Here is a 57,313-nt window from a genome sequence, read left to right as displayed (position 1 = left end):
GCCCACCAGGTGCACGAATCGGCGGGAAGCAGGACCGTGCGGCCGTCCGTCTCCACGGGCGCGCTGGAGAGCACGGGGCGTCCGGGGGAGGGCAGCTCCACTCGTACGGGCCGGGTGTTGACGGTGCAGGCGAAGCCGGGCCGGGTGAAGAGCAGCACGCCCTCCCGCGCGGGCCGCCACCGCATCCCGCAGGGGGCCGCGGCCTCGTCCGCCTCGTCCCCCTCGTCTGCCTCGTCCGTCTCGGCGCCCCCGCCCCCGCCGGGGGCGGCGAGACCCGCCCCCGGTGCACCGAGGCCGGGGATGGCCCGGCGCAGTTCGATGGCGGCGCGGTACAGCTCCAGGGTCGAGTGCGGGTCGCCGGTCTGGGCGGCGACGCTGAGCCCGCCCCAGCCGGCGGGCTGCGGCAGCCAGCTCCCGGCGGGCCCGAAGCCGTACGGGGGCTCCTCGCCGCACCAGGGGATCGGCACCCGGCAGCCGTCGCGCAGCCCGTCCCGGCCGGCGGTGCGGTGGAAGGCCGGGTCCTGGCGCACCTCGTCGGGCAGGTCGAGGACCTCCGGCAGGCCCAGCTCCTCACCCTGGTAGACGTACGCCGAGCCCGGCAGCGCCAGCATCAGCAGGGCGGCCGCCCGGGCCCGGGCCAGGCCCTGCGCCCCGCCCCCGTAGCGCGTCACGTGCCGCACCACGTCGTGGTTGGACAGCACCCACGTCGTCGGCGCACCCACCGAGGCGGTGGCGGCCAGCGACTCGTCGATGACGGTGCGCATGGCCTGCGGGTCCCAGGGACAGTTCAGGAAGCGGAAGTTGAAGGCCTGGTGCATCTCGTCGGGGCGGACGTAGAGGGCGAGCCGCTCGGACGTCGGGGCCCAGGCTTCGGCGACCCCGATGCGCGGGCCCTCGTAGGAATCCAGGAGCCGTCGCCAGGAGCGGTGGATCTCGTGCACCCCGTCCTGGTCGAAGAAGGGGAGGGACTCGGTCCCGATGAGGGTGGCCTGCGCTCCGCGGCCGATGTCGGGCAGGCCCGGGGCCTTGACCATGCCGTGGGCGACGTCGACGCGGAAGCCGTCGACGCCGAGGTCCAGCCAGAAGCGCAGCACGGAGGCGAACTCGGCGGCGACCTCGGGGTGCTCCCAGTCCAGATCGGGCTGCTGGGGGGCGAAGAGGTGCAGGTACCACTCCCCGTCCGGGGTCCGGGTCCAGGCGGGGCCGCCGAACACGGACTCCCAGTCGTTCGGCGGCTCGTCGCCGTCCCTCCCGCGGCCCGGGCGGAAGTGGTAGCGCTCCCGGGCTCCCGGCTCCCCGGCGAGGGCGGCCCGGAACCACGGGTGCCGCTCGGAGGTGTGGTTCGCCACCGCGTCCACGATCACCCGCAGTCCCAGGGCGTGCGCGGCGCGGACCAGCTCGTCGGCGTCGGTGAGGTCGCCGAAGAGCGGATCGACGGCCCGGTAGTCGGCGACGTCGTAGCCGCCGTCCGCCTGGGGGGAGACGTAGAAGGGGGTGAGCCACACGGCGTCGACCCCGAGGCGGGTCAGGTGCGGGAGCCGCTCGCGCACCCCGCGCAGGTCCCCGATGCCGTCGCCGTCGCTGTCGGCGAAGGAGCGCACGTACACCTGGTAGATGACGGCATCGCGCCACCAGCCGTCACGCGCGGCGGCGTTGCTGGAAGCGCTTGCAAGCTGGACGGCCGTCGCCTCGTGGGTCATATCGGGGTCAACGCGAGCACACCTCCCCTGGTTGCGGGCCCGGGCAGTCGAAGGTGACTCGAACTAACAGCAAGCTGCGGCAACCGTCCGGACACACGGATGTAACGATCAGCGGGTCTTGCAGAAAATTGCCGCAAGCTCTTTCGGACTTCTTTCAGGCTTGTTACGTTCCTGGCAACTCGGGACCGCGAGGCGCGGCCGGGATCATCGAAGGAGTTCATATGCGGCGTGGCATAGCGGCCACCGCGCTGGTCGCGACCCTGGCGCTCGCGGCGACGGCTTGCGGCGGTGACACCAAGGACGACGGCCAGGAAACCAAGGCCGGCGGCGAGCTCTCCGGCACGGTCACGTGGTGGGACACCTCGAACGACGCCGAGAAGGCCAGCTTCCAGAAGATCGCCGAGGGCTTCACGGCGAAGCACCCGAAGGTGACCGTCAAGTACGTCAACGTCCCCTACGGCGACGCGCAGAACAAGGTCAAGAACGCCTTCAGCAGCGGTTCCGACGCCCCCGACGTGATCCGCGCCGACGTCGGCTGGGTCGCCGACTTCGCCTCCCTGCAGTACCTCGACGAGGTGCCGGCCGAGACGGCCAAGAAGATCGACGCCGAGTTCCTGCCGCAGGCCGCCGCCAGCGGCAAGTTCGAGGGCAAGACCTACGCCGTCCCGCAGGTCATCGACACGCTCGGCCTCTTCTACAACAAGAAGATGCTCGCCGACGCCGGTGTGCAGCCGCCCGCCACGCTGGAGGAGCTGAAGACCGCCGCGGCCGCCGTCAAGGCCAAGACCGGCAAGGCCGGCCTCTACCTGCGCGGCGACGACTCCTACTGGTTCCTCCCGCTGATCTACGGGGAGGGCGGCGACCTGGTCGACGCCAAGAACAAGACGGTCACCGTCGACAACGCGGCGGGCGTCAAGGCCTTCAAGACCGCGCGCGACCTGGTCACCTCGGGGGCGGCGCTCACCAACGCCACCGACGGCTGGACGAACATGCAGACCGCCTTCAAGTCCGGGGAGGTCGCCATGATGATCAACGGTCCGTGGGCCGTCGCCGACACCTACGCGGGCGACCAGTTCAAGGACAAGGCCAACCTCGGCGTCGCCGCCGTCCCGGCCGGCTCGGTCAAGGCGGGCGCCCCGCAGGGCGGCCACGACCTCGCGGTCTACGCCGGCTCCAAGAACACCGCCGCCGCGCACGCCTTCGTGGACTACATGACCTCCCAGGAGGTCCAGGTGCAGTCCGCCAAGGAGCTGAGCCTGCTCCCCACCCGGACCGCCGCCTACGAGCAGCCGGACGTCAAGGGCAGCGAGATGGTGCAGTTCTTCAAGCCGGCCGTGGACAAGGCCGTCGAGCGCGCCTGGATCCCGGAGAACGGCTCCCTCTTCGAGCCGCTGAAGGTCGAGTACACCAAGGCGATCACCGGGGCCTCCTCCCCGGAGGACGCGGCCAAGTCGGCCGGCGCCGAGTTCCGCAAGATCCTCAAGGGCTGGAAGTAGAGAAACCATGGCTGCTGACACCAGCCAGTCGGTGGCCACGGCCGCGGGCGACGACCTCGGGAACACCGACGTCGCCCGCGGCCGGGGCCGCTGGACTGACAGCGGGAAGCGCGGTGGAACGAGGCGCGCCCTCGCCACCCACTGGTACGCCTGGGCCATGATCGCCCCGGTGGTGCTCGTCCTCGGCGTGATCATCGGCTGGCCGCTGGTCCGGGGCGTCTACCTCTCGCTGACCGACGCGAACGAACGCAACGTCGCCCGCACCATCGGGGCCCGCCACCTCGACGCCACGTACGAGTTTGTCGGGCTCGACAACTACGTGGCGGTGCTGGGCGACCCGGTCTTCCTGCAGCGGCTGGTGTGGACGGTGGTGTGGACCGTCGCCTGCGTGTCCATCACCTTCGCGCTCGGCCTGGTCCTGGCCAACATGCTCAACCGGGACTTCCGCGGCCGCGCCGCCTACCGGATGGCGCTGATCCTGCCCTGGGCCGTTCCCGGCTTCGTCTCCGTCTTCGCCTGGCGGTTCCTCTTCAACCGCGACAACGGCATCCTCAACAAGCTCCTCGACGGCGGGGGCATCTCCGCCGTCCCGTGGCTCGACGACCCGACCTGGGCCAAGCTCTCGGTCATCACCGTCAACGTCTGGCTCGGCGTCCCCTTCATGATGGTCGCCCTGCTCGGCGGACTGCAGTCCATCCCCGGCGAGCTCTACGAAGCCGCCGAGATGGACGGCGCCACCCCCTGGCAGCGCTTCCGCCACATCACCCTGCCCGGGCTGCGCGCGGTGAGCATGACGGTGATCCTGCTCTCCACCATCTGGACCTTCAACATGTTCCCGGTGATCTTCCTGCTCACCCGCGGCGGACCGGGCGACTCCACCGAGATCCTGGTGACGCAGGCCTTCCGCGAGGCCTTCATCACCAGCCCGCGCGACTTCGCCGTCTCGGCGACCTGGGGCGTCCTCATCCTCGCCCTGCTCATGATCTTCGCGCTGGTCTACCGGCGCTCGCTGCGCAAGCAGGGAGAGGTGTGGTGACCGTGACCACGCGCATCCGGGGCCGCCGCGCCCCGCTCGCCTCCGTCGGCCTGCACGCGACGCTGCTCGTCGCGTCCGTCATCGCCGTCTTCCCGGTGCTGTGGATCCTGCTGACCTCGCTCAAGCCGCAGCAGCACGCGATCACCACGGACTTCGTCAAGGAACCCACCCTCGGCAACTACCGCTACCTGCTGGAGTCGAGCCACTTCCTCAGCTGGTTCGGCAACTCGGTCCTGGTCGCCGCCGTCACCACCGTGCTGGGCGTGTTCATCGCCGCCACCACCGGGTACGCGGTCAGCCGCTTCAAGTTCCCCGGCATGAAGCCGCTGATGTGGACCCTGCTCATCACCCAGATGTTCCCGATGGCCATCCTCATCGTCCCGCTCTACAACCTGATGGGAGACCTCGGGCTGCTCAACCAGCCGCTCGGTCTGATCATCACGTACCTCACGATCGCCGTGCCGTTCTGCGCCTGGATGATGAAGGGCTTCTTCGACACCATCCCGGTGGAGATCGACGAATCCGGCCGCGTCGACGGGCTCAACCCCTTCGGCACCTTCTGGCGGCTGATCCTGCCGCTCGCCAAGCCCGGCCTCGCCGTCACCGGCTTCTACGCCTTCATCACCGCCTGGGGCGAAGTCGCCTACGCCTCCGCCTTCATGGTCGGCGACGAGAACCTCACCCTGGCCGGCGGACTGCAGACCTTCGTCACGCAGTACACCTCCAACTGGGGTGCCATGAGCGCCGCCTCGGTCCTCATCGCGATCCCCGCGGCGATCTTCTTCGTTTTCGCCCAGCGTCACCTCGTCGCCGGCATGACGGCGGGCGCCACCAAGGGCTGACCACCCACCCGCCCTCCCGACCGGCCCGATCTCTTCAAGGACGACATGACCCAGCACCTCGCCGACGCACTTCCCACCTCCACCGGCACCCTGCCCGGCTGGTGGAGAGAAGCGGTGATCTACCAGGTCTATCCGCGCAGTTTCGCCGACTCCAACGGGGACGGCATGGGGGACCTCGAAGGCATCCGCAGCCGCCTGCCCTACCTCAGGGACCTCGGGGTCGACGCCGTCTGGCTCAGCCCCTTCTACGCCTCCCCGCAGGCCGACGCCGGCTACGACGTCGCCGACTACCGGGCCATCGACCCGATGTTCGGCACCCTGCACGACGCCGACGCGGTGATCCGCGAAGCCCACGCCCTGGGTCTGCGCATCATCGTCGACCTCGTCCCCAACCACTGCTCCGACCAGCACGAGTGGTTCAAGCAGGCGCTGCGCGAAGGCCCCGGCAGCCCCCTGCGCGAGCGATTCCACTTCCGCGCCGGGCAGGGCGCGAACGGCGAACTGCCGCCCAACGACTGGGAGTCCATCTTCGGCGGTCCCGCCTGGACCCGGACCCCGGACGGTGAGTGGTACCTGCACCTCTTCGCCTCCGAGCAGCCCGACTTCAACTGGGAACACCCCGCCGTCCAGGACGAGTTCCGCTCCATCCTGCGCTTCTGGCTCGACCTCGGCGCCGACGGCTTCCGCATCGACGTCGCCCACGGCCTGGTCAAGGCCCCCGGCCTGCCGGACCTCGGCCGCGGCGAGCAGCTCAAGCTCCTCGGCAACCAGGTGCTGCCCTTCTTCGACCAGGACGGCGTCCACGAGATCTACCGCTCCTGGCGGCGGGTCCTCGACGAGTACGCGGGAGACCGCATCGGCGTCGCCGAGGCGTGGACGCCGAGCGCGGACCGCACCGCCCTCTACCTGCGCCCCGACGAGCTGCACCAGGCCTTCAACTTCCACTACCTGAACACCGGCTGGGACGCCGAGGCCCTGCGCGCCACCATCGACGAGTCGCTCGACTCGATGCGGCCCGTCGGCGCCCCCACCACCTGGGTGCTGTCCAACCACGACGTGGTCCGTCACCGCACCCGCTTCGGCACCCTGGAGAAGGCCCGCGCCGCCGCGCTGCTGATGCTGGCCCTACCCGGGTCGGCGTACGTCTACCAGGGCGAGGAGCTCGGCCTCCCGGAGGTGGTGGACCTCCCGGACGAGGTGCGCCAGGACCCCTCCTTCTTCAAGGCGAACGGCCAGGACGGGCTCCGCGACGGCTGTCGCGTACCGATCCCGTGGAGCGGCGACCAGGCCCCGTACGGCTTCGGGACCGGCGGCAGCTGGCTCCCGCAGCCCGTCGAATGGGCCGGGCTCAGCGTGGAGGCGCAGACCGGCGACCCCCAGTCCACGCTGGAGCTGTACCGCTCCGCGCTGCGGGTGCGGCGCGCGCACCCGGCGCTGGGCGCGGGCGACGGCGTCGAGTGGCTGCCCACCCCGGCCGGCGTACTGGCCTTCCGGCGCGGAGACTTCGTCTGCACCGTGAACACCACGGACGAGCCGGTACGGCTGCCCGCGCCGGGCACGGTGCTGCTGGCGAGCGGTGACCTCGCCGACCCCGATGTCCTTCCGGCGGACACCACGGTGTGGTGGCAGGGGTGACTTCCCCGCTGAGGCTGACGGACATCGCCGCGCAGGCCCAGGTCAGCGAGGCGACCGTCAGTCGCGTGCTCAACGGCAAACCGGGCGTGGCGGCCGGCACCCGGCACAGGGTGCTGGCCGCGCTCGACCTGCTGGGCTACGAGCGGCCCGTACGGCTCAAACGGCGCAGCAACGGGCTGGTCGGGCTGCTGATCCCGGAGCTCACCAACCCGATCTTCCCGGCGTTCGCGCAGGTCATAGAGCAGGCGTTGGCCGGGCACGGCTACACGCCGGTGCTGTGCACGCAGACTCCGGGCGGGGCCACCGAGGACGAACTGGTGGAACAGCTGGAGGAGCGCGGTGTCACCGGGATCGTGTTCCTGTCGGGCCTGCACGCCGACGCCCACGCGGACCCCGCGCGCTACCAGCGACTGGCGGCGCGCGGGGTGCCGTTCGTTCTGATCAACGGCTTCAACGAGCAGGTGAACGCCCCGTTCATCTCCCCGGACGACCGGGCGGCGGCGGACATGGCCGTACGGCACCTGCAGGACCTGGGGCACCGCAGGATCGGGCTCGCGATCGGGCCGACGCGGTACGTGCCGTCGGCCCGCAAGGAGCAGGGGTTCCGCGCGGCGCTGCCGGAGGCGGAGGCGGACGGGCTGATCCAGTGCACGCTCTTCACGGTGGAGGGCGGACACGCGGCCGGCATGGCCCTGTTGGACCGCGGCTGCACGGGCATCGTGTGCGGCAGCGATCCGATGGCGCTGGGCGTCATCCGGGCGGCCCGCGAGCGGGGTCTGCGGGTGCCGCAGGACGTGTCGGTGGTCGGCTTCGACGACTCCCCGCTGATCGCGTTCACGGATCCGCCGCTGACGACGGTGCGCCAGCCGGTACGCGCGATGGCGACGGCTGCGGTGGGCGCCCTGCTGGAGGCGGTGTCGGGCACCCCGGTCCAGCGCACGGAGTACGTCTTCCAGCCGGAACTGGTGGTGCGGGGGTCCACGGCGCAGGTGCCCTAGTGCTGTGCCCCGGAAGGGTTTGCCGGGCGCCGCGACCCGGTGGACCCTTCCGGTCGCAGCACTAGCGGGTCTCCTCGGCGACCCAGGCCATGTAGGCGTCCGAGCCGCCGTCCACCGCCAGGACGATCCACTCGGGTACGTCGTAGGCGTGCTGCTGCGCGACCCACGCGCTGAGCGCGGGAAGCCGGTCCCGGGTCGTCTTGCAGGAGACGCGCCACTCGGTCGCCGTCTCGACGGTCCCCTTCCACCGGTAGACGGCGGTCGAAGGGGCGTCGACGTGCGCACAGGCGGCCAGTCGGGCCTCCACCGCGCCCCGCGCCAGCTCCTTCGCCGCGTGTTCGTTGTCGACGGACGTCTGCGCGATCACGATGTCGCTCGCCATGACGGCCTCCTGCGGTGTCGGTGGTCGGTGTACTGCGTGGACCTTACGGCCGTTCCCGCGCGGGCGCCGCCGGCCGCGGACCGAGTCGTCCGGGGTGCGCCGGCGTCGCGGCGGGGACACGCGGTCGGAAACAAATCTGCAATCTCTTGCGCAAGGCCTTGCACCACTTCCGGGTGGCCCCTACGGTCGCGAGCAATCCCCACCTCTGCCCGCCAGGAGGAATCCGCATGCCCCCCACCGTCAGAACCCTCAGAGCCCTGGTGACCGCCGTCGCGCTCGCCGCCGCCACGCTCACCGGGCAGGCGCCGCAGGCGCAGGCCGCGCCCCCGGGGGAGCGGGACGTCACCGCCGTGCTCTTCGAGTGGAAGTTCGAGTCCGTGGGGCGGGCCTGCGCCGACAGCCTCGGGGCCGCCGGCTACGGCTACGTCCAGGTGTCGCCGCCGCAGGAGCACGTGCAGGGCGGGCAGTGGTGGACCTCGTACCAGCCCGTCAGCTACAAGATCGCCGGCCGGCTGGGCGACCGTGCCGCCTTCAAGGCCATGGTCGAAACCTGTCACGCCGCCGGGGTCAAGGTCGTCGTCGACTCCGTCATCAACCACATGGCCGGTCCGGCGGACGCCGGCGCCACCTTCACCGGCACCGGGGGATCTTCGTATACGAAGTACAGCTATCCGGGGCTCTATTCGGGTGCCGACATGGACGACTGCCGGGCCTCGATCTCGAATTATCAGGACCGGGGCAACGTCCAGAACTGCGAACTCGTGCAGCTCGCCGACCTGGACACCGGCGAGGACTACGTACGGGGCCGCATCGCCGGGTACCTCAACGACCTGCTGTCCCTGGGCGTCGACGGCTTCCGGATCGACGGCGCCAAGCACATGCCGGCCGCCGACCTCGCGAACATCAAGTCCCGCCTGACCAGCCCGGGGGCCTACTGGAAGCAGGAGGCGATCCACGGCGCCGGCGAGGCCGTCTCGCCGAGCGAGTACCTCGGCAACGGCGACGTACAGGAGTTCCGGTACGCGCGCGACCTCAAGCGGATGTTCCTGAACGAGGACCTCGCGCACCTGAAGAACTTCGGCGAGGCGTGGGGGTACATGCCGAGCGGCTCCTCGGCCGTCTTCGTCGACAACCACGACACCGAGCGCGGCGGCGACACCCTCACCCACAAGGACGGCGCCGCCTACACCCTCGCCCACGTCTTCATGCTGGCCTGGCCCTACGGGTCGCCGGACGTGCACTCCGGCTACGAGTGGACCGACAAGGACGCCGGTCCGCCGAACGGGGGCGCCGTGAAAGCCTGTTACGCCGACGGCTGGACGTGCCAGCACGCCTGGCGGGAGATCTCCTCCATGGTCGCCTTCCGCAACGCCGCCCGCGGCCAGGCCGTCACCGACTGGTGGGACAACGGCGGCGACCAGATCGCCTTCGGGCGGGGCGCCAAGGCGTACGTGGCCGTCAACCACGAGGGCGCCGCGCTGACGCGGACCTTCCAGACCTCGCTGGCGGCGGGCGACTACTGCGACGTGCAGAGCGGCCGCACGGTGCGCGTCGACTCCGGCGGCCGCTTCACCGCCACCCTCGGCGCCGACACCGCCGTGGCCCTGCACGTCAACGCCCGCACCTGCTCCGGCGCCCCCACCCCGCCGCCCGCGTCCGCCCCCGGCGTCTCCTTCGCCGTCAACGCCACCACCGTCCCCGGCCAGAACATCTACGTCACCGGGGACCGCGCCGAGCTCGGCAACTGGAACCCCGCCGGCGCACTGAAGCTCGACCCGGCGGCCTACCCCGTCTGGAAGCTCGACGTCAGCCTTCCGGCGGGCACCGCCTTCGCGTACAAGTACGTCCGCAAGGACGCCGCCGGCAACGTCACCTGGGAGAGCGGGCCCGACCGCACCGCCACCGTCCCCGCGAACGGCAAGGTCACGCCGGCCGACACCTGGCGCAACTGACCTCCCCTCCCGCCACCGACCACGCGCTACGTGACCAAGGAGACCCGCCTTGATACGCCCTGCCGCAGGAGCCCTCGCCGCCGCCCTGGCCGTGACGCTCCTGCCCGCCCTCCCCGCGGCGGCCGCGCCGGCCGCCGCGCCCGGCCCGCCCTCGGACGCGAAACTCGCCGCCGAGCCGGCCCGCCACGACCTGACCCGGGAGCAGTTCTACTTCGTCCTCCCGGACCGCTTCGCCAACGGCGACCCGCGCAACGACCGGGGCGGCCTCACCGGCAGCCGGCTGGAGACCGGCTTCGACCCGGCGGACAAGGGCTTCTACCAGGGCGGTGACCTGAAGGGCCTCACCGACCGGCTCGACTACATCAAGGGACTGGGGACGACCGCCATCTGGATGGCGCCGATCTTCAAGAACCAGCCGGTACAGGGCAAGGGCGCCGACGTCTCGGCCGGCTACCACGGCTACTGGATCACCGACTTCACCCAGGTCGACCCGCACTTCGGCACGAACGCCGACCTGGAACGGCTGATCGACAAGGCCCACGGCAAGGGGATGAAGGTCTTCTTCGACGTCATCACCAACCACACCGCCGATGTCGTCGACTACCGCGAGGGGTCCTCCTCGTACCTGTCGAAGGGGGCGTTCCCCTACCTGACGAAGGACGGCGTCCCCTTCGACGACGCGGACTACGCCGCGGGCGGGCGCGCCTTCCCGAAGACCGGCGCCGACTCCTTCCCCCGCACGCCGTTCGTCCCCGCGGCGAAGAAGGACCTGAAGGTCCCCGCCTGGCTCAACGACCCGTCGATGTACCACAACCGGGGTGACTCCACCTTCGCCGGGGAGTCCTCCGAGCAGGGTGACTTCTCCGGCCTCGACGACCTGTGGACCGAGCGCCCCGAGGTCGTCGAAGGGATGGAGAAGATCTATGAGAAGTGGGTCAAGGACTTCCGGATCGACGGCTTCCGTATCGACACGGTCAAGCACGTCAACACCGGCTTCTGGACCCAGTGGGCCACCGCCCTCGACGCGTACGCAGCGAAGCGTGGCCGGGACGACTTCTTCATGTTCGGCGAGGTCTACTCCGCCGACACCGCCGTCACCTCCCCCTACGTGACACGCGGCCGCCTCGACGCCACCCTCGACTTCCCGCTCCAGGACGCGATCCGCGCCTACGCCTCCCAGGGCGCGGCGGCCGGACGGCTGGCCGCCGTCCTCGGTGACGACTACCGCTACACCACCGACAAGGCCAACGCCTACGAGCAGGTCACCTTCCTAGGCAATCACGACATGGGCCGCTTCGGGACCTTCCTCCGGCAGGACCGGCCGGGCGCCGGCGAGCAGGAACTGCTCGACCGCTACCGGCTGGCCAACGAGCTGATGTTCTTCTCCCGCGGCAACCCGGTCGTCTACTCGGGCGACGAGCAGGGCTTCACCGGCGCGGGCGGCGACAAGGACGCCCGGCAGCCGCTGTTCGCCACGCGGGTCGCCGACTACCTGGACGACGACCAGCTCGGAACGGTGCGCACGCACGCGAGCGATGCTTACGATCCGGAACACCCGCTCTACCAGCAGATCAGTGCTCTCTCGAAGCTGACGAAGGCACACCCGGCGCTGCGGGACGGCGTCCAGAGCGAACGTTTCTCCGACGGCTCCCTCTACGCCTTCGCCCGCACCGACACCAAGACCCGCACCGAGTACCTGGTCGCCGCCAACAACGGCGCCGACTCCCGCACCGTCGAGATCGACGCCCCCGCCGGCGCCCAGTACCGCACCCTGTACGGCGGCACCGCGCTGATCCGCGCCTCGGCGGCCGGCAAGCTCACCGTCCCGGTCCCGGCCCTCGGCTCCGTCGTCCTCCAGGCCGTGACGCCCGCCGCCAAGCCGGCCGTCAAGCCCACCCTGACCCTCAAGGCCCCGGCCCCCGGCGCCACCGGCACCGTCGAGCTCTCCGCCGACGTCAGCGGCGGCGGCCTGAACCGGGTCGTCTTCGCCGCCCAGACCGGCACCGACAAGTGGCAGGTCCTCGGCACCGCCGACCACGCCCCCTACAAGGTCACCCAGCACCTCGACGCCAAGACCCCGGCCGGCACCGCCCTGCGCTACAAGGCCGTCGTCGTCGACTCCGCCGGCCGCAGCGCGAGCGCCCTCGCCACCTCCGCCACCGGCCAGGCCCCGCCCACCGAGACCCCCACGGCCACCCAGCGGGACCACGCCGTCGTCCACTATCACCGCCCCGACGGCGACTACACGAACTGGCGGCTGTACGCCTGGGGCGACCTCGCCGACGGCGAGGCCACTCCTTGGCCCGCCGGCCACGACTTCACCGGCCGCGACGCCTACGGCGCCTTCGCGTACGTCAAGCTCAAGCCCGGCGCCTCCTCCGTCGGCTACCTCGTCATCGACAAGGACGGCAACAAGGACGTCGCCGCCGACCGCACCATCGACGTGACGAAGACCGGCGAGATCTGGCTGGAGCAGGGCACGGAGCCCGCCCGCACCGACCGCCCCGCCTACCCGCCCCAGGACCAGGCGAAGGCCGTCCTTCACTACCAGCGCCCCGACGGCGCCTACGACGGCTGGGGCCTGCACGTCTGGACCGGAGCGGCGAACCCCACCGACTGGTCCAAGCCGATCCTCCCCACCCGCACCGACTCCTACGGCGCGGTCTACGAGGTCCCGCTGGCCGCCGGTGCCACCAGCCTCGGCTACATCCTCCACAAGGGCGACGAGAAGGACCTCCCGAACGATCAGTCCCTGGACCTGAAGGCCACCGGCCACGAGGTGTGGATGCTGGGCGGCCAGGAGAAGTACCTCCTTCCACAACCCGCCGGATCCGCCGCGGCCCTGGACCTCACCAAGTCCCAGGCCGTCTGGATCGACGGTGACACCCTCGCCTGGAACGCCCCCGCCACCGCCGCCTCCGTACAGCTCCTCGCCTCCCGCGAAGGCGCCGTCAAGGCCGAGAACGGCACCCTGACCGGCCGTGCCCAGTGGCTGCGGCTGGGAGCCAGGACCGAGCTGACCGCCGCCCAGAAGCAGAAGTTCCCGCACCTCGCCTCCTACGGGGCTTACACCGTCGACCCGCGCGACCGCGACCGCGTCCGCGAAGCCCTGCGCGGCCAGCTCGTCGCGAGCGCCCGCAGTGCCAACGGCGCCGTCCTGGCCGCCACCGGCGTGCAGCTCGCCGGCGTCCTGGACGACCTGTACGCCAACGACGCACCGCTCGGCCCCGTCTTCAAGGACGGCCGCCCCACCCTCTCCGTCTGGGCCCCGACGGCCCAGCAGGTGTCCCTCGAACTCGACGGCCGCACCGTCGCCATGCGCCGCGACGACGCCACCGGCGTCTGGTCGGTGCGCGGCGAACGCTCCTGGACCGCAAAGCCCTACCGCTACGACGTCACCGTCTGGGCCCCCAGCACCCGCCAGGTGGTCCAGAACCTCGTCACCGACCCCTACTCCACCGCCCTCACCGCGGATTCCGTCCACAGCCTCGTCGTCGACCTGGCCGACCCCAAGCTCGCCCCGCCCGGCTGGAAGACCCTGCGCAAGCCCGCGCCCGTCCCCTTCACCTCCGCGCAGATCCAGGAGCTGCACATCCGCGACTTTTCCGTCGCGGACCGCACCACCACCCACCCCGGCCAGTACCTGGCCTTCACCGACACCGGCTCGGCGGGCATGCGGCACCTGCGCGACCTCGCCGCCGCCGGAACCTCCTACGTCCACCTGCTGCCCGCCTTCGACTTCGCTACCGTTCCGGAGAAGCCGCAGGACCGCACCGAGCCCGCCTGCGACCTGAAGGTGTACGCGCCCGATTCCCCGCAGCAGCAGGCATGCGTGGCCGCGGCCGCCGCGAAGGACGCCTACAACTGGGGCTACGATCCGCTGCACTACACCGTCCCCGAGGGCAGCTACGCGAGCGACCCGAACGGCACGGCCCGCACGGTGGAGTTCCGCAGGATGGTCCAGTCGCTGGGCGACGCCGGACTGCGCACCGTCATGGACGTGGTCTACAACCACACCGTCGCCGCCGGGCAGTCGGACACGTCGGTGCTCGACCGGATCGTCCCCGGCTACTACCAGCGCCTGCTCGCTGACGGCAGCGTCGCCACCTCGACCTGCTGCGCCGACACGGCGCCCGAGAACGCCATGATGGGCCGCCTCGTCGTGGACTCGGTCGTCACCTGGGCCAGGCAGTACAAGGTCGACGGCTTCCGCTTCGACCTCATGGGACACCACCCGAAGGCCAACATCCTCGCCGTCCGCAAGGCCCTCGACGAACTCACCGTCGCCAAGGACGGCGTCGACGGCAAGAAGATCGTCCTGTACGGGGAGGGCTGGAACTTCGGCGAGGTCGCCGACGACGCCCGCTTCGTCCAGGCCACGCAGAAGAACATGGCCGCAACCGGTATCGCCACCTTCTCCGACCGGGCGCGCGACGCCGTCCGCGGCGGCGGCCCCTTCGACGAGGACCCGCGCGTCCAGGGCTTCGCCTCGGGCCTGTTCACCGACCCCAACGCAGCCGCCGCAGGCAGCGCCCCCGAAGAGCAGAAGGCCCGCCTGCTGCACGCCCAGGACCTGATCAAAATCGGTCTGACCGGCAACCTCGCCGCCTACACCTTCACCGACACCGCCGGCCGCCGGACGAAGGGCTCCGAACTCGACTACAACGGCGCCCCGGCCGGGTACGCGGCCGCCCCCGGTGACGCCCTCGCCTACGTGGACGCCCACGACAACGAGACCCTGGCCGACGCCCTGAACTACAAGCTCCCCCCGGCCACCACCGCACCGGACAGGGCCCGGATGCAGGTCCTGGCCATGGCGACGGCCGCGCTCTCCCAGGGCCCGGCCCTCTCCCAGGCCGGCACGGACCTGCTCCGCTCGAAGTCCCTGGACCGCAACTCCTACGACAGCGGCGACTGGTTCAACGCCGTCCACTGGGACTGCCGCGACGGCAACGGCTTCGGCCGCGGCCTGCCCCCGGCCGCCGACAACGCCCCGAAGTGGCCCTACGCCCAGCCGCTCCTGGCCTCCCCGGCCCCGGTCCCGGCCTGCGCCGAGATCACCGGCGCCTCGGCGGCCTACCGCGACCTGCTGAAGATCCGCACCACGGAACGGGCCTTCGGCCTCACCACCGCCGAGGCCGTGCAGGCGCAGCTGTCCTTCCCGCTCTCCGGCAAGGAGGAGACCCCGGGAGTGATCACCATGGCCCTCGGCGACCTCGTCGTGGTCTTCAACGCCACGCCCACCGCGCAGGCCCAGCGCGTCCCCGCCCTCGCGGGCACCGCCTACGCCCTGCACCCGGTACAGGCGGCCGGCTCCGACGCCACGGTCAAGCGGTCCGCCTACGACGCGCGGACGGGAGAGTTCACGACCCCGGCCCGCACCGTCTCGGTCTTCACACGACGGTGAGCCGGTCCAGCCGCTTCTCCAGCAGGATCACCCCGTAGATCCTGCCGTCCTTCCCCTGCTTGTGGGGGAACTCCCCGACCACCCGGTAGCCCGCGTCCAGGTAGTACGCCAGCAGCCGGGGGTTGGTGGAGACGCAGTCCAGCCGTGCCCGCTCCCGCCCCGTCCTGGCGATCCGCCGCTCGGCATGTTCGAGCATCCGGCGCCCGGCACCGGCGGGAGCGGCGTCGCGCGCCACCATCAACCGGTGCACGTAGCCCGCCACGGGAGGCTGGACCCCCCAGGCGTCCTCGTCGGACCACCACAGTTCGTACGCCCCGCACAGGTGTCCGTCGGGGTCGGCGGCGATCCACACCTCGCCCTCGCGCATCATGGCCCGGAAGTGCGCGGTGCCCTTGTCGCCGGGCTTCCACTGTTCGATCCCGCGCTTGCGCATCCAGCGGGCAGCCTGGTCGTACAGGGCCACCAGCGTGCCGGCGTCCTTCTCCTCGGCCCGCCGGAACAAGATCCCGTCATCAATGATCACGCGGGCATTATCGCCAGACGCAAGATCACCGCGGGCCGGGCACCCCGCCCACGGCGCCGCCCGCGACCAGCGCACCGAGCCGCACCACCAGTTCCCCGAAGGGGCCGTCCGCCGGCTCGTCGGCCAGGATCCGCGCCAGGATCCCGGCCATCTCCGCGTCGTAGGCCGCACTCACGGCGGCCAGCGCGGCGAAGTCGTGCACCAGCTGCAGTTCCAGCTCCGCCCGCGGGATCCCGCCCCTGGCCGCGCCGGGGCCGCCCCGCTGCCCGTCGAGCCAGATCAGCGCGGTGGACTCGGCCAGCGACACCCAGGACCGCACCACCAGCTCCAGCCGCGCCGGCGGCTCGTCGACGCCGAGGTGCGTGAGGATCTGCTCGTACGCCGCCTGCCGCACCTCGTCGATCATGGCGTTGGTCTGGCTGCTCCCCACCGCCGGGCCCCCGCGCATCAACGCCGAGAAACCCGGGCCGTGTTCTTCGACGAAGGCGAAGAACCGCCGCATCACCCGCAGCAGCCGGGCACCGAGCGGACCCTGCCTGGGCTCCACGAACCCCAGCGCCAGCTCGTCGGCGGCCCGCCGCAGCGCGGCCTCGTACAGGCTCAGCTTCCCCGGAAAGTAGTGGTAGACCAGCGGACGCGATATCCCCGCGGCCGCAGCGATCTCGTCGATCGACACCTCGTCGGGGGAGCGGTGGCTGAACAGCTCCAGGGCGACCCCGATCAGCTGCTGCCGCCGCTCCTCGACACCCATCCTGCGCCGCACCCCGGTCGTCATGCGGACACCCTACTTCGGACAGGTCACAGGTCCAGGGCGAGGTGCTCGTCCTTCGCCCTGGACACGCACAGCAGCATCGAGTCCGCGCGCTCCTGGTCCGTGAGCAGCTCGTCGCGGTGGTCCACCTCCCCTTCCAGGAACCGGTGTTGGCAGGTGCCGCAGAAACCCTGCTCGCAGGAGTACGGGACGTCCGCAAGCACCCGGCGCACCGCCGAGAGCGCCGTCTCGTCGGCGCCGACCTCCACGGTGCGCCCCGAGCGGCGCAGCTCGACCGTGAACGGCCGTGCCGGACCCGGCGCCGAGGGGGTGAAGCGCTCCAGGCGGACGGCCGCCGGATCCGCGGCCGCTGCCGTGACGGCCCGCATCAGCGGCTGCGGGCCGCAGCAGTAGACGAGGGTGCCCGGCCCGGCGGTGGCGACCGGCGCCAGGTCGGGCAGGCCCACCTCGTCCTCGGGCAGGACCGCGACCCGCTCGCCGTGGACGGCCAGTTCGTCCAGGAAGGGCATCGAGGCGCGCGAACGGCCACCGTAGAGCAGGGTCCAGTCGGCGCCCGCCACCGTGGCCGCCCGGAGCATCGGCAGGATCGCAGTGATGCCGATGCCGCCCGCGACGAAGACGTACGAGGGGGCCGGCTCCAGCACGAACCGGTTGCGCGGCGGGCGCAGTTCCAGCCCGGCCCCCGCCATGAGCTGCGCGTGCGCCTCGCGGGAGCCGCCGCGGCCGTCCTCGACCAGCCGGATCGCGAGCCTGTACGCACCGGCGGCCGCCGGATCACCGCACAGGGAGTACTGGCGGACCAGCCCCGACGGCAGGACGACGTCCACGTGCGCGCCCGGGGCCCACGGCGGCAGCTCGGGTGACTCCACGGTCAGCAGCAGCACCCCCTCGGCCGGTTCGGTGCGCGAGGTGATCACCGCGTGCAGCCGGCGGCGCGGGGAGTGGCCCGAGACCGGTGTCTCCAGGGCCGGCAGGGGCCAGAGCGGGGAGGTGGCGACGCGGCGGCCCACAGCGCGCCGGGCCGCCCAGGCGGCCCCCGCCGCCATCGTGACCGCGAGGACGCGCCTCATGGACGCACACCGCCGTTCGCCCCGGGCGAGGCGGCCAGGTAGGCCGCCGCCTGGGCCGTCGAACCCTCCTGCGAGGGGTGGTAGGTGCGGGAGAGGTACGTCGGTATGGAGCGCGCCATCGCGCCGGCGGAGGGCAGGACACCCTGCCGCCCCGCCCGGAGGAACTGCCCGAAGGACGCCTTGCCGTCGACCAGTTGCGGGTCGTTCTCCATGAAGAAGCGCACGCCGCGCTGCCACAGGAAGACCAGCGCGCAGAAGGCGGTCCCCCAGGTCCGGACGCGGCGGCCGTAGTTGCCGTCCACGTGCAGGAAGAGGTCGAAGGCCACCGAGCGGTGCTCGACCTCCTCCGCGCCGTGCCAGCGCAGCAGGTCCAGCATGGTGGGGTCCGCGCCCCGGCGGTCCAGCTCGCCGGCGTTCAGCACCCAGTCGCCCAGGAACGCCGTGTAGTGCTCGATCGCCGCGATCATGGCCACCCGCTCCATCAGCCACCAGTGCCGGGCCCGGCCCGGCGGCAGGGTCCGGTCGCCGAGCAGCTTCTCGAAGAGCCAGTCCACCTGGGCGGTGTAGGGGGTCGGGTCGAGGCCCAGCCGCTTGAGGTGGGGCAGGACGTCGTCGTGCGCGGCGGCGTGCATGGCCTCCTGGCCGATGAAGCCGACGACGTCCGCGCGCAGCCGCTCGTCCCTGATGTGGGGGAGCACCTGCTTGTAGACGTGCACGAACCACCGCTCCCCGGCCGGGAGCAGGAGGTGCAGCACATTGATCATGTGCCCGGCGAACGGGTCGTGGGGCAGCCAGTGGAGCGGGGTGTCCTGCCAGCCGAAGGACACGTTCCGGGGCTGCAGGTCCACGTGTTCCGACGCCAGGGAGGCGGGGGCGGGCGGCGTATTAGACATGGCGTCAATGTACTGACGGGTAGCGGCGAGGAGAACCCCCGTGCACCCGATTTCCGCCCGCCGCGCCCGCACGGGACATCCCGGACCCGGCCTGACCGCCAAGCCACCCCCAGACCCTGTTGCCACGGTCCCCGCCGGGCCGCCGCGACGGCACTGATGTGACGACAGGACTAGCGCAGCACGCCGGCCTTCGACCCGTCCGTGAGCTTGCCCGACAGGTCGACCTGCGCGCCCGCCGGCGCCTTGACCGCCAGCCGGTTGCCGTTCGCGGAACCGCTCACCCCGCCGCCCGACACCGACAGCGAGGCGAACTGCGCGCTGCCCGCCGCGAGGACGTACCACTGGCCCGCGCGCGACTTCCACAGCACGCCCGCCAGCACCCGCGGCTCGCGCGGCCCGCAGGCCGGCGACCCCTCCGAGCGGGCCGCCTGGGCGGCCAGCGGGGAGCCCGGGGCCAGGAACTGCGCCTGCGCCCGGTCGGCGGTGCCCAGCCAGGTCTCGGCCCGCGTGCACAGCCACGTCGCCGTACCGTCGCCCTCCGGCAGCGGCTGCTTGGCGTACGTCCAGGCGTTGACCGTGCGGACCCCGTGCGAGCGGACCGAGGGGAGCAGGCAGGCGATCCGCGACCATTCCGTGAGCTCGGCGGCCTCGGTCACATCGCGCTCGGCCCCCGGGGCGCCCGAGGTGAGCCGGGCCGGCGTCAGTTCACCGAGGTCGGTGATCAGCCGGGTGGCGCCGTCGCCGGTCAGGGCCAGGCCGTTCCACGCGGTGCAGCTGCCCGCCGGGGCAGGGCTCTGCACCGGCGGCGTGACCCCGTCCGGGGCGAGCTTCAGCGGCGCCGGGGCCTCACCCGGCTTGAGCAGGTCCCGCAAGGCCGCACCGGTGACCCAGGGCGCCGCGAGGTAGCGGACGTTGCCGTCGACCCGGCTGAGCACGAGGGCGGCCGCGGTGTCCGCCGAGGCCCCGTCGGTCCGGGCGAAGTCGAGGGCGGCGCCGGTGGCCCCCGCGCGCGGCTCGGCGTACCGGACCACGCGCAGCCCGTCGTACAGCAGGACCACGACGGCCTGGTCGACGACGCCCGCGAACAGCAGCTGCGCCGGGCCCATCGGCGGCCCGGACGGGGTGCCCGGGGTGGCCGAGACCACGACGGAGGAGCCGGGCCGGGCCCAGACCGCCAGCGCGCGGCGCAGCAGCCCGGCGTCGCCGGCCCGGTCGCCGCGGGCGGGCCAGGCGGAGAAGTCCGTACGGGAGGACGTACGCCACAGCGCGGGCGCGGCCCGCAGCAGCTTCGCCGGATCCAGGGCCTGCTCGGCCGCGGCGTTGCGGGCGTAGGGCGGAGCGGCGGCCCCGTCCGCGCCCCAGCCCCCGCCGGGCAGCGCGAGGAGCGCCCCGCACACGGCGAGGGCGGCTCCGGCGGCCAGCGCCGCCCGCGCCAGGCGGCGCCGCCGCAGCAGATCGGTGGGCCGGGCCTGGAGGACGCACGGGTCGAATTCGGGGGAGGCGAAGAGGGCGTCGTTCGCCGGGTCCCCGGATTCGGCGACCGCGGCGGCCGGGTCGGCGACCCCGGCCTCGTCCAGCACCCGCAGCACCTGCGACTCGGACAGCCCCTCCAGGGCGCGCAGCACGCAGGCGGCGCGGCCGGGCCCGCCGAGGGTGGCCAGCCACTGGTCCAGGGCCAGCTCCTCGGCCCCGCCGGAGCGGGGGAACAGCCGCAGCCCCCACACCTGCGGCAGCGCCGGCGGGAGTTGGGCCCGCCGGGGCAGGGCCCGGAAGGTCAGCGGGACCCCCGCCTCCAGCGCGGCCCGCAGGACGCGCAGCCGGACGTAGGCGTACCCGGCGTCCCCCTCGGCGCCGCGCTGGCCGGGGACTCCGCCCCGTACGGCGGCCGCGGTGTCCCGCCGCCCGCGCGGCAGGGCCCGCTGGGCCAGTGAATGGGCGGTGAGCACCCTGCGGTTGCGGCCGAGGGCGGGCGGCAGCACCAGGTAGGCGAGCCGCACCAGCCGGGGATAGTGCTCGACGATGGCGGCCTCGGCCTGCTCGACATCGGGAGACGGGGGGCGGGTGGCGGTATCCGGCGCAGTCACGTTCAACAGAACGAGGGAATCGTCGGATGGTCACCCGCGCCCAGTGCACACGTTCGGGTCAAAAACCCGCGGGCGGGGGAGCGGGGGAGAGGGCGGACGGGGGAGAGGGCGGGCGGGGGAGGGCGCGCGACAGGGGCCGGCCGGGGTCAGGCCACCAGGCGGGCGCGCAGCGCCCCGACCGTCTCGTCGGGGACGCCGAGCCCCTCGCGCACGTACTTCTCCATGGAGCCGTAGCGCGTTGCGACCTCGTCCAGCGCGGCCCGCAGGTAGGAGGGGAAGACACCGATCAGCGCGAGAGCGATGTCCGGGTCGCCGCCGGACACCGTGAAGCCCTCGATCATCGGGGCGAAGGCCTGCCGGACGGCGGGATTCACCGACAGGTATTCGGCCATCAGCGTGTCGTCGTCCGCGCCGAGCAGCGACAGGATGACCGTCGCGCCCCAGCCGGTGCGGTCCTTGCCGGCCGTGCAGTGGAAGAGGAGCGGGCCCGCGTCCGGATCGGCGGCCTCCGTGAGCAGCAACCGGTACGCGGCCTGCGCGGAGGCGGAGTGCACGAAGGACCGGTAGACCTCGCCGAACATGGCCTGCGCCTTTCCGCCGCCCAGGTGCTCCTCGGCGACGGCGGGGTCGGACAGCAGGTCCCCCAGATGGGCGGCCGCGGGCATCCGGCCGGTGTGCACCTGGTCCGCGAGGACGTCGGCCGCGAGGCCGCGGGCACCGGCCGGCACCCGGTCGGGACGGTCGGCGCGCTCCACAGCGGTGCGGAAGTCGATGACGGTGCGCAGGCCCAGCGCCGCCACCACGGGGTCGGCCTCCAGGTCGAGCCGGTCGAGCCGGCCGGAGCGCAGGACCAGCCCGGGCCGGACGGTACGGCCGCCGGGAAGCGGGGTGCCGCCGAGGTCGCGGAGGTTGGCGACGGTGGTGGAGGGCATGGCGGTCATCGTGGCGGCTCCAGCGGTGTGCGGGTGACCCGTGTCGTCCATCGGGGCGTGGGGCGCCCGGGTGCCGGGAAAGCCCTGGTGCGGTGGTTCATGCCATCTTGTGGCGCTCCGTCCCGGAAAGACAATCGACGGCCACCGAGACCGCGACGCCGATCCCGAGCGCCGCCAGGTGTCCCGCGTCGGTGAAGGTCCGCCCCCGCTTGAGCAGCGGTGCGGCGGCGAGCGCCAGCAGTCCCGCCCGGGCGGCCGTGCGGACCGCCCCCCGCGGCAGGGCCGAGGTCAGGGCCCCGAGCACGGCATTGAACCCGTAGCTGGTCCCCACGTCCAGGGCGCGCCGGGTCTGCGGATCGGTCGTCCTGCGCAGGACGCCGTACACCAGGAGGGTCGCCGTGGCGTGGCCGAACAGGAACACCGCGGCCGTCCACCAGGCGCCGTAGGCGTACTCGGCGTAACCCAGGACCGCGACCAGCAGCAGCGCGTACGGCAGGGGCATGGGCTCCTCTACGACGAGAGCACTGCTCAGGAGCGTTTCCCACCGTCCGGCGGCGAGGTTGTCGACATTGGTCGAGCAGTCCCGGAGCAGCCGTTCCCGCTCGGCATGCGCCCACCGCTCCAGGGCGTACGCCCCTAGCTGGACCCCACCGGTGTACACCGCGCTCACTGGAATCGGTTTCACCCGACCATGATCGGCTACTGCCCCCCGGAGGATGCCACCGGCCCCCGTGGGACCATGTCCCGGCCATGTCCCAGCACTCCGCGCCGATGCGCGCCACGCGGGCCGCGACGTTCGCGGCGGTGTGCACCGCTTTGGGTGCGGCAGGGCATTTGTCCATGACCGGTACGGACATTGCGCTCGCGGGGCTTTTGGCCGCCTTCGGGGTGACCGGCGGGACGGCCTGGCTCGCCGCCGGCCGTCGGCGGGGGCCGGCGGGGATCGCCGCCGGGGTGCTCGCCGTGCAGGGGGCGCTGCACCTGGTCTTCTCCGGGAGCCAGGCGGCCGTGTCCGCCTCCGAAGCCGCCCACCGCCACCACGGCATGCCGGCGATGGGCGGGATGAACGGCATGGCCGGCATGAGCGGCATGGACGGTGCCCAGGCCGTGGGCGGGGGCGCGGCAGCCGCCGAAACCCCCGCCACCCTGGCGGACATGGCCTCCACCGCCGGACACGGCGGAGCCGGGATGATCGCGGCGCACGTGCTCGCCGGACTGTTCTGCGCCGTCTGGCTGGCCCGGGGAGAGGCCGCCGTCTTCCGGCTGGCCCGCGCCCTGGCAGCCGCCGCGCTGCACGCCGCCCGGCCGCTCGCCCGCGCGCTCGCCCTGCTCCGGACACCGGTGCCCGCCCCGAAGGCCCCGCGCGCGGGTGCGCCCCGCCCCCGGCACGAACGGCCGCGCCGCCTGCGCGGGGCCGTGTACGCGCACGCCGTGGTGCGGCGCGGCCCGCCGCCCGTCGGAGCCTTCCGCGCCACGGCCCCCGGCCGTCCTTCCCGCGCCTGACCGGCGCCCCTCTTCGGGAGGAGGGCGAGACCCGGGGCCGGTTCCCCATGTCTTCGCCAACCCTTAGGACCCACATGTCCCTCGACGAGCTTCGGGACGTCCGCACGCCGGACGCCGACCCGCCCAAGAGCCGCGGCGGCCGGGCCGCCCTGCGGCCGCTGCTCCTGCGCCTGCACTTCTACGCGGGCCTGCTCATCGCCCCGCTGCTGTTCCTCGCCGCCGCCACCGGGCTGCTCTATGCCGGCTCGTGGCAGGCCGAGAAGATCCTCTATGCCGACGAGCTGACCGTCGCCAAGGTCGGCGAGAGCGTCCTGCCGCTCAGCGCCCAGGTCGAGGCGGCCAGGGACGCCGCACCGCGGGGCGAGATCGTCTCCGTGTGGCCCGCGCCGGGCCCCCGGGCCACCACGCGCGTGATCATGGAGAGTGAGGAACTCCCGGAGGGCGAGACCCTCACCGTCTTCGTCGATCCGTATACGGCCGAAGTGCGCGGACGGCTCGCCACGGTGGGCGACGCCCTCCCGCTGCGGGCCTGGCTGAGCGAGTTCCACTCCAGCCTCCAGCTGGGGGAGTTCGGCCGGAACTACAGCGAACTGGCCGCGAGCTGGCTGTGGGTGGTCGTCCTGGGCGGTCTCGTCCTGTGGACCGGCCGTCGCCGCAAGCGCAGGGCCGAGCTGTTCGTCCCCGCCGGCGGGTCGGCCGGCCGCCGCCGGACGCTGTCCTGGCACGGGGTCGTCGGGCTGTGGGCCGCCGCCGGGCTCATCGCCCTGTCCGCCACCGGCCTGACCTGGTCGAAGTACGCCGGCGAGAACATCGGGCAGCTCCAGGACCGCCTCGGCGGGGCCACCCCCGCCGTCTCCGCCCGCCTGACCGCGGGGGCGGGCTCGGGCGGAGCGGACGAACACGCCGGGCACCGGATGACCGAGGGCATGGAGATGCCCCCGCCCGTCCCGCCCGCCGACATCGGCATCGACCGGGCCGTCGAGGCGGCCAGGGCCGCCGGAGTCACCGAGGAGCTCCAGGTCACGCTCCCGGCGCGGGGCAACGGATACGTCGTCAAGGAGAGGGACCGGCAGGTCCCGGTACACCTGGACGCCGTCTCCGTCGACCCGGCCGACGGGCGGGTCATGGACGAACTGCGCTTCGCCGACCACCCCCTGCTCGCCCGGCTCACCCGCTTCGGCATCGACCTGCACATGGGCCTGACCTTCGGCCTCGCCAACCAGGTCGCGCTGGGCGCGCTCGCCCTCGCGGTGATGTCCCTCGTCTTCTGGGGCTACCGGATGTGGTGGCTGCGGCGGCCGACGAAGGAGCGCAGGCTCTCCGCCGGCCGCGCGCAACCGCGCGGCGCCTGGCGGAAGCTGCCGGTGACGGCGCTGCTGCCGCTGGTCGCGGTGACCGCCGTCGTCGGCTGGTCCCTCCCGCTGCTCGGGATCAGCCTGGCCGGGTTCCTGCTGGTCGACCTGCTGCTCGGCTTCGCGGCCGGACGGCGGGCGGGGGCCGCGGACAGCCCTTAGCGCTGCGACCGGATCCGCCCGGGCGCCAGGACGTCCCCCTAAGCGGCCGGCGGGCCCCGCACCCACCCAGGTGGGTGCGGGCCCGCCGCGTCGGGGCCGACCGGCCGGTCAGGGCGCGTACTTGTAGCCCACCCGGCGCACCGTCTGGATCGCGCCGCGGTGGGCCGCGCCCAGCTTGCGGCGCAGGCGGGCGATGTGGACGTCCACGGTCCGGCCGTCGCCGACGTGGCCGTAGCCCCAGACCGTGGTGACCAGCTGGTCCCGGCTGTGCACCCGGTGCGGGTGCTGGACCAGGTGCGCCAGGAGCTCGAACTCCAGGTAGGTCAGGTCCAGTACCTCTCCGTCGACCTCGGCGGTGCGCTGCGCCGCGTCGATGCGGACCAGGGCGTCGCCGGTGGTGCGTACCGCCTCGGGGGCGGCCGGCGCCGGGGCGACGGCCTGCGGGGCGAAGGCGACGGGCGGCTGCTGGTCGGCGGGCACGAGGACCAGGTAGCCGACCATCGGCGGCTGGCCGGGCAGTGTGGGCAGCGTGTGCTGCGGCGCGGGCAGCCAGGTGGCGCCGGGCGGCAGGAAGTCCACCACACGGGCCACCTCGTCCCGGTCGACGGCGCGCAGCCGGTGGCGCGGACTGGGCGGGAAGTTCTGGGGAGCGGTCGCAGCGGAGGCGGCAGAAACGAGGGAACGGGTGTTGGCCATGAGTGGTCAGCTCTTTCACGCGGAGTGTCGGCAGGGAGACGTACGGACGTCGTCGATGTCGTACCGCGCAGACCGAAGGCCCCGGGCGAGGCCGGAGAGGAGTCCCGGAGGCTTTAGAGGGTCGGCGCGTTCTTCGCGCGGCAACACACCCGGTCGAAATCGTGATCCTGACGGGACGGCCAGAACGGCTCGAGGTCGCTGCGACCTGACGAGGTGTGCGAGTGGCTGGCCATGGGCTCATTCAAGCAGACGGATCGCCTCCGGGGCAGACCTCGTCTCACCCCCTGGATCGGAATCTCATATTCAGTGTTCACCGTGTCGCCAGAGCATGGCAATCCCGACAATTCCTGTGGACGCGGAATCGTTTCGGCAGATGCGCACCCACGTCGTGTATCGCATCGTGGGCAGATCCGTCCCGGCGTGGGAACGGACGACGGCGCCCGCCGGGCCGCAAGGGCCGGGCGGGCGGCGGGGTTTCGGTGCGGCGGGGTTCCGGGGCGCCGCGGGGCGGAAGCCCGGGGCGCCGGACCGCGGCGCCGGACCGCGGTGCCGAGTCGGGGGCCCCGGACTCAGACCAGGCCGTCCTTCTCCAGGCCCGTGCAGCAGGTGTCCGTGATGAGGCGGGTCACCACGTACGGGTCCACATTCGCGTTCGGACGGCGGTCCTCGATGTAGCCCTTGCCGTCCCTCTCCACCTGCCACGGGATGCGGACCGACGCGCCGCGGTCCGAGACGCCGTAGCTGAACTCGTTCCACGGCGCCGTCTCGTGCAGACCCGTCAGGCGCTCGTCGATGCCGGCGCCGTAGTTCTTCACGTGGTCCAGGGGCTTGCTGCCCTCGCCCAGCGCCTCACATGCGGAGATGATCGCGCGGTAGTCCTCGCGCATCGCCTTCGTGGAGAAGTTGGTGTGCGCGCCCGCGCCGTTCCAGTCGCCCTTGACCGGCTTCGGGTTCAGCGTCGCCGAGACGTTGAAGTCCTCGGCGGTGCGGTAGAGCAGCCAGCGGGCGATCCACAGCTGGTCGGAGACCTCCAGCGGGCCCACGGGGCCGACCTGGAACTCCCACTGGCCGGGCATGACCTCGGCGTTGATGCCCGAGATGCTCAGGCCCGCGGCCAGACAGTGGTCCAGGTGCTTCTCGACGATGTCGCGGCCGAAAATCTCGTCCGAGCCGACGCCGCAGTAGTAGCCGCCCTGCGCGGCCGGGAAGCCGTTCACGGGGAAGCCGAGCGGGCGGGACCCGTCGAAGAAGGTGTACTCCTGCTCGATGCCGAAGATCGGCTCCTGGCCCGCGAACTTCTCGGCGACCGGGCGCAGCAGCGCGCGGGTGTTCGACTCGTGCGGGGTCATGTCGATGTTCAGGACCTCGCACAGCACGAGGACGTCGTCCCCGCCGCGGATCGGGTCCGGGCAGGAGAAGACCGGGTTGAGGACGCGGTCCGAGGCGTGGCCCTCGGCCTGGTTCGTGCTCGATCCGTCGAAGCCCCAGACCGGCAGCGCGTCGCCGTCGCCGAGGACCTTCGTCTTGGAGCGAAGCTTCGCCGTCGGCTCGGTGCCGTCGATCCAGATGTACTCAGCCTTGTAGCTCACGGGCCCCATCCTCAGACTCTGCGGGTGCTGCTGGTCGCTGCTCCGTCGCCGCGGTGATGACCGCAGCGTGCCCCCCGGCGGTTTCCCTTCCGTTGCCCGGGTGTGAACCCGGTGTTACCGGGAGGCGCACCGCAGGCCGGGTGCGCTGTGCGGGCCGGCAGCGGGTTTCCGGCCGCACACCCGTCCGGGTGGGGCAGACTGGCCGGGTGAGCATTTCGCCTGACGTGAACCCTGCCGGAGAGCACGCCGCCGCCCCCGCCGGGAGCGCCGCCGGCCGGTCCCGCCCTGGATCCCGGCCGCGGACCGGACTGCTGGGCACCGGCCCTTGGGCGCACCGCACCCACGCCCCCGCGCTCGCCGCGCACCCCGGCTCCGACTTCGCCGGCGTGTGGGGCCGGCGGCCCGAAGCCGCCGCCGAGCTGGCGCGTGAGTACGGCGTGAAGGTGTACGAAGACCCCGACGCACTGTTCGCCGACTGTGACGCCGTGGCCTTCGCCCTGCCGCCGGACGTCCAGGCCCCGCTCGCCGTGCGCGCCGCCGCCGCGGGCTGCCACCTGCTGCTCGACAAGCCCGTCGCCACGACGGCCGCCGACGCCCGGGCCGTGGCCGAGGCCGCCGAACGGCACGGCGTCGCCTCGGTCGTCTTCCTCACCTTGCGTTTCGCCGAGCCCACCGCGGGCTGGGTCGCCCGGCAGGCGGCTCGCCCCGGCTGGTTCACCGCGGCCGCACACTGGCTCGGCGCCGTCTTCCCGCCCGACGGCTCGCCCAGCGCGTACGCCGACTCGCCCTGGCGCAAGAGCAAGGGCGGCCTGTGGGACGTCGGCCCCCACGCCCTCTCCGTCCTGATCCCGATCCTCGGCGAGGTCACCGCCGTCAGCGCCACTCGCGGCCCCTCCGACGTGGTCCAGCTGGCCCTGCGGCACGCATCCGGCGCGGCGAGCACCGCCGTCCTCAGCCTCGGCGCGCCGCGCGAGGCCGCCGGGGTGGGGCTGGAACTGCGCGGGACCGAGGGGGTCCGGGAGATGCCCGGCTGGAGCGATGTCCCCGGGGCCTACGGGCGCGCCCTGGACGCGCTGCATACGGCGGCCCGGACCGGCGTGCCCGACCCGTGCGGGGCGCGCTTCGGCGCGCGGCTGACGGAGATCCTGGCCGAGGCGGAGGCGCAGCTCCCGGCCTGAGCCCGGTTGCGGGGCGGCGGCGGCCGGGGCCGGTGGCCGGCGGCCCGTCCGGCGCTGCTGTCCCGCCCCGCGCTGCTGTCCCGCCCCGCGCTGCTGGCCGGCCTTGCGCCGTCGTCCGGCCCTGCGCCGTCCCCGGGCCCTGCGCCGTTCCCTATTTGATCAGGGCGTTGGCCGCGATGATGGCCAGACCGATCGTGGCGTCGGCCAGCCCGATGAGCAGGGCGAAGCCCAGCCCGTACCCGACGCGCACCGCCACGCATGCGCCCCAGGCGTACAGCAGGGCGGTGTTCAGGACCAGCCCGACGGCGGTCACACCGTAGGAGTCCCAGCCGGTGAGGCCGGCGAGGACGAGCAGCAGCACGGTGGGCAGAGCGGCCGCGATCATCGGCCACTCGTGCCACAGGGCCCGCGCCAGCAGGCGCCACCGGTCCGTGGCGGAGCCCCGGTGGGTGGCCATGTGGTGCGAGTAGCCGTGCGCCAGCCCGGCCGTGACGGCCGTGACGAGCACCCAGCTGGCGTCGTAGAAGGGCGTGTAGTCGCCGCCCTCCTGGTCAAGCGCGGCCAGCAGCCCGCTGGCCAGCACCGTCCCGTACACCCCGCCGAACATCCAGTCGGCCCCCCGCCGGGGCGCGCGGAGCGGGCGTCCGCCAGCGGCGGGCCGCGGCTGCTGAAACTGGGTCACTGTAGATCCTTTGGTGCGGTCTGTCCCTCTATGGGGGCATACCTCACCCTACGAGTTCGGTGGTGAAGATCAGATGAAAGGCGACACTCCGGACGCTGGGCCGCGTGCCCCAACCGGGCCCACCGTTCGCATGGATTTGCGGAGGGTCCGAACCCGGGTGCGAGGAATCGCCCGGAACAGCCGGTACCTCTGGTGCGTCGTGACGGTGCCTCCGAGATCAGTTTCCCGTCCCCATCCGGCCGAACCGGGGGGCGGAGGGCGGCGGCCCCGCGGAACCGAGAAGAAGGAAACGCATGAAGAATCGTCTCGTACTCGCCGGAGCCGCTGTCGTGGCGAGCGTCGGACTCGGTGCGGCGGCCTCGCCGGCCGTGGCGCAACCGCTGTCGGTGAACGTGAACTGCGGTGACGTCCAGGCCCTGATCCAGGCGGTCGTCGACGCGAACGCCAATCCCGAGGGCGGCCGGATCCGTCTGGCCAAGAACTGCGCCTACCGCTTCGAGACCGACTTCGTCGGCACGGGCAACGCCCTGCCGGTCATCACGGGCAACGTCACCATCGCCGGACACAACTCGACCCTGATCCGCTCCGTGCGCGGACTCCAGTTCCGCCTCCTCCAGGTGGCCGGTACGGGCAACCTCACCCTGAAGGGCCTCACCGTCACCGGCGGCGTGACCGCCGGGGACGGCGGCGGCATCAACAACGCGGGGACCCTGCGACTGGAGCACAGCAAGGTCGCCGGAAACCAGTCGGGCGGGGACGGCGGCGGCATCAACAACGAGGGCGGCAACGTCACCCTCATCTCCAGCCACGTCCTGACCAACGTGGCCACGAACCTTCCGGGCCTGCCCGGCGACGGCGGCGGCATCAGCAACAACCCGACGGGCACCCTCACCCTCAAGAAGAGCAACGTCGTCGGCAACACGGCGGACGAGGACGGCGGTGGCATCCAGAACGAGGGCACGCTGACCGTCGAGGAATCCACGATCAAGCACAACGAGGCCCGGGACGACGACGGCGGCGGCATCAACAACATCGGCACCGCGACGGTCGAGCACAGCGATCTCACGGAGAACTGGGCCGGCCTGGAGGGCGGCGGCATCAACAACTCCGAGGAGGCCAAGCTCTACGTCCGCGACACGACCCTCTTCCTCAACAAGGCGGGCCGCGACGGCGGCGGCATCAACAACGAGGGCTTCGCGTCGCTGAAGAAGACCAAGGTCATCAAGAACTCCGCCGGGCGCGACGGCGGCGGCATCAACAACGCCCTGGTGACCAGGCGGGCGGCCGCGGCCACCCAGCTGGTACTGGAGCACGTGACCGTGACGGAGAACCGCGCTGCCCGCAACGGCGGCGGCGTCAACAACGCGACTGGTGCCAAGGTGTCGGCCACCGAGACCAAGATCACCGACAACCTGCCGACGAACTGCAACGGCGTGGTCCCGGGCTGCCGCAACTAGTCCCTTCTCCCCGTGCGGTGTCAGCAGGCCGCCACCTCGCACGAGGTGGCGGCCTGTGACGTGGCGGCCTGTGACGTGGCGGGGTCCGCCGCCGGTGGTGCCCCTGCCGTCGTGGCCGCGGCCAGTGCCCTCGCCGTCGGCGGTGGTGTCGCTGCCGGTGCTGCCGGTGCTGCCGGTGCTGCCGGTGCTGGGGGTGGGGTGGGGCGTGCCGGGGCGGGGTGACGGCGAGGTGGCCGTCACCCCGGGGCTTGGCTGCGGCTGTCGGCCCGTCCCGCGGCCGGCGCCTATCTCGTCGTCACCTCCCGGGCCACCTGCGCCAGCGCCTCCAGCGCCCGGGTGAACGCCGCGTCCGGCGGCGCGGCGTAGCCGACCACGAGGCCCTCACGCGGCGGGGACGGGTCCGCCGGGTGCCGGTAGGACGAAAGGCCGTCCAGGGCCAGGCCCGCCGCTCCCGCTGCCGCCAGGGCCGCGGCTTCGCGGCCCGGCGCCAGCTCCACCACGGCGTGCAGTCCGGCCGCGATGCCCGTCACGCGGACGTCCGGTGCGCGGGCCGCCAGTACGGAGACCAACTGGTCGCGGCGGCCGCGGTAGCGGCGGCGCATCCGGCGCACGTGCCGGTCGTACGCACCGCACTCGATGAAGTCGGCCAGCGCCAGCTGGTCCAGCGTGCTCGCCCAGGACTCCCGCAGCCCCTTCGCCGCCAGCACCTGCTCGACCAGCGGATCGGGGAGGACCAGCCAGCCGAGGCGGATCGCGGGGGAGAGGCTCTTGCTGAGCGAACCCGCGTACACCACGTGTCCGGGGGCCAGGCCCTGGACCGCGCCGACCGGTTTGCGGTCGTAGCGGAACTCCCCGTCGTAGTCGTCCTCCACGATCAGGCCGTCGGCGGAGCGTGCCCACTCCACGGCCGCGGCCCGCCGCGAGGGCAGCAGGCGGCCACCGGTCGGGAACTGGTGGGCCGCCGTGAGCAGGAGCGTGCGGGCGCCGGGCGGGAGTTCCGTGGTCCGCGCGCCGTCCTCGTCGACGGCGACGGGCCGCGTACGGAGCTCGGCGGCGTCGAGGATGCCGCGGTGGAAGGGGAGCCCGTACGCCTCGACGGCCCAGTCCCGGGGGCGCACGGAGGCGAGGAGCCGCAGGCCGTTGGCGAAGCCCGAGCAGACCACGATGTTCTCCGGGCCGGTACGCACGCCCCGTGCCCGGGACAGGTAGCCGGCCAGCGCCCGCCGCAGCTCGGGGCGGCCCCTCGGATCGCCGGGCCCGAAGGCTTCGGTGGGAGCCTGGGAGAGGGCTCGCCGGGCACTGGCGGCCCAGGCGGCCCGCGGGAACGAGGCGGGATCGGGCTTGCCCTGGAGCAGGTCGTGCCGGGGCCCCGCCGGCGCGGGCACGGCCGCGGCCGCCCGCGGGCCCGCGACCGCCACACCCTCGGCGACCCGCGTCCCGGAACCCTGCCGGGCGGTGAACCAGCCCTCGGCGACCAGCTCGGCATAGGCGTCGGCGACGGCGTTGCGGGCCAGCCCGAGATCGGCGGCCAGCGTCCGGTAGGGCGGCATCCGCGTCCCACCGGCCAACCGCCCGCTCCGCACGGCGTCACGCAGCGCCCGCGCCACCACGGCCCGCCGGGCCCCTCCACCGAAAAGCTCCAGATGCAGATCCACCCCGCCCCCGGCCCCCGCACTCACCCCCGACCCCCCGCTCACCCCCGCTTCCATGGCCGGCGCCGCGCCTGCGTCGGGCCCGGTGCCTGCGGCCGGGCCCGCGTCGGGCCCGGTGTCCGCGCCCGCGCCCGCGTCCGGTGTGGCGGGGCCTTCCACGCTGGTCGGATCCACGCCAGCAGTCCGCTTTACCCCGCCGGCCCGGTCCGTGCCCAAGGCCGGCCCCGTGCCTGCGGCCGGCCCCGTGGCCCGGGCCGGATCCACCCCCGCGGACGGCACCGCAGCCGCTGTTCGCTCCGTTCCCGCAGCCGGGTCGGTGTCCTTGGGCGGAGCGGACAGCGGCGACGGGGCATGCGCGGGGGAGGGGACCTCGTCGGCGGTCCGCCCGGCGGTGTCGGGGCGGTCCGGGTTCTGGGTGCTCATGGGGCCGGCTCCGGGGTGAAGACGGCGTGGGTGGCCGTCAGGAAGCGCCGCACCGTGTCCCGTTCGGCGAAATCGAAGGAGTCCAGCACCTGGAGCACTCCGTCGATGAGCGGGCCGAAGAACGCGCGGCCCAGACGGATCGCCTGCGGCTCCACGCGCAGCAGGACGCGGCGGCGGTCGCGGTCGTCGCGGATCCGCGCCACGTGTCCGAGCCGCTCCAGCCGGTCGATCACGGCGGTGGTGCCCGCCGAGTTGAGGCCGAGCCGAGCGCCGAGCAGACCCGCGGTGGCCGGCTCCCCGGCGCGGGCCGCGTCCAGCAGGCAGATCAAGGCCCGGACATCGGTGGGGTGCATGCCGTTGCGGGCGGTGAACTCGGTCTGGCGCAGGCCGAATTCGGCGGTCACGGCCCGCAGCAGGTGCACGAGGCGCAGGTCGTCCGGTGCCTGGTTGTCGTCCACATCGCCTCCGCCTGGTATTTCTCGCTGAGCGAGATTATCGTCCAGCGAGGCATCGGACCCCGCCGTGTCCGCTCTGTCTGCCAGGTCCAGCGGGCCCGATGGGCCCGACGCGCCCCAGGGGCGCAACGGGCCCGCCACCCCACCGACTCCGTCCTTCCGCGCCGCCTGCGACTCCGTCCTCGACCAGTGGCCCGGGCGGGCCGAAACCGCCGAACCGGGCACGGTCCACGGCGTCACCCGCGTCGACAGCCGGGCTCCGGCCGGGGCGCCGCCCGTCGTGCTGCTCGGTCGGGCGCGGTGCCACGACGCCGGGCGCGCGGCCCGCGCCGCCCGGCGGATCCTGCCGGACGCGCGGGTCGGCGTACTGCCCGGGAGCGCGCACCACGCGCTGCCGCCGGCGGCGGCCGGAGAGATCGCCCGCCGGCTCGCGGCGCCCTGAGGGGTGAGGTGCTCTGCCGATCGGGCCGGGCTCCGGCCGGCGGGACGGGCCCGGCCCGCCTCCACCTATCCCTTGCGGGACAGCGCCTCGCGGACGGCCTCCTCGGAGCGGGCGACGACGGCCGTGCCGTCCTCGGCGGTGATGATCGGGCGCTGGATCAGTTTCGGATGTGCCGCCAGGTGGGCGATCCAGCGTGCGCGTGCTCCCTCGGTCTCCTCGCGCGGCAGGTCCCCCACACCGGTCTCCCGGGCCAGCGGGTCCGACGTGCGGGTGATGTCCCACGGCTCCAGTCCGAGACGGCCGAGCACCTCGCGGATCTCGTCCTCGGAGGGCACGTCCTCCAGGTACCGGCGCACGGTGTAGTCGGCGCCCTCCGCGTCCAGCAGGGTCAGCGCGCTGCGGCACTTGGAACAGGCCGGATTGATCCAGATCTCCATGGCCCCAACCCTATCCAGGGCCTGTCCGGCCAGGGTCTTCTGTCAGTGGTCCCCGGTAAAATCGAGGGAGAACGACAGGACGCCAACTACCGTTTGGGAGGCTGTAGATGGCCACTGCCACGACCATTCAGCACGTCAAGAAGAAGCCGCTGCCGGCGGGTCTGCCCCGCGAGTGGTACGAGAGCCACAACCGCCGTCTGAAGGCGATGCGACTGGCGATATCCCTGCTCGACTCCGGGACGTATGACGCACGGCGCGCGACCAACCGCAAGATCCGGACGATGGCCGTCCGGACGGGCGTCCACCGGCCGTCGAATGTCACCTGCAAGATGGTGCGCGCGTTCATCCAGGACCGCTGACGGTCCGGCACGCTTCCGGGGTGAAACGGCCGGCCCGGCGGGCGGAGCGTTGCCGGACGCTCCGCCCGGACGACAGCGGTGGACCCCGGGCCGGCGGTGGACCCCGGGCCGACGGCGGACCCCGGGCGGGCGGTGGATCCGCTCCGGTTCATGCCGCTCCGGAGCCGTCCCCGGCCCCCGCCCCCGCTGCGGCGTCGCCGCCGGCATGGGCGGCGGTACGGGTGTGGGAGGGGGCGCGGGCCTCGGTACGGGCACCCGCTCCGGTACCGGTCCCGGTCCCGGAGCCGTCCAGCCAGAGCAGCAGCAGGGCCACGTCGTCGGCCGGACCGCCGTCCGTGAAGTCCGCCAGATCCCGCCACACCGCCCGCACCAGCCCGGCGGGGTCCCGCGCGACCACCGGCAGTCGGGAGGCCAGGGGGTAGAAGTGGCCCGTCGCATCCCGTGCCTCCGTCACGCCGTCGGTGTGCAGCAGGAACCGGTCCTCGGGTCGCACCGCCAGCTCCACCACCGGCGGCGGGCCGGGCCGTGCGAGACCCAGGCCCAGGGGCGGGCCCGGCTCCACGGCGACCTCCTCGACCACGCGCCCGCGCAGGCGCAGGGGCGCCGGGTGCCCGCAGGAGACGATCCGGACCAGGCCCAGCCCCGGCGGGAACTCCAGCAGCACCGCCGTCGCGAACAGCTCCGGGTGCTCGGCGGGGCCCGCCGCCGAGTCCGTCGCGAGCCGCCGGTCCAGCCGGGCCGCGACCGCCGCCAGCTCCGCGTCGTCCAGTACCGCCTCCCGGAAGGCACCGAGCAGCGCCGCCACCGTGCCGACCGCCGCCAGACCGTGCCCCTGGACGTCCCCGACCAGCGCCCGGACCCCGTAGGGCCCCGCCCGTACGTCGTACAGGTCGCCGCCCACCAGGGTGCCGCGCTGCGCCGCCCGGTAGAGCCCCGAGCACCGGACGGGGCCGACCCGGGGCGGCACCGGCGGCAGGACGGCCAGCTGCGCCGCCTCCGCCACCGTCCGTACGCTGACCAGCTGTGCGTCCCGGCGGCGCCGGACCCACGCGATCACCACGCTGAGCAGCCCGATGGCGGCCACCGTGGCCAGGTCCGAACCGCGGGCGTGGCCTATGCCGAGACTGGGGACCCCGAGCAGCAGGAGCACCAGGCCCGCGAAGAAGGCCGTCCCGGCAGGCCCGTACGCGAATGCGGCCACCGGGGGCAGGCCGGCCAGGAAATACCCCAGCTCGACGTCGCCCGGAGTGATCGCCTGGGCGAGCACCAGCACCACCAGGGCCACGGCGGGCGCGATCCGGGCCCAGCGCGGTGGTGGCTCCCCGCGCAGCCGTCCCCGCTCCTCGCGTCCGCGTCTCACCCCTCCACCCTGGTACGCGGGCCCGGCCCGCGCACCCCGGACCGGTCCGCCGGGTGGCTCGGCGCGGCCGCGGCCGCGACAGTGGTGGCGTGACGGGAAACGAAGGCTCCGACCAGGCCCCGGCACCGGCACACGTCGAGGCCCACGGCGGCCGGGGCGGCGGCGCGTCGAGCGCCCGGATCAGCACGCGGCTGAACTGGCTGCGGGCCGGGGTACTCGGGGCCAACGACGGGATCATCTCCACCGCCGGCCTGGTGGTCGGCGTGGCCGGGGCCACCACCTCGCGCACGGCGATCCTGGCGGCGGGCGTCGCCGGGCTGCTGGCGGGTTCGCTGTCGATGGCGGCGGGGGAGTACGTGTCGGTCAGCTCGCAGCGGGACTCCGAACGGGCCGCGCTGGACCTGGAGCGCCGCGAGCTGGCCGAGGAGCCGGAGGCGGAGCTCGACGAACTCACCGACCTGCTGGCCGAGCGGGGCCTCAGCCGGGATGTGGCCCGCCAAGCCGCCGAACAGCTGACGCGGCGGGACGCGCTGCGGGCCCACGCCCGGGTGGAACTGGGCATCAACCCCGACGAGCTGGCCAACCCGTGGCACGCGGCCTTCGCCAGCCTGGTGGCCTTCACGGTGGGCGCGCTGCTGCCGCTGGCGGCGATCATCCTGCCGGGGCCGTCCGCGCGGGTGCCGGTCACGGTGGTGGCCGTCCTGGCCGCGCTCACCCTGTGCGGGGTGGTCAGCGCGCGACTCGGCGGCGCGCCGACCGGGCGGGCGCTGCTGCGCAATGTGGCGGGCGGGGCGCTGGCCATGGCGGTCACCTACGCGGTGGGCACCTGGCTCGGGACGTCCACCTGACCCCCGGCCCCAGGTGGGCGCGCAGCACGGGTCGGCCCGCAGGGCAGCGCCGCGATGCCGCTGCGGGGGCGCTGCCCCCGCGCCCCTGCGCCTCAATCGCCGGCGGGGCTGGGTTTGGCTTCGGTCCGGGTGTGGCGCGTGCGACGCGGCCGTCCCTGCGCCTCAATCGCCGGCGGGGCTGGGTTTGGCTTCGGTCCGGGTGTGGCGTGTGCGATGCGGCCGTCCCTGCGCCTCAATCGCCGGCGGGGCGCCACGAGGGAGGGGCGTGGTTCGGCCGGGGCGGGAGGGGGACACGGCAGGATGGGGGCATGCGTATCGCGGTCACCGGTTCCACCGGGCTCATCGGCAGCGCCCTCGTGCGGTCCCTCCGGGCGGACGGGCACGAGGTGGTCCGGCTCGTGCGGCGGGCGCCCGCCGCCGCGGACGAGGCACGGTGGGATCCCGCCCGGGGGTACGTGGACCCCGACGGGCTGGCCGGCTGCGATGCCGTCGTGCACCTCGCCGGGGCCGGGGTCGGGGACCACCGGTGGACCGCCGCGTACAAGAAGGAGATCCGCGACAGCCGGGTCCTCGGCACGACCGCCATCGCTCTGGCCCTCGCCGCCCTCGACGCACCCCCCGCCGTGCTCGTGAGCGGTTCCGCCGTCGGCTATTACGGCGACACCGGCGACCGCGCCGTCGACGAGGACTCTCCGGCAGGCAACGGCTTCCTGTCCTCCGTCTGCGTGGAGTGGGAGGCGGCCGCGGCGCCCGCCCGCGCCGCCGGGATCCGCACCGCCTTCGCCCGCACCGGCCTGGTCGTCGCCCGCGAAGGCGGGGCCTGGGGACGGCTGTTCCCCGTCTTCCGCGCCGGCATCGGCGGCCGCCTCGGCAACGGCCGGCAGTACTGGCCCTTCATCTCCCTCCACGACGAGGTCGCGGCCCTGCGCCACATCATCGACACCCCCGCCCTCTCCGGGCCCGTCAACCTCACCGCGCCCCAGCCGCTGACCAACCGCCAGGTCACCGGAGCCATGGCCCGCGTGCTGCACCGGCCGGCGGTGCTGCCCGTACCGGCCGTGGTCCTGCGCGTGGCGCTCGGGGAGTTCGCGCAGGACGTGCTGGGCAGTCAGCGGGTCGTGCCCGGCCGCCTGCTGGAGTCCGGCTTCGCCTTCCGTCACCCCGGCATCGAGGACGCCATCCGCGCCGCGCTGTAGGGGTGCCCTACCGGTCGGACCGGGTCGGGGGGCGTGGCGCCGGGTGCCCCGCCCCGCCGCGTTGGCCCCGCCGCGTCAGCCCAGGCCCAGGCCCGGCCCGGCCCCGCCCGGCTCGCCCCGGCCCGGCCCGGCCCGGTGCGGTCCCGCCCCGCTCGGTGCCTGGCTCCGCTCCGCCCGGCTCGCCCCGGCCCCCCCCGGCCCGGCTCGGTGCGGTGCGGTCCCGCCCCGCCCCGGCTCGCCCCCGCCCCGCTCAGCCGGCCCCCGTCCCGTCCCGTCCCGCCTCGCTCGCCCCATGCGACCACCGTGCGACCGGTTGTGAGCCGTATGCGACCGCCGTGCGACCGGAGTTGACCGTAATACCCGGGCAAACTCGGGTTCCGCTGGAGCCGGTTGGGGGAAGGACGTCGAGACACAGCCGCGCCGACCTCGGGGAGGGGCACGTGCTCAGCAGCGCGCACCACGCCGCACACCACGCCGCACACCATGCGGACGTCGTCATCGTAGGAGCCGGGGTCTCGGGACTCGCGGCCGCGCACCACCTGATCGCGGCGGGGGTCACCGTCACCGTCCTGGAGGCCGCCGACGACCCGGGCGGCCGCATGGCCACCCAGTACGTCGACGGTTTCCGGCTCGACCGGGTCGGCCAGTTGCTCAACACCTCCTACACGGAGCTCGAACGCACCCCGGGCCTGGAAGGCCTCACCCTGCGCACCTTCGCGCCCGGGGTCCTGGTCCACACCGACGGCAAACAGCTCCGGGCCGGGGCCCTCACCCCCGCCCGCGCCCTCGCCAGCGGCTCCCTCGACCAGGCCCGGCTCAGCGCCGCCCTCGGGCGGCTCGCCGCCCTGCCCGAGGAACGCCTGCTCGCCCGGCCCGAACGGAGCGCACTGTCCGCCCTGCGCAGCCGCGGCCTGCCGCAGCGCACCCTGGGCGGAGTGCTCCGCCCGCTGCTCGCCACCCTGCTCCGCGACCCGGACCTCACCACCTCCAGCCGGGTCGCCGACCTCGCCCTGCGCGGCTTCGCCCGCGGCCGCCTCGCCGTGCCCGAGGGCGGCGCGGCCGTCCTGCCCGGCCTGCTCGCCTCGGCGCTGCCGCCCGGCACCGTCCGCACCGGGGTCCGGGTCCGGTCGGTGGCGACCAACCTCGTCACCACCGCGGACCACGGCGACTTCCGCTGCCGCTCCGTCCTGCTGGCCACCGGGGCCCGCGCCGCCGCCGAACTCCTGCCAGGCCTGCGGGTGCCCCGCTTCCACGAGGTCACCGTCCTGCACCACGCCACCGCCACACCCCTGCCCTGGGACGGTTCGCTGCTCCTGGACGGCAACCCCGGGTGGCCCGTCTCCCACACCACCGTGATCAGCGCCGTCGACCCGGCGCGTGCCCCGGCCGGCCGCAGCCTCGTCACCACTACCGTGCTGGGTCCGCCGCCGCCCGCGCGCACGGTCGCCTCGCGCCTCGCCCGCCTCTACGGGACCACCACCCGCGACTGGGACCTGCTGGCCGTCCACCACACCCCGCAGGCCGTTCCCGCCATGCCCCCGCCGTACGACGCGCGGCGCCCGGTCCGCGTCCTGGCCGGCCTGTACGTGTGCGGGGACCACCGCGACACCAACACCGTCCAGGGCGCCCTGCACTCGGCCCGCCGCGCCACCGCCGCGGTCCTGCGCGACTTCGGCATCCCGATCCCGGCCTCCCGCAACAGCGCCTACCCGGTGGCGGCCTGACACCACCGGCCAGGGAGCCCGCCGCGACCGCGGGCCCCGCCCCGGCGGCGGCCGTCGGCCCGGGCGGCGCCCCCGGTCCCGGCCCGGGCGGGGCCTCAGGACAGGGCCGGGCGGCGGCCTCAGGACAGGGCCGCCACCCGGTCCCGGTACGTCCGCACCGCCGCGGCGTCCCGGTACGGCTCCAGCCGCCGCTCGAAGTCCCGTACGTACTCCACCGCGCGCACCGACCGCATCTCCATCGCCTGCTGCGCCGCCTCTGCCCCCAGCGCGCACGCCTGGTCCAGCTCGCCCAGCCCCAGCCGCGCCGTCGCCAGCACCACCCGGCAGAACAACCGGGAACGCGCGTACCCCGGCGCCCTCAGCTGCAGCGACCGCTCCGCGTGCTGCGCCGAGGCCCGGTACTGCTGGAGGTCCCGGTGGCAGTGGCCGAACTCGTCCGCCAGCTGCGCCTCGTCGTAGAACCGGGCCCAGTGCGGCACGTCGTCTCCCGGCCGGGCCGCCCCCAGCGCCCGCTCCGCCCGCACCAGGGAGGCCGTCGAGGCCCGGACCTCGCCCAGCACCGCGTGCCCGCGCGCCTCCGCCGAGTGCAGGAGCGCCTGCACCACCGGCGGCGGTCCGGAGCCGATGCCCTGCTGGGCCACCCGGGCCAGCTGCACCGCCTCCCGGCCGTGCCCGAGGTAGACGGCCTGCCGGCTCATGGTGATGAGCACGTACGACCCGTACGGCCGGTCCGCGGCGGCCTGTGCGAGCCGCAGCGCCTGCACGAAGTACCGCTGGGCGAGCCCGTGCGCGGCGATGTCGTACGAGGTCCAGCCCGCGAGCCGGGTCAGATCGGCGGCGGCCGAGAACAGCCGGCGCCCGGTGGTCTCCCCGTAGGTCCCGCGGAGCATCGGCTCGGCCTCGTGCTCCAGGTAGCGCACGAGGGCCTGCCGGGCGTGCCCGCCGCCGTAGGCGTGGTCCAGGGTGCGGAAGAGGTCGCCGACCGATCTCAGCGCGGCGATGTCCCCGCCCGTCACCCGCTGCCCGGGCCCCCGGTCGATCTGCCGCTGCCGGGGCACCGCGGTCCGGCCCTGCACCGGGACCCGGGGCGCCGCCGGGTCCGCGCCCCTGCCCACCCGCTCGTCGGCCCGCCCGATCAGCCAGTCCCGGCTCGGCACGACCAGCCCCGCCGGGGTGAAGGCGATCTTCCGGAGCTCGGCGTGGGAGCCGGAGTCCTTGCGCCACAGGCCGCTGGCGATGTCGACGGCCTCCTCCGGGGTGGCCGCGAACTCCAGTCCCGCGTACACGGGCGCGCATGCGTCCAGCCCCAGGTCCTGCGCGGACAGCCGCCGCCCCAGGCGCCGGGTGAAGACCTCCGCGATCAGCGCGGGCGTGGTCCCGCGCGGCTGCTGCCCGCGCAGCCAGCGGGTCACGGAGGTCTTGTCGTACCGCAGGTCGAGACCGTGCTCCAGACCGAGCTGGTCGACGCGGCGGGCGAGCCCGGCGTTGGAGAACCCGGCTTCCGCGATCAGTGCCGCGAGCTGCCGGTTGGGGACGCGCTGGGCAGGTCGTTCCGTCATCGGCTCCACGGTCTCCTGACGTGACGGACCGGGGGCCCGGCCCTGTGAACGGCGTGAATGTAGCGGCCAACTCCGCCCGCACCGCCCTGTCTGTCCCACATTCATCCGATCGTGTGCAGAGCAATTCGGAGGGTGGACGCGCCCCGTGGCCGATAACGGCCGCCGCCCGCCGCCACGCGCCGGCGAGGACCCGGACCGCGCCCGCTCCGGGGCCGCCGCCGCCCTGCGGACCGGGGCCCTGAGGGAGCGCGCGCAGGCCGCCGTACCCTTGGCTGGTGCGATACGTGCACACAGCAGGTTCAACGAGGAGGCGCTGCGGTGGCTGAGCTTGGGTTTGTCCATCTGGGCTTCGGACCCGAATCCGTCGAGTACACCCGGGCCTGGGAAGAGCAGCGCAGGGTGCACGCCGCCCGTTTCGCGGACGAGGTCGAGGACACCTGCCTGCTGGTGGAGCACCTGCCCGTCTACACCGCGGGCCGTCGTACCGACCCCAGCGAGCGCCCGCTCGACGGCACGCCCGTCGTGGACGTGGACCGCGGCGGCAAGATCACCTGGCACGGGCCCGGCCAGCTGGTCGGCTATCCGATCATGAAGCTGCCCCGGCCGGTCGACGTGGTCGCCCACGTCCGCCGCCTGGAGGAGGCGCTGATCCGCACCGCCGCCGATTTCGGTCTGGAGACCACCCGGGTCGAGGGCCGCAGCGGCGTCTGGGTGCTCGGTGACCCGGTGGAGGACCGGCCCGTGATCGGCGGGCTCTCCCTCGACCTCGACCCGCGACTGCACGACGAGGAATTCGACGCGCGGCTGGGCGGCCCCGAGTACGCGCCGTCCAACGCCGGTCAGCGCCGCGAGGACCGCAAGCTCGCCGCCATCGGCATCCGCGTCGCCAAGGGCGTCACGATGCACGGCTTCGCGATCAACGTGAACCCGGACAACACCTGGTTCGACCGGATCGTGCCCTGCGGCATCCGGGACGCGGGTGTGACCTCGCTCTCCTACGAGCTGGGCCGCGAGATCACCATCGCCGAGGTGCTCCCCGTCGTCGAGCGTCACCTGAAGGACGTACTGGAGCACGCGGATCTCAGGCCCCGTGAGGTCGAGGCCGTCGCGGGCTCCTGACGGCCCGGGAATGGGACCGGCCGCCCGCAGGTTGGCCGACGTAAGAGCGTATGAAATTACGGGCGTACCCTGGTGGACGCCGAAGAATCGAAGTCACAGGGAGCCGGTCGTGTCCGCAGTCGCACCCGACGGACGCAAGATGCTGCGCCTGGAGGTCCGTAACGCCCAGACGCCCATCGAGCGCAAGCCCGAGTGGATCAAGACCCGGGCGAAGATGGGTCCCGAGTACACCAAGATGCAGGCCCTGGTGAAGGGCGAAGGACTGCACACCGTGTGCCAGGAAGCCGGCTGCCCGAACATCTACGAATGCTGGGAGGACCGCGAGGCCACCTTCCTCATCGGCGGCGACCAGTGCACCCGGCGCTGTGACTTCTGCCAGATCGACACCGGCAAGCCCGAGGCCCTGGACCGGGACGAGCCCCGCCGCGTCGGCGAGTCCGTCGTCACCATGGACCTCAACTACGCCACCATCACCGGCGTCGCCCGCGACGACCTGGCCGACGGCGGCGCCTGGCTGTACGCGGAGACCGTGCGCCAGATCCACCAGCAGACGGCGGGCCGCGAGAGCGGCCACACCAAGGTCGAGCTGCTGGCCCCCGACTTCAACGCGGTCCCGGAGCTGCTGGAGGAGGTCTTCGCCTCCCGCCCCGAGGTCTTCGCGCACAACGTCGAGACGGTGCCGCGGATCTTCAAGCGGATCCGGCCCGGCTTCCGCTACGAGCGGTCCCTCGACGTGATCACCAAGGCGCGCGCCTACGGCCTGGTCACCAAGTCGAACCTGATCCTCGGCATGGGTGAGGAGCGCGAGGAGGTCACCCAGGCCCTGAAGGACCTGCACGAGGCCGGCTGCGAGCTCATCACCATCACCCAGTACCTGAGGCCCTCGCCGCGGCACCACCCCGTCGAGCGCTGGGTGAAGCCGGCCGAGTTCGTCGAGCTGGCGAAGGAGGCCGAGGAGATCGGCTACTCCGGTGTGATGTCCGGCCCGCTGGTCCGGTCCTCCTACCGTGCGGGCCGCCTCTACCAGCAGGCGATGGAGAAGCGGAGCCGAGCCGGGGCGTGAGCGGAACCCGCCCGGCACGGCGACGCGGCGCGCGCCGGCCTGCCGGCTCGGTGTGACGCGCGCTACGCGGTGGACTGTGTGAAGTCACGCACAAAGTCTTACCACTGAGTAACACGACATCGGCGCGGCCCCTAGGCTCTTTCGAGGAAGAGCCCGGCGGGCCGCGTCAGTGTGTACAACGTGTCCATCACATTTGACCGACCGGTCATGCGCTGGTAACACCGTTGAGTGACGCTGGATCCACGCACCGCTACCGCACTGCCGACGTAGTTCCGTGAAAGGGATCGACATCATGCAGGCCGCGCCCGTACGCGCCATCGCCATCCCGACCTTCTCCGACGCCTTCCGGGGCTTCGAGTCGCTGCTCATGAGCGGCGCTCGCCGCAACGCCTGGACCGCGGTGCTGGAGGACCGCCGCAGGGCCCAGGACCGCGTCGAAACCGAACACGTACTTGAGGCCGCGGCGACCCGGACCCCTCGGGCCACGTAAACTTCGCTGTATGGCGAGGAAGTCAAACGCAGAGACTGCTGCGAACCCCGGGCGACTGAAGCAGATCGCCCTGACGTACAAGATGACGCGCAAGGCCGACCCGAAGGTCGGTCTGATCGTCGCGGGCGTGGGAATCGTCACCTTCGGTGTCTTTCTTGCGATCGGCTTCCTGATCGGCCACCCGGTCTACCTGGGCATCCTGGGCCTCCTGGTGGCGTTCCTCGCGATGGCGATCGTCTTCGGACGACGGGCCGAGCGGGCTGCCTTCGGGCAGATGGAGGGGCAGCCGGGCGCTGCCGCGGCCGTACTGGACAACGTGGGACGGGGCTGGACGACCACCCCGGCCGTCGCGATGACCCGGCAGCAGGACATCGTCCACCGGGCCGTGGGCAAGGCCGGCGTCGTGCTGATCGCCGAGGGCAACCCGAACCGCGTGAAGCCGCTGCTCGCGAACGAGAAGAAGAAGCTGGCCCGGATCATGCCGGACGTGCCGGTCCACGACTTCATCGTCGGCACGGGCGAGGGCGAGGTGCCGCTCAAGAAGGTGCGCACGACGCTGCTCAAGCTGCCGCGCGTACTGGCCGGCCCCCAGATCACCCAGGTCAACGACAAGCTGCGGGCCATGGGTGACCTCATGAGCAACATGCCGCTGCCGAAGGGCCCGATGCCCAAGGGCATGCGGATGCCGCGCGGCGGCAAGATGCGCTGACCGTCCGGCCGATCTCCGTATACGACACAGGGGCGCCCCTGTGTCGTCCCTCGTCCGGGGTGCCCGGCGTCGTCCGTACGGCTAGATGCGGACCTGAACGGCGCGGGCGAGCCGGTCGTGCAGACCGCGGCCGTCCCGGTCCCAGATCAGCGCCGGGACGACCAGGGCCAGCAGCACGGTGCGCAGCACCACGCGGGCGGTGCCGAGGCGGCCGCCGTCCTCCGCGATCACCCGGAGTCCCACGATCCGCTTGCCGGGGGTGAAGCCCACGGTGCCGACCGTCAGGATGCTCAGCGCCAGGAAGACCCACAGCGTCCAGCTGCGGGCACCGGCCACGTCACCGCCCGTGATCAGGCCGTACGCGATGAGCAGACAGGCGGCCCAGTCGATCGCGATGGCCGCGAGCCGGCGGCCGAACCGCGCCACCGAGCCGGGCCCGTGCTGCGGCAGCCCGAGGCGCGCGCCCGGATGGCCGAAGTCGACGCCCATCTCCTCGGCGGCCGCGCGGGGGCCGGAAAGCCAGGATCCGATTGCTTGCCTGTTGTCCACCCGACCACGGTACCCGTGGTGCCTCACGGCCTCCGGCCGGGACCCTGGTTAACTTGTGCGAAACAAATGGGTCATGCTTGAGAAATCCCGTCTGCTTATGGTCGGGTCAGCGTGCGGCACCGCACTGACGCGCCACGAGCTACAAAGCCCGTCCCTCCCCCGGGGACCGGGAGTAGGAGGAGTTGGATGTTCCAGAACGCCGACGAAGTGAAGCAGTACATCGAGGAGAACGACGTCAAGTTCGTCGACGTCCGCTTCTGTGACCTGCCTGGTGTGATGCAGCACTTCACCATCCCGGCTCGGGCATTCGACCCGGCGGAGGAGCTCGCCTTCGACGGCTCTTCCATCCGCGGCTTCCAGGCGATCCACGAGTCCGACATGGCGCTGCGCGCCGACATCACCACCGCGCGCCTGGACCCGTTCCGCAAGGACAAGACGCTCAACATCAACTTCTTCATCCACGACCCGATCACGGGTGAGGCCTACAGCCGCGACCCGCGCAACATCGCGAAGAAGGCCGAGGCGTACCTCGCCTCCACCGGCATCGCCGACACCGCGTACTTCGGCCCCGAGGCCGAGTTCTACGTGTTCGACAGCGTGCGCTTCGCGACCACCGCGAACGAGAGCTTCTACCACATCGACTCCGAGGCCGGCGCCTGGAACACCGGTTCCGAGGAGAACAACCGCGGTTACAAGGTCCGCTACAAGGGTGGTTACTTCCCCGTAGCACCGGTCGACCACTTCGCCGACCTGCGCGCCGAGATCTCCCTGGAGCTCGACGCCCAGGGGCTGCAGGTCGAGCGCCAGCACCACGAGGTCGGCACCGGCGGCCAGGCCGAGATCAACTACAAGTTCAACACGCTGCTCGCCGCGGCCGACGACCTGATGCTCTTCAAGTACGTCGTGAAGAACGTCGCCTGGCGCAACGGCAAGACCGCGACCTTCATGCCGAAGCCCATCTTCGGTGACAACGGCTCGGGCATGCACGTGCACCAGTCGCTCTGGGCGAACGGCGACCCGCTGTTCTACGACGAGGCCGGTTACGCGGGCCTGTCGGACACCGCGCGCTACTACATCGGCGGCATCCTCAAGCACGCCCCGTCGCTGCTGGCGTTCACCAACCCGACGGTGAACTCCTACCACCGCCTGGTGCCCGGCTTCGAGGCGCCGGTCAACATGGTGTACTCGCAGCGCAACCGCTCCGCCGCGATGCGCATCCCGATCACGGGCTCGAACCCGAAGGCCAAGCGCGTCGAGTTCCGCGCCCCGGACCCGTCGTCCAACCCGTACCTGGCGTTCTCGGCCCTCCTGCTGGCCGGCCTCGACGGCATCAAGAACAAGATCGAGCCGATGGAGCCGATCGACAAGGACCTCTACGAGCTCTCGCCCGACGAGCACGCGAGCGTCCCGCAGGTCCCGACCAGCCTGGACGCGGTCCTCAAGGCCCTGGAGGAGGACCACGAGTACCTCCTCGCCGGTGGTGTCTTCACCCCCGACCTGATCGAGACCTGGATCGACTACAAGCGCACGCACGAGATCGCCCCGATCGCCCTGCGTCCGCACCCGCACGAGTTCGAGATGTACTTCGACCTGTAAAAAAAACGGGTCGCGCCGGTCGCGCCTGGTGAAGGCCCCTCTCGGCTCTCTTCGGAGAGCCGAGAGGGGCCTTCTGCTTTTGACAGCCCGCCCGTACCGAGTGAGGGTGGAAGAGACCTAAATGCCGGATAAGCGAGACATGTGCGGAGGTGCATGGAAATGCGCCGTAGGATCGTCGGAGTACTCATCGCCGGAGCTGCCGGAGCGACACTCGGTCTGATGCCCCTCGCCAGTGCCTCGGCGAACGACGGGTGTGGCCACGACTCGGGCTGGAGCGACAGCGGCCACCACCACGCTCGCTGGCACAACGCGAGCTGGGACGACGACGACTGGAACAACGACAACTGGCACGGCGGCAACTGGCACCACGGCCGTGGCGGCGACGGCGGCTGGGACCACGACCGCGGGTGGAACAACGACGCCGACTGGGGCAGCTGGCACCACTGAGCTCCGAGCGCACCGAGCGCACCCCCAACCGATGCCCCTGCACCGCTGCCCGTCAGCGGAGCAGGGGCATCGCGCCGGTCAGCTCGCGCAGGCAGCGCACCGCGAGTTCGGCGGGTGAGCCGGGCCCCGCGACCGGGCCGTCGGTGGCCGACCACAGCTCCAGGGCGATCCGGATCGCGTCCGTCGCCGCGGCGGCCAGGAGGCGGACGCCCAAGGGGTCGGCGTCCGGCCCGGCCAGCCGGGCGAGCACCGGGACCAGCCGCTCCTCCGATTCCTGGTTCACGCGGTACCAGACCGCCCTCAGGGCCTCGTCGTCCGCCGCCGCGCGCAGCAGGCCGCGCGTCACCTCCAGGCCCTCCGCGACCGCCTGTGTGCCGCTCAGGGACCGGGTGACCGCCCGCTCCAGCGCCTCGGCCGGCGGCGTGCCGGGATCCTCCTCGGCGAGCAGCGCCCGCCAGGCGTCCCCGCCGCCCGCCAGCAAGGGGGCCACCGCGTCCTGCTTGCTGCGGAAATAGCGGTAGAACGTGCGCAGCGCCACCCCCGCCCGGTGGGCGATGTCCTCGGCCGTGGTGCCGTCCGGGCCGCGCTCGGCGAACAGCTCGCAGGCCGCCCGCGCGATGTCGAGCTGGGTGGCGGCCTTGCGGCGCTCGGTGAGCGACTGCGCTCCGGAAGCGGCCTGAGGGGCGTAGGGGCGGGGGGATCTCACGGGTGAAGCGTACTCCCCGAGAACCTGTCACTGACAATAAGAGCCACTCTGGCAAAACGTGCCACGGCTTCGGTACGCTCGCCGCATGAACCGTTACGAAGGACGCCGCGTCCTCATCACCGGCGGCGGCTCCGGCATCGGCCGGGCCACCGTGCACCGCATCCTCGCCGAGGGCGGCCGCGTCCACGCGGTGGACGTCAGCGAAACCGGCCTCAAGGGCACCGCCGACCAGGCGGCCGGGCACGGGCACCCGCCCGCGGTGGCCGGGCAGGGGGCCGCGGGCCGCCTCACCACCGCCGTCCTCGACATATCCGACGAGAACGCGGTCACGGACGGCGTGGCCGCCGCCGTGGAGGCGCTCGGCGGGATCGACGTCCTGGTCAACGCCGCGGGCATCCTGCGCTCCGCGCACACCCACCGCACCACGCTCGACCTGTGGAACAAGGTCATCGGGGTCAACCTGACGGGCACCTTCCTGATGATCCGTGAAGCGCTGCCGGCCCTGCTGGCGGGCGACCGGCCCGTCGTCGTGAACTTCAGCTCCACCTCGGCGTCCTTCGCCCACCCCTACATGTCCGCCTACGCGGCCAGCAAGGGCGGCATCCAGTCCATGACCCACGCGCTGGCCGCCGAGTACAGCAAGCAGGGCCTGCGCTTCGTCTCCGTCGCTCCCGGCTCCATCGAGAGCGGCATGACCACCGGAGGCGGCCCCGGTCTGCCCGAGGACACCGACTGGTCGCTCTTCACCAAACTGGCCCCCGCGCTCGGCCAGGGCTTCGCCGGCCCCGAGACCGTGGCCGGCGTCGTCGCCATGCTGGGCTCCGAGGACGGCGCCTTCATCACGGGCACGGAGATCCGCATCGACGGCGGCACCCACTACTGACGGGCTCAGCCCCTGAAGCGGTCCCAGAGCCGGGGGAAGCGCTCCGCGAGCACCGCTTCGTTCTCGAAGTCCAGCGGGGTGCCCTCCGGTTCCGCCGCCTGCAACGGGACGCCCAGATCCGGCGCCACCGACCCGGTCAGCTGCTCGTACGCCTCGTCGGCCGCGTATCCCAGCTCCTCGCCGTCCCCGTCGAGCTCCTCGTCGAAGTCGCCCAGCAGCTCCGCCAGATGGTCCGGATCGTGCACGGCGCCCTCGAAGACCTCCCGGCCCTGGCCGATCAGCCAGCAGCGGAAGTAGTCGAAGGCGTCGTCGCTGGCCCCGTCCAGCAGCACCCAGGCGGCGCCCCACAGGTCCCAGGTGTACGCCCGGTTGTACCGCGACTCGAAGTGCCGGGCGAAGTCCAGGACGGAGTCCGGATCGAGCTGCGCCAACCGCTCCACGAGCAGCTCGGCGTGCTCCTCGGGGTCGCCGTCGGCGGCCTCGCGGGTACGGTCGACGATCTCCCAGAACTCCGTCTCGTCCATCACCGCTCCAGCATCACGGGTCCGCCCCCGCGCCGCCACCGCGCCTACCGCGAAAGGCCGGTGTCCGCCCCCCGCGTGGCCGCATCCGCCGCGCGCCCCGCCGTTCGCCCCCTCCCCGGCCGGCCGTCCGCCCGGGCCCCCTTCCACCACGCGGTGAGGCGGCCCGCCCCCGAAGGGGCGGACCGCCTCACGGTCGCACGACACACGCGGCTCAGAGGCCGTAGCGCTCCCGTGCCTCCTTGACGCTGGACGCCGGAACCTCGCCGCGGCGGGCGAGCTGGGCCAGCGCGGCCACGACGATCGACGGGGCGTCGACACCGAAGTGGCGGCGGGCGCCCTCACGGGTGTCGGACAGGCCGAAGCCGTCCGTACCCAGCGAGGTCCAGTCCTGCTCGACCCACTGGCTGATCTGGTCCGGGACCTGGCGCATCCAGTCGGAGACGGCGAGGACCGGGCTCGTGACGCCCTCCAGCGCGCGGGTCACGTACGGGGTGCGCACCTCGCCGCGCAGCAGCGCCTCGTCGCACTCCAGCGCGTCGCGCCGCAGCTCGCCCCAGGAAGTGGCGGACCAGACGTCGGCGGCGACGTTCCAGTCGGCGGCGAGGAGCTTCTGCGCCTCCAGCACCCAGTGGATCGCCGTGCCGGAAGCCATCAGCTGCACCTTCGGGGCGTCGGCGGCCGGGGCCGCCTCCGCGAGGTCCGCCGCCGTGTTGAAGCGGTACAGGCCCCTGAGGATGCCTTCCTCGACGCCCTCGGGCATCGCGGGCTGCACCTTGGGCTCGTTGTAGACCGTCAGGTAGTAGAAGACGTCTTCCGGCTGCTCGCCGTACATGCGGCGCAGACCGTCCTTGACGATCACCGCGATCTCGTACGCGAAGGCCGGGTCGTAGTTGAGCGACGCCGGGTTCGTGGACGCGATCAGGTGCGAGTGGCCGTCCGCGTGCTGGAGGCCCTCACCGGTCAGCGTGGTGCGGCCGGCGGTGGCGCCGACGATGAAGCCCTTGCCGAGCTGGTCGGCGAGCTGCCACATCTGGTCGGCGGTGCGCTGCCAGCCGAACATCGAGTAGAAGATGTAGAAGGGGATCATCGGCTCGCCGTGCGTCGCGTAGGACGTGCAGGCGGCGATGAAGTCGGCCATGGCCCCGGCCTCGGTGATCCCCTCGTTGAGGATCTGGCCGTCCTTGGCTTCCTTGTAGTACATGAGCTGGTCGCGGTCGACCGGCTCGTAGGTCTGGCCCAGCGGGGAGTAGATGCCGGCCGACGGGAAGAGGGACTCCATGCCGAAGGTACGGGCCTCGTCGGGGACGATCGGCACCCAGCGCCTGCCGGTCTCCTTGTCCCGCATCAGGTCCTTGACGAGCCGGACGAAGGCCATGGTGGTGGCCATCTCCTGCTTGCCGGAACCCTTGAGCAGCGGGGCGAAGGAGCGCTCGGCCGGAGCCGGCAGGGCCACGTGCTTGACCTTGCGGGCCGGGGCGGGGCCGCCGAGCGCCGCGCGGCGCTCGTTCAGGTACTGGACCTCGGGGCTGTTCGCACCGGGGTGGCCATACGGGACCTGGCCGTCGGCGAAGGCGCTGTCCGGGATCGGGAGGCCGAGGCGGTCGCGCATGTCCTTGAACTCGTCGACCGTCAGCTTCTTCATCTGGTGGTTCGCGTTCTTCGACTCGAACCCGGCGCCCAGCGTGTAGCCCTTGACGGTCTGCGCCAGGATGACCGTCGGCGCGCCCTGGTGCTCCAGGGCGGCCTTGTACGCGGCGTAGACCTTGCGGGGCTCGTGGCCGCCGCGGGAGCTGTGGAAGCACTCGGCGATCTTCGCGTCGGACAGGACGGCCGCCAGCTGCGTGAGCTCGGCGTTCGCGCCGAAGAAGTGCCGGCGGATGTACGCCACGTCGCGGGTCGCGTACGTCTGGAACTGCGCGTCCGGTACCTCGCGCAGACGCCGTACCAGCGCGCCCGTGGTGTCGAGCTGGAACAGCTCGTCCCAGGCGGATCCCCACAGCGACTTGATGACGTTCCAGCCGGCGCCGCGGAACTGGGCCTCCAGCTCCTGCACCACGCGGAAGTTCGCGCGGACCGGACCGTCGAGTCGCTGGAGGTTGCAGTTGATGACGAAGGTCAGGTTGTCGAGCTGTTCGCGCGAGGCGAGGGCCAGGGCGGCCGTCGACTCGGGCTCGTCCATCTCGCCGTCGCCCAGGAAGGCCCACACGTGCGAGCCCGCGGTGTCCTTGATGCCGCGGTTGTGCAGGTAGCGGTTGAAGCGCGCCTGGTAGATCGCGGAGAGCGGGCCGAGGCCCATGGAGACCGTGGGGAACTCCCACAGCCAGGGCAGGCGCCGCGGGTGGGGGTAGGACGGCAGGCCGTTGCCGCCGGACTCCTGGCGGAAGTTGTCGAGCTGCTGCTCGGAGATCCGGCCGTCGAGGAAGGCGCGGGCGTAGATGCCGGGGGAGGCGTGGCCCTGGATGTAGAGCTGGTCGCCCGACCCGTCGGTCTCCTTCCCGCGGAAGAAGTGCTGGAAGCCGGTCTCGTAGAGCCAGGCAGCCGAGGCGAAGGTGGCGATGTGGCCGCCGACGCCGTACTTGGAGCCGCGGGTCACCATGGCGGCCGCGTTCCAGCGGTTCCAGGCGGTGATCCTGGCTTCCATCTCCATGTCGCCGGGGAACTGAGGCTCCGCGGCGGTGGGGATGGTGTTGACGTAGTCCGTCTCCAGCAGCTTCGGCAGGGCGAGGCCGGCGGCCTCGGCGTGCTGGAGCGTGCGGCGGAGCAGGTATTCGGCGCGGCGCGTACCGGCGGCCTGTGCGACGGCGTCGAGGGAGGCCGCCCATTCGGCGGTCTCCTCGGTGTCGCGGTCCGGGAGCTGGTCGAGCTCGCTCGGAAGCTTTCCTACGGGGTCGGACATCGGTGTGCGCCGCCTTCCGGACAAAGGAGAGGTGGTGAAGAAGATCCCTGACGGGCAGGACAGGGCGGGACCGGGGTGCGGTCCGCGACGACTGTAAATCCCTGATCGATGATCGATCAAATAAAAGTGACAAAGAAACGTCCATACGACAAAAGTCGGCACCGCGTGCCAGGAAACAAGGCACGCGGTGCCGGTCGAATCGGGACGAACGGCGCTCCGCGGCGGGCGATCAGGCCCGCGGGGCGCACCCCAGGACATGCCGCTTCACCAGCACGCCGATGTCGGGATCCTGGCTGCGGAAGGCCGCGACCAGGGCCTCGTGCTCCTCCGCGTAGGACTTCTGGACGGTCCCGAGCCACCGGATCGACAGGGCCGTGAACACCTCGATACCCAGGCTCTCCCAGGTGTGCAGCAGCACGCTGTTGCCGGCCGCCCGCACCAGCTCCCGGTGGAAGCCCACCGTGTGGCGCACCTGGGCCGTGCCGTCCTCGCTGCGGTCCGCCTCCCACAGCGCGGCGACGTGCGGCTCCAGCGCCGTGCAGTCGGCCGCCAGCCGGGGCGCGGCCAGCTCGGCGGCGATCTGCTCCAGGCCGGCCCGGACCGGGTAGATCTCCTCCAGGTCCGTCGCCGAGAGGTTCCGTACGCGCACGCCCTTGTTGGGCGCCGACTCGATCAGCCGCAGGGTCTCCAGCTCGCGCAGGGCCTCGCGCACCGGGGTCTGGCTGACCTCCAGCTCCACGGCGATCCGGCGCTCGACGATCCGCTCTCCGGGCTTCCAGCGCCCGCTGACGATCCCCTCCACGATGTGCTCGCGGATCTGCTCGCGCAGCGAGTGCACGACGGGTGGGGTGATCATCGGGGCTTCATCTCCTGGGGGGCGTGCAGGGACGTGCGGGGCCTGATGCGTAGACAATACGGCGGCGCCCCCGCCCGGAAGTATCCCGGACGGGGGCGCCGACGGTGAGGCTCGTTACAAGCCGGCCGCTTACAGGCCGAGCTCGACCTCGAACTCGCCTGCCTCCAGGATCGCCTTGACGGCGGAGAGGTAGCGGGCCGCGTCCGCGCCGTCCACCAGGCGGTGGTCGTAGGACAGGGTCAGGTACGTCATGTCGCGGATGCCGATGTTGGTGCCCTCGGCGGTCTCGATGACCACCGGGCGCTTGACCGTGGCACCGATGCCCAGGATGGCGACCTGGTTCGGCGGCACGATGACCGTGTCGAACAGCGCACCGCGCGAGCCGGTGTTGCTGATGGTGAAGGTCGCGCCCGACAGCTCGTCCGGCGTGATCTTGTTGCCGCGGACCTTGGCGGCCAGGTCGGCGGTGGCCTTGGAGATGCCCGCCAGGTTGAGGTCGCCGGCACCCTTGATGACCGGGGTCATCAGGCCCTTCTCGGAGTCCACGGCGATGCCGATGTTCTCCGAGTCGAAGTAGGTGATCGTGCCCTCGTCCTCGTTGATCCGGGCGTTGACGACCGCGTGGGCCTTCAGCGCCTGGGCCGCGGCCTTGACGAAGAACGGCATCGGGGACAGCTTGACGCCCTCTCGGGCGAGGAAGCCGGCCTTGGCCTTCTCGCGCAGCTTCATGATCTTGGTGATGTCCACCTCGACCACGGAGCTGAGCTGCGCCTGCGAGTGCAGGGCCTTCATCATGTTGTCGCCGATGACCTTGCGCATGCGGGTCATCTTGACCGTCTGACCGCGCAGCTCGGAGACCGCGGCGGCCGGGGCCTTCGCGGCCGGAGCGGCGGCCGGAGCCGGAGCCGGAGCGGCGGCGGCCTTGGCGGCCTCGGCGGCGGCCAGGACGTCCTGCTTGCGGATGCGGCCACCGACACCGGTGCCCGAGACCTGCGACAGGTCGACGTTGGACTCCGTGGCGAGCTTGCGCACCAGCGGGGTCACGTACGCGCCCTCGTCGCCGGCGGGTGCCGGGGCGGAGGGGGCTGCGGCCGGAGCCGGCGCGGCCACGGGGGCGGCGGCCTGGACCGGAGCCGGAGCGGCGGCGGGAGCTTCGGCCTGGACCGCAGCCGGAGCCGGGGCGGCGGCGGGGGCTTCGGCCTGGACCGGAGCCGGAGCCGGAGCCGCGGGGGCGGCGGCCTGGACCGGAGCCGGAGCTGGGGCGGCGGGAGTCTCGGCCTGGACCGGAGCCGGAGCCGGGGCGGCGGGAGCCTCGGCCGGAGCCGGGGCGGCGGGAGCCGGAGCGGCCGCGGGGGCGGCACCGGCCACGCCGATGACGGCCAGACGGGCGCCGACCTCGGCGGTCTCGTCCTCGCCGACCAGGATCTCCAGCAGGGTGCCGCCGACCGGCGCGGGGATCTCGGTGTCGACCTTGTCGGTCGAGACCTCCAGCAGCGGCTCGTCGGCCTCGACCGACTCGCCGACCTGCTTCAGCCAGCGGGTGACGGTGCCCTCGGTGACGGACTCGCCCAGCGCGGGGAGCACGACGTCGGTGCCCTCCGCGGAGCCGCCGCCGGTGGCCGCCTCGGCCGTCGGGGCGGGGGCCGGAGCCTCGGCCTCGGTGGACGGGGTGGCCTGCGGGGCCTCCGGAGCCGCGGGGGCCTCGGCGGCGGGGGCGGCCTCGGCGGCGGGCGCCTCGGCGGCAGGCGCCGGCGTGCCGGAGCCGTCGTCGATGACGGCCAGCTCGGCGCCGACCTCGACGGTCTCGTCCTCGGCGACCTTGATGGAGGCCAGGATGCCGGAGGCGGGAGACGGGATCTCGGTGTCGACCTTGTCGGTCGACACCTCGAGCAGCGGCTCGTCGGCCTCGACTCGCTCGCCCTCGGCCTTCAGCCAACGGGTGACAGTGCCCTCGGACACGCTCTCTCCGAGCGCCGGCAGGGTTACGGAAACCGGCATGGTTTCAGTTGCTCCTAACGGTGGGTCTCCCCGGCCCGCGCGTAGCGCCGGGCGAGGGGAAGTGCGGAAGTGGTCGTCGCGCCCGTGACGATTAGTCGTGGGAGTGAAGCGGCTTGCCGGCCAGGGCCAGGTGGGCCTCGCCGAGCGCTTCGTTCTGGGTCGGGTGCGCGTGGATGAGCTGCGCGACCTCGGCCGGCAGGGCCTCCCAGTTGTAGATCAGCTGGGCCTCGCCGACCTGCTCGCCCATCCGGTCACCGACCATGTGGACGCCGACCACGGCACCGTCCTTGACCTGGACGAGCTTGATCTCGCCCGCGGTCTTGAGGATCTTGCTCTTGCCGTTGCCCGCGAGGTTGTACTTCAGGGCCACGACCTTGTCCGCGCCGTAGATCTCCTTGGCCTTGGCCTCGGTGATGCCGACGGACGCGACCTCGGGGTGGCAGTAGGTGACGCGCGGGACACCGTCGTAGTCGATCGGGACGGTCTTGAGACCGGCCAGACGCTCCGCGACCAGGATGCCCTCGGCGAAGCCGACGTGCGCGAGCTGGAGGGTCGGGACGAGGTCGCCGACGGCCGAGATGGTCGGCACGTTGGTCTGCATGTACTCGTCGACCAGGACGTAGCCGCGGTCCATCGCGACGCCCTGCTCTTCGTAGCCCAGGCCCTGCGAGACCGGGCCGCGGCCGATGGCGACCAGGAGCACCTCGGCCTCGAAGGTCTTGCCGTCGGCCAGCGTGACGCGCACGCCGTTCTCGGTGTACTCGGCCTTGTCGAAGAAGGTGCCGAGGTTGAACTTGATGCCGCGCTTGCGGAAGGCGCGCTCCAGCAGCTTGGAGCTGTTCTCGTCCTCGACCGGCACGAGGTGCTTGAGACCCTCGACGACGGTGACGTCGGTGCCGAAGGACTTCCAGGCCGAGGCGAACTCGACGCCGATGACGCCGCCGCCCAGGACGATGGCGGACTGCGGCACGCGGTCCAGGACCAGCGCGTGGTCCGAGGAGATGATGCGGTTGCCGTCGATGTTCAGGCCCGGCAGCGAGCGCGGCACGGAGCCGGTCGCCAGCAGGACGTGGCGGCCCTGGATGCGCCGGCCGTTCACGTCGACGGAGGTCGGCGAGGAGAGGCGGCCCTCACCCTCGATGTAGGTCACCTTGCGGGAGGCGACCAGGCCCTGCAGGCCCTTGTACAGGCCCGAGACGACCTCGTCCTTGTACTTGTGGACACCCGCGATGTCGATGCCCTCGAAGGAGGCCTTGACACCGAACTGGGCGGCTTCACGGGCCTGGTCCGCGATCTCGCCCGCGTGCAGCAGAGCCTTCGTGGGGATGCAGCCGTTGTGCAGGCAGGTGCCACCGAGCTTGTTCTTCTCGATCAGGGCAACGTCCAGACCCAGCTGGGATGCGCGCAGCGCCGCGGCGTAACCGCCACTGCCACCGCCGAGGATCACTAGGTCGAAAACGGTGCTGGCGTCGTTCGCCACGTCACGTCCTCCATGCATGTGCGCCGGGCACCGGTCCTCTGTGACCGGGCGGCGGCTGGTATTCGGCCGCTTGTTTCTTCGGCCCTGTGGTGGGGGCCCTGTCCTGCCGAGAACCCATCTTCGCATTTGTCGGGGGAACCCGGGACGCCGGGCCCACCATGTGGCAGGGCGTTCTGCCCGGAGCGAGGGTTACCGTTGCGTAGAAACCTACGGATTTCGTTGTGATCGAACACACCCCGGGCCCCGGTCGGTGTGCGACCGGGGCCCGGGGTGGAGCTGCCGACGGAGCTGCCGCGCCGGGCCGCTGTCAGCCCAGGTCGCCGGTGGCGGTGCGCTCGGCCAGCCGCACCAGGGTGCGCACGGCGGAGCCGGTGCCGCCCTTGGGGGTGTAGCCGTACGGGGCGCCCTCGTGGAAGGCCGGGCCCGCGATGTCGAGGTGGGCCCAGGTGATGCCCTCGCCGACGAACTCCTGGAGGAACAGGCCGGCCAGCAGGCCGCCGCCCATGCGCTCGCCCATGTTCGCGATGTCCGCGGTGGGGGAGTCGAAGCTCTTGCGCAGGTCCGCGGGGAGCGGCATCGGCCAGGACGCCTCGCCGACCTCCTCGGCGATCTCGTGGATCGAGGTGCGGAAGGCGTCGTCGTTGGCCATGATCCCGAAGGTCCGGTTGCCGAGGGCCAGCACCATGGCGCCGGTCAGGGTGGCGACGTCGACGATCGCGTCCGGGTTGTCCTCGGAGGCCTTGGTCAGCGCGTCCGCGAGGACCAGGCGGCCCTCGGCGTCCGTGTTGAGGACCTCGACGGTCTTGCCGCTGTACATGCGCAGCACGTCACCGGGGCGGGTGGCGGAGCCGGACGGCATGTTCTCGGCGAGCGCGAGCCAGCCGGTGACGTTGACCCGGAGGCCCAGCTTCGCGGCCGCGACGACGGCCGCGAACACGGCGGCGGCGCCGCTCATGTCGCACTTCATCGTCTCGTTGTGGCCGGCCGGCTTGAGCGAGATGCCGCCCGAGTCGTAGGTGATGCCCTTGCCGACGAAGGCCAGGGTCTTCTCCGCCTTGGAGTGCGTGTAGGAGAGCTTCACCAGGCGCGGCGGGTTCTCGGAGCCCTTGCCGACGCCGATCAGGCCGCCGTAGCCGCCCTTGAGGAGCGCCTTCTCGTCCAGGACCTGGACCTTGATGCCGTGCTCCTTCGCGGTCGCGGA

Annotated in this window: 48 protein-coding genes (2 of these 48 only partly in view); 23 read left to right on the top strand and 25 right to left on the bottom strand. The window is 72.8% G+C overall.

The genetic code is table 11. The annotated features are described in order from the left end of the window. Positions 1-1,700, bottom strand: the 5' portion of a protein-coding gene (locus AMK16_RS14605) for a glycoside hydrolase family 13 protein (RefSeq protein ID WP_073914650.1). Its footprint begins 7 nt before the window's first position; 1,700 of the gene's 1,707 nt are visible here — the first part of the coding sequence; its start codon is at positions 1,698-1,700; its stop codon lies off the left edge, out of view. Positions 1,701-1,921: 221 nt separating this feature from the next. On the opposite strand from AMK16_RS14605, the gene AMK16_RS14600 reads away from it, so the two are divergent. The 5 genes from AMK16_RS14600 to AMK16_RS14580 are packed head-to-tail and all read left to right on the top strand — an operon-like array spanning position 1,922 to position 7,707. After that, complete coding sequence (locus AMK16_RS14600) at positions 1,922-3,196, top strand: extracellular solute-binding protein (protein WP_073914647.1); 1,275 nt, start codon at positions 1,922-1,924, stop codon at positions 3,194-3,196. A gap of 7 nt (positions 3,197-3,203) precedes the next feature. Next, positions 3,204-4,232: a carbohydrate ABC transporter permease gene (locus AMK16_RS14595; protein WP_073914644.1), complete on the top strand. Its 1,029-nt coding sequence runs from the start codon at positions 3,204-3,206 to the stop codon at positions 4,230-4,232. Then, complete coding sequence (locus AMK16_RS14590) at positions 4,229-5,074, top strand: sugar ABC transporter permease (RefSeq protein WP_073914617.1); 846 nt, start codon at positions 4,229-4,231, stop codon at positions 5,072-5,074. Before AMK16_RS14595 ends, AMK16_RS14590 begins: the two co-directional genes overlap by 4 nt. 45 nt (positions 5,075-5,119) lie before the next feature. Continuing rightward, complete coding sequence (locus AMK16_RS14585; protein ID WP_073914615.1) at positions 5,120-6,709, top strand: glycoside hydrolase family 13 protein; 1,590 nt, start codon at positions 5,120-5,122, stop codon at positions 6,707-6,709. Beyond that, positions 6,697-7,707, top strand: a complete 1,011-nt coding sequence (locus AMK16_RS14580; protein ID WP_242438730.1) for a LacI family DNA-binding transcriptional regulator — start codon at positions 6,697-6,699, stop codon at positions 7,705-7,707. Before AMK16_RS14585 ends, AMK16_RS14580 begins: the two co-directional genes overlap by 13 nt. Positions 7,708-7,768: 61 nt before the next feature. On the opposite strand, the gene cutA is transcribed toward AMK16_RS14580, so the two are convergent. Beyond that, positions 7,769-8,089: a divalent-cation tolerance protein CutA gene (cutA, locus tag AMK16_RS14575; protein ID WP_073914612.1), complete on the bottom strand. Its 321-nt coding sequence runs from the start codon at positions 8,087-8,089 to the stop codon at positions 7,769-7,771. 227 nt (positions 8,090-8,316) lie between these two features. On the opposite strand from cutA, the gene AMK16_RS14570 reads away from it, so the two are divergent. Together AMK16_RS14570 and pulA are read left to right on the top strand one after the other, a co-directional pair. Beyond that, on the top strand, positions 8,317-10,041 hold the full coding sequence (locus AMK16_RS14570; protein ID WP_079191509.1) for a carbohydrate-binding module family 20 domain-containing protein: 1,725 nt from the start codon (positions 8,317-8,319) through the stop codon (positions 10,039-10,041). Positions 10,042-10,090: 49 nt separating this feature from the next. Further along, on the top strand, positions 10,091-15,448 hold the full coding sequence (pulA, locus tag AMK16_RS14565; protein ID WP_073914611.1) for a pullulanase-type alpha-1,6-glucosidase: 5,358 nt from the start codon (positions 10,091-10,093) through the stop codon (positions 15,446-15,448). On the opposite strand, the gene AMK16_RS14560 is transcribed toward pulA, so the two are convergent. The 7 genes from AMK16_RS14560 to AMK16_RS14530 all read right to left on the bottom strand — a co-directional run bounded on the left by AMK16_RS14560 (position 15,435) and on the right by AMK16_RS14530 (position 22,407). Continuing rightward, positions 15,435-15,971, bottom strand: coding sequence for a GNAT family N-acetyltransferase (locus AMK16_RS14560; protein ID WP_073914609.1), 537 nt, complete (start codon positions 15,969-15,971; stop codon positions 15,435-15,437). The genes pulA and AMK16_RS14560 overlap by 14 nt on opposite strands. Positions 15,972-15,996: 25 nt before the next feature. After that, positions 15,997-16,746 carry a TetR/AcrR family transcriptional regulator gene (locus AMK16_RS14555; RefSeq protein ID WP_073914608.1) on the bottom strand — a complete coding sequence of 250 codons (750 nt, stop codon included), beginning with the start codon at positions 16,744-16,746 and terminating at the stop codon, positions 15,997-15,999. A gap of 23 nt (positions 16,747-16,769) precedes the next feature. Next, positions 16,770-17,813 carry a PDR/VanB family oxidoreductase gene (locus tag AMK16_RS14550; protein WP_073914606.1) on the bottom strand — a complete coding sequence of 348 codons (1,044 nt, stop codon included), beginning with the start codon at positions 17,811-17,813 and terminating at the stop codon, positions 16,770-16,772. Then, positions 17,810-18,706: a metal-dependent hydrolase gene (locus AMK16_RS14545; RefSeq protein WP_073914605.1), complete on the bottom strand. Its 897-nt coding sequence runs from the start codon at positions 18,704-18,706 to the stop codon at positions 17,810-17,812. The genes AMK16_RS14550 and AMK16_RS14545 overlap by 4 nt, the downstream gene beginning before the upstream one ends. A gap of 170 nt (positions 18,707-18,876) precedes the next feature. Then, positions 18,877-20,790, bottom strand: a complete 1,914-nt coding sequence (locus AMK16_RS14540) for a hypothetical protein (RefSeq protein WP_242438729.1) — start codon at positions 20,788-20,790, stop codon at positions 18,877-18,879. A gap of 146 nt (positions 20,791-20,936) precedes the next feature. Next, positions 20,937-21,731 (bottom strand): tyrosine-protein phosphatase, encoded by a 795-nt coding sequence (locus AMK16_RS14535; protein ID WP_073914602.1) that lies wholly within the window; start codon positions 21,729-21,731, stop codon positions 20,937-20,939. A gap of 88 nt (positions 21,732-21,819) precedes the next feature. After that, positions 21,820-22,407: a rhomboid-like protein gene (locus AMK16_RS14530; RefSeq protein WP_242438728.1), complete on the bottom strand. Its 588-nt coding sequence runs from the start codon at positions 22,405-22,407 to the stop codon at positions 21,820-21,822. A 155-nt stretch (positions 22,408-22,562) separates the two neighbouring features. Here AMK16_RS14530 and AMK16_RS14525 point away from each other — a divergent pair, with 155 nt between their 5' ends. Continuing rightward, positions 22,563-23,225 (top strand): hypothetical protein, encoded by a 663-nt coding sequence (locus AMK16_RS14525; protein WP_143196815.1) that lies wholly within the window; start codon positions 22,563-22,565, stop codon positions 23,223-23,225. 74 nt (positions 23,226-23,299) lie between these two features. Beyond that, positions 23,300-24,739, top strand: coding sequence for a PepSY-associated TM helix domain-containing protein (locus tag AMK16_RS14520; protein ID WP_073914599.1), 1,440 nt, complete (start codon positions 23,300-23,302; stop codon positions 24,737-24,739). A 108-nt stretch (positions 24,740-24,847) separates the two neighbouring features. Here the strand turns inward: AMK16_RS14520 and AMK16_RS14515 are convergent, their stop codons facing one another. Further along, positions 24,848-25,435 (bottom strand): winged helix-turn-helix domain-containing protein, encoded by a 588-nt coding sequence (locus AMK16_RS14515; RefSeq protein WP_073914597.1) that lies wholly within the window; start codon positions 25,433-25,435, stop codon positions 24,848-24,850. A 569-nt stretch (positions 25,436-26,004) separates the two neighbouring features. Beyond that, positions 26,005-27,024, bottom strand: a complete 1,020-nt coding sequence (gene glnII, locus AMK16_RS14510) for a glutamine synthetase (protein WP_073914596.1) — start codon at positions 27,022-27,024, stop codon at positions 26,005-26,007. A gap of 308 nt (positions 27,025-27,332) precedes the next feature. Here glnII and AMK16_RS14505 point away from each other — a divergent pair, with 308 nt between their 5' ends. Further along, the gene (locus AMK16_RS14505) at positions 27,333-28,202 is read left to right on the top strand and encodes a Gfo/Idh/MocA family protein (RefSeq protein ID WP_242438764.1); all 870 of its coding nucleotides are present in this window, start codon (positions 27,333-27,335) and stop codon (positions 28,200-28,202) included. Positions 28,203-28,353: 151 nt separating this feature from the next. On the opposite strand, the gene AMK16_RS14500 is transcribed toward AMK16_RS14505, so the two are convergent. Next, positions 28,354-28,884, bottom strand: coding sequence for a hypothetical protein (locus tag AMK16_RS14500; protein WP_073914593.1), 531 nt, complete (start codon positions 28,882-28,884; stop codon positions 28,354-28,356). Between the two features lie 293 nt (positions 28,885-29,177). Here AMK16_RS14500 and AMK16_RS14495 point away from each other — a divergent pair, with 293 nt between their 5' ends. Then, on the top strand, positions 29,178-30,341 hold the full coding sequence (locus tag AMK16_RS14495) for a hypothetical protein (RefSeq protein WP_073914591.1): 1,164 nt from the start codon (positions 29,178-29,180) through the stop codon (positions 30,339-30,341). A gap of 284 nt (positions 30,342-30,625) precedes the next feature. Here the strand turns inward: AMK16_RS14495 and pdxR are convergent, their stop codons facing one another. Beyond that, a complete protein-coding gene (gene pdxR / locus AMK16_RS14490) occupies positions 30,626-32,050 on the bottom strand; it encodes a MocR-like pyridoxine biosynthesis transcription factor PdxR (RefSeq protein WP_073916008.1) in 1,425 nt (474 codons plus the stop codon). A 362-nt stretch (positions 32,051-32,412) separates the two neighbouring features. Further along, positions 32,413-32,874, bottom strand: coding sequence for a MarR family winged helix-turn-helix transcriptional regulator (locus AMK16_RS14485; RefSeq protein WP_242438727.1), 462 nt, complete (start codon positions 32,872-32,874; stop codon positions 32,413-32,415). A gap of 64 nt (positions 32,875-32,938) precedes the next feature. Between AMK16_RS14485 and AMK16_RS36625 the strand changes: the two genes are divergently transcribed. Next, positions 32,939-33,313 (top strand): hypothetical protein, encoded by a 375-nt coding sequence (locus AMK16_RS36625; protein WP_199885466.1) that lies wholly within the window; start codon positions 32,939-32,941, stop codon positions 33,311-33,313. Positions 33,314-33,378: 65 nt separating this feature from the next. Here the strand turns inward: AMK16_RS36625 and AMK16_RS14475 are convergent, their stop codons facing one another. Further along, the gene (locus AMK16_RS14475) at positions 33,379-33,750 is read right to left on the bottom strand and encodes an ArsC/Spx/MgsR family protein (protein WP_073914589.1); all 372 of its coding nucleotides are present in this window, start codon (positions 33,748-33,750) and stop codon (positions 33,379-33,381) included. Between the two features lie 107 nt (positions 33,751-33,857). On the opposite strand from AMK16_RS14475, the gene AMK16_RS14470 reads away from it, so the two are divergent. Beyond that, positions 33,858-34,109 carry a hypothetical protein gene (locus AMK16_RS14470; protein ID WP_073914588.1) on the top strand — a complete coding sequence of 84 codons (252 nt, stop codon included), beginning with the start codon at positions 33,858-33,860 and terminating at the stop codon, positions 34,107-34,109. A gap of 148 nt (positions 34,110-34,257) precedes the next feature. Here AMK16_RS14470 and AMK16_RS14465 read toward each other — a convergent pair whose 3' ends face one another. Next, a complete protein-coding gene (locus tag AMK16_RS14465) occupies positions 34,258-35,469 on the bottom strand; it encodes a PP2C family protein-serine/threonine phosphatase (RefSeq protein ID WP_242438726.1) in 1,212 nt (403 codons plus the stop codon). 89 nt (positions 35,470-35,558) lie between these two features. On the opposite strand from AMK16_RS14465, the gene AMK16_RS14460 reads away from it, so the two are divergent. From AMK16_RS14460 to AMK16_RS14450, 3 genes are all read left to right on the top strand, one after another. Continuing rightward, the gene (locus tag AMK16_RS14460) at positions 35,559-36,317 is read left to right on the top strand and encodes a VIT1/CCC1 transporter family protein (protein ID WP_079191506.1); all 759 of its coding nucleotides are present in this window, start codon (positions 35,559-35,561) and stop codon (positions 36,315-36,317) included. 308 nt (positions 36,318-36,625) lie between these two features. Continuing rightward, complete coding sequence (locus AMK16_RS14455) at positions 36,626-37,513, top strand: TIGR01777 family oxidoreductase (protein ID WP_073914585.1); 888 nt, start codon at positions 36,626-36,628, stop codon at positions 37,511-37,513. Positions 37,514-37,953: 440 nt separating this feature from the next. Further along, positions 37,954-39,237, top strand: coding sequence for an NAD(P)/FAD-dependent oxidoreductase (locus tag AMK16_RS14450; protein ID WP_073914583.1), 1,284 nt, complete (start codon positions 37,954-37,956; stop codon positions 39,235-39,237). 119 nt (positions 39,238-39,356) lie between these two features. Here AMK16_RS14450 and AMK16_RS14445 read toward each other — a convergent pair whose 3' ends face one another. Continuing rightward, a complete protein-coding gene (locus tag AMK16_RS14445; protein WP_073914582.1) occupies positions 39,357-40,796 on the bottom strand; it encodes a regulator in 1,440 nt (479 codons plus the stop codon). Positions 40,797-41,114: 318 nt separating this feature from the next. Here AMK16_RS14445 and lipB point away from each other — a divergent pair, with 318 nt between their 5' ends. The 4 genes from lipB (at position 41,115) to AMK16_RS14425 (ending at position 44,177) form a co-directional block, all read left to right on the top strand. Next, positions 41,115-41,915 carry a lipoyl(octanoyl) transferase LipB gene (lipB, locus tag AMK16_RS14440; RefSeq protein ID WP_073914580.1) on the top strand — a complete coding sequence of 267 codons (801 nt, stop codon included), beginning with the start codon at positions 41,115-41,117 and terminating at the stop codon, positions 41,913-41,915. Positions 41,916-42,024: 109 nt separating this feature from the next. Further along, positions 42,025-42,978 (top strand): lipoyl synthase, encoded by a 954-nt coding sequence (gene lipA / locus AMK16_RS14435; RefSeq protein ID WP_073914579.1) that lies wholly within the window; start codon positions 42,025-42,027, stop codon positions 42,976-42,978. 292 nt (positions 42,979-43,270) lie between these two features. Next, on the top strand, positions 43,271-43,468 hold the full coding sequence (locus tag AMK16_RS14430; protein WP_073916000.1) for an SCO2195 family GlnR-regulated protein: 198 nt from the start codon (positions 43,271-43,273) through the stop codon (positions 43,466-43,468). A gap of 10 nt (positions 43,469-43,478) precedes the next feature. Beyond that, positions 43,479-44,177, top strand: coding sequence for a DUF4191 domain-containing protein (locus tag AMK16_RS14425; protein ID WP_073914576.1), 699 nt, complete (start codon positions 43,479-43,481; stop codon positions 44,175-44,177). Between the two features lie 81 nt (positions 44,178-44,258). Here the strand turns inward: AMK16_RS14425 and AMK16_RS14420 are convergent, their stop codons facing one another. After that, entirely contained in the window at positions 44,259-44,726 is a 468-nt protein-coding gene (locus AMK16_RS14420; RefSeq protein ID WP_073914575.1) for an RDD family protein, read from the bottom strand. A 186-nt stretch (positions 44,727-44,912) separates the two neighbouring features. Between AMK16_RS14420 and glnA the strand changes: the two genes are divergently transcribed. Beyond that, positions 44,913-46,322 (top strand): type I glutamate--ammonia ligase, encoded by a 1,410-nt coding sequence (gene glnA, locus AMK16_RS14415; RefSeq protein ID WP_073914572.1) that lies wholly within the window; start codon positions 44,913-44,915, stop codon positions 46,320-46,322. Between the two features lie 219 nt (positions 46,323-46,541). After that, positions 46,542-46,769 (top strand): hypothetical protein, encoded by a 228-nt coding sequence (locus AMK16_RS36215; RefSeq protein ID WP_073914571.1) that lies wholly within the window; start codon positions 46,542-46,544, stop codon positions 46,767-46,769. Between the two features lie 52 nt (positions 46,770-46,821). Here AMK16_RS36215 and AMK16_RS14405 read toward each other — a convergent pair whose 3' ends face one another. Continuing rightward, on the bottom strand, positions 46,822-47,475 hold the full coding sequence (locus AMK16_RS14405; RefSeq protein ID WP_073914568.1) for a TetR family transcriptional regulator: 654 nt from the start codon (positions 47,473-47,475) through the stop codon (positions 46,822-46,824). An 85-nt stretch (positions 47,476-47,560) separates the two neighbouring features. Here AMK16_RS14405 and AMK16_RS14400 point away from each other — a divergent pair, with 85 nt between their 5' ends. Beyond that, a complete protein-coding gene (locus tag AMK16_RS14400; protein ID WP_073914567.1) occupies positions 47,561-48,358 on the top strand; it encodes an SDR family NAD(P)-dependent oxidoreductase in 798 nt (265 codons plus the stop codon). Positions 48,359-48,363: 5 nt separating this feature from the next. Here the strand turns inward: AMK16_RS14400 and AMK16_RS14395 are convergent, their stop codons facing one another. The 6 genes from AMK16_RS14395 to AMK16_RS14370 all read right to left on the bottom strand — a co-directional run. Continuing rightward, positions 48,364-48,882 carry a DUF4240 domain-containing protein gene (locus AMK16_RS14395; RefSeq protein ID WP_073914564.1) on the bottom strand — a complete coding sequence of 173 codons (519 nt, stop codon included), beginning with the start codon at positions 48,880-48,882 and terminating at the stop codon, positions 48,364-48,366. Positions 48,883-49,093: 211 nt separating this feature from the next. Continuing rightward, positions 49,094-51,778 carry a pyruvate dehydrogenase (acetyl-transferring), homodimeric type gene (aceE, locus tag AMK16_RS14390; protein WP_073914563.1) on the bottom strand — a complete coding sequence of 895 codons (2,685 nt, stop codon included), beginning with the start codon at positions 51,776-51,778 and terminating at the stop codon, positions 49,094-49,096. A 229-nt stretch (positions 51,779-52,007) separates the two neighbouring features. Beyond that, positions 52,008-52,631 (bottom strand): GntR family transcriptional regulator, encoded by a 624-nt coding sequence (locus AMK16_RS14385; protein ID WP_073915998.1) that lies wholly within the window; start codon positions 52,629-52,631, stop codon positions 52,008-52,010. Between the two features lie 132 nt (positions 52,632-52,763). Next, on the bottom strand, positions 52,764-54,632 hold the full coding sequence (sucB, locus tag AMK16_RS14380; RefSeq protein WP_073914560.1) for a 2-oxoglutarate dehydrogenase, E2 component, dihydrolipoamide succinyltransferase: 1,869 nt from the start codon (positions 54,630-54,632) through the stop codon (positions 52,764-52,766). 91 nt (positions 54,633-54,723) lie between these two features. After that, a complete protein-coding gene (gene lpdA / locus AMK16_RS14375; RefSeq protein WP_073914558.1) occupies positions 54,724-56,112 on the bottom strand; it encodes a dihydrolipoyl dehydrogenase in 1,389 nt (462 codons plus the stop codon). Positions 56,113-56,419: 307 nt separating this feature from the next. Then, a protein-coding gene (locus AMK16_RS14370) for a leucyl aminopeptidase (protein WP_073914557.1) crosses the window boundary here: on the bottom strand, positions 56,420-57,313 show its 3' portion. Its footprint extends 642 nt past the window's final position; only the last 894 of its 1,536 coding nucleotides appear in the window; the start codon falls outside the window, past its right edge; it ends in the stop codon at positions 56,420-56,422.

The sequence above is a fragment of the Streptomyces sp. CB00455 genome, assembly GCF_001905445.1.
Taxonomy (GTDB): domain Bacteria; phylum Actinomycetota; class Actinomycetes; order Streptomycetales; family Streptomycetaceae; genus Streptomyces.
The sequence above is the reverse complement of the archived record's forward strand: the minus strand, read 5'-3'. Positions and strand labels throughout refer to the sequence as shown.

Excerpts from the sequence above, each read along its gene's own strand:
- AMK16_RS14470 (WP_073914588.1), top strand. The coding sequence starts at position 33,858 with ATGGCCACTGCCACGACCATTCAGCACGTCAAGAAGAAGCCGCTGCCG.
- AMK16_RS14550 (WP_073914606.1), bottom strand. The coding sequence starts at position 17,813 with ATGAGGCGCGTCCTCGCGGTCACGATGGCGGCGGGGGCCGCCTGGGCG.
- AMK16_RS36215 (WP_073914571.1), top strand. The coding sequence starts at position 46,542 with ATGCCCCTCGCCAGTGCCTCGGCGAACGACGGGTGTGGCCACGACTCG.
- AMK16_RS14520 (WP_073914599.1), top strand. The coding sequence starts at position 23,300 with ATGTCCCTCGACGAGCTTCGGGACGTCCGCACGCCGGACGCCGACCCG.
- AMK16_RS14495 (WP_073914591.1), top strand. The coding sequence starts at position 29,178 with ATGAAGAATCGTCTCGTACTCGCCGGAGCCGCTGTCGTGGCGAGCGTC.
- AMK16_RS14570 (WP_079191509.1), top strand. The coding sequence starts at position 8,317 with ATGCCCCCCACCGTCAGAACCCTCAGAGCCCTGGTGACCGCCGTCGCG.
- AMK16_RS14455 (WP_073914585.1), top strand. The coding sequence starts at position 36,626 with ATGCGTATCGCGGTCACCGGTTCCACCGGGCTCATCGGCAGCGCCCTC.
- AMK16_RS14595 (WP_073914644.1), top strand. The coding sequence starts at position 3,204 with ATGGCTGCTGACACCAGCCAGTCGGTGGCCACGGCCGCGGGCGACGAC.
- AMK16_RS14600 (WP_073914647.1), top strand. The coding sequence starts at position 1,922 with ATGCGGCGTGGCATAGCGGCCACCGCGCTGGTCGCGACCCTGGCGCTC.
- AMK16_RS14475 (WP_073914589.1), bottom strand. The coding sequence starts at position 33,750 with ATGGAGATCTGGATCAATCCGGCCTGTTCCAAGTGCCGCAGCGCGCTG.
- AMK16_RS14515 (WP_073914597.1), bottom strand. The coding sequence starts at position 25,435 with ATGGCCAACACCCGTTCCCTCGTTTCTGCCGCCTCCGCTGCGACCGCT.
- aceE (WP_073914563.1), bottom strand. The coding sequence starts at position 51,778 with ATGTCCGACCCCGTAGGAAAGCTTCCGAGCGAGCTCGACCAGCTCCCG.
- AMK16_RS14525 (WP_143196815.1), top strand. The coding sequence starts at position 22,563 with ATGACCGGTACGGACATTGCGCTCGCGGGGCTTTTGGCCGCCTTCGGG.
- AMK16_RS14430 (WP_073916000.1), top strand. The coding sequence starts at position 43,271 with ATGCAGGCCGCGCCCGTACGCGCCATCGCCATCCCGACCTTCTCCGAC.
- glnA (WP_073914572.1), top strand. The coding sequence starts at position 44,913 with ATGTTCCAGAACGCCGACGAAGTGAAGCAGTACATCGAGGAGAACGAC.
- AMK16_RS14535 (WP_073914602.1), bottom strand. The coding sequence starts at position 21,731 with ATGACCGCCATGCCCTCCACCACCGTCGCCAACCTCCGCGACCTCGGC.
- cutA (WP_073914612.1), bottom strand. The coding sequence starts at position 8,089 with ATGGCGAGCGACATCGTGATCGCGCAGACGTCCGTCGACAACGAACAC.
- AMK16_RS14395 (WP_073914564.1), bottom strand. The coding sequence starts at position 48,882 with ATGGACGAGACGGAGTTCTGGGAGATCGTCGACCGTACCCGCGAGGCC.
- AMK16_RS14585 (WP_073914615.1), top strand. The coding sequence starts at position 5,120 with ATGACCCAGCACCTCGCCGACGCACTTCCCACCTCCACCGGCACCCTG.
- AMK16_RS14425 (WP_073914576.1), top strand. The coding sequence starts at position 43,479 with ATGGCGAGGAAGTCAAACGCAGAGACTGCTGCGAACCCCGGGCGACTG.
- AMK16_RS14555 (WP_073914608.1), bottom strand. The coding sequence starts at position 16,746 with ATGACGACCGGGGTGCGGCGCAGGATGGGTGTCGAGGAGCGGCGGCAG.
- AMK16_RS14400 (WP_073914567.1), top strand. The coding sequence starts at position 47,561 with ATGAACCGTTACGAAGGACGCCGCGTCCTCATCACCGGCGGCGGCTCC.
- AMK16_RS14445 (WP_073914582.1), bottom strand. The coding sequence starts at position 40,796 with ATGACGGAACGACCTGCCCAGCGCGTCCCCAACCGGCAGCTCGCGGCA.
- sucB (WP_073914560.1), bottom strand. The coding sequence starts at position 54,632 with ATGCCGGTTTCCGTAACCCTGCCGGCGCTCGGAGAGAGCGTGTCCGAG.
- AMK16_RS14545 (WP_073914605.1), bottom strand. The coding sequence starts at position 18,706 with ATGTCTAATACGCCGCCCGCCCCCGCCTCCCTGGCGTCGGAACACGTG.
- pdxR (WP_073916008.1), bottom strand. The coding sequence starts at position 32,050 with ATGGAAGCGGGGGTGAGCGGGGGGTCGGGGGTGAGTGCGGGGGCCGGG.